Raw genomic sequence first — 56,724 nt, forward strand, 5'->3', positions numbered from 1 at the left:
CGGGCGCGCCGTCAGGCCTGACGCGCCACGGTCCGCACGATATGCCGATACCAGAAGTGCAGCAGGGTGGCTGACAGCGCCAGGCCCACCATTGCCATCAACCACATGCTGCCCGCGCCCTGCGGCGAGCCCGGCACCAGGATCTCGCGCAGCCCGTCCAGGCCGCCGCGCCACGGTCCGAAACCGAACCACCAGCCGCCGACCAGGCCGACGCCGGCCAGCGCCACCGTCTGCAGCAGCAGCGGCACCACCGCGACTTTATAGGCCCGCAGCAGGTACGAGTTGATGCACTGCATGGAGTCGAACAGGTGGAACAGCGGCAGCACCGCCAGCAGCGTGGTCGCCACCGCGGCCACCTGGGGATTGTCGGTGTAGGCCGCCAGGATCAGCGGGCGGCCGGCCAGCAGCACTACCGCGGTCAGCAGGGCGCCCATCAGCCCCAGCGCCAGGCCCGCCATGCCGGTGCGGTGGGCATGCGCGAGGTTGCCCGCGCCGATCGCCTGCGCCGTCAGCGCGGCGGTGGCCACGCCCAGCGCCATCGGCATCATGTAGCACAGCGCGGCCAGGTTCGACATGATCTGGTGCCCGCCGGTCACGAAGGTGCCCTCGCGCGCCACCAGCAGGGCCATGAACGTGAAGGCCGAGACTTCCACCAGATACGAACCGCCCATGGGGATGCCCAGTCGCAGCAGTTCTTTCAGCGTCTTCCAGTCGGGCCGGCCGACGTGCAGGTGGAAGCGACGGTAATAGCGGTCGTGGGTGATGACCCACAAGCCCAGCCCCAGGCTCATCCACGACACCACGGCGGTCGCCAGGCCGGCGCCGGTGGCGCCCATCGCCGGCAGGCCCAGGCTGCCGTAGATGAACAGCCAGTTGAAGAAGGCCTTGAAGCCGATGGCGGTGAGGTTGATCGCCATCACCAGCTTGGGCCGCGACACGGAGGTGCCGAGCGCGTAGATGGTGCGGAACACCAGCGCGGCCGGCAGCGCCAGGATCAGCGCCCGCAGGTACGAAGCGATGCGGTCGCGCACGCCGGGATCGACGTTGCCCGACATCGACAGCCAGAAGTCCGGGAACAGCATCAGGATGCCGCCCACCGCCGACAGGCCCAGTGCCAGCCACACGCCCTGGCCCCAACTGCGGCCCACTTCGCGGTTGTTGCCGGCGCCGAAATGCTGCGCCAGGATCGGGATGAGGGCGTGCACCACCCCCATCAGACCCACGAAAACGGTGATGTAGATCGAGGCCGACAGCGCCATCGCCGCCAGGTCGTTGGCGCTGGCGTGGCCGGTCATGGCGGTGTCCAGCACGCCAAACGAGATGCCGGCCCATTGGCTGACCAGGACCGGCCAGGCCTGTTTCGCGATGTTGCGCAGGGTGGCGCCGAAACCGGGCACCGCCGGTTGGGCGGGCGTCATCGGGTGGGGCCGACTCGCAGCAGGCGGAACACTTCCTGGCGGTCGGCGCGGCGGCCGCCCTGCCACAGCACGTCGGCGCTGTCGCTGTAGGCGGCGGTGTTGTCGCGCAGGCTCTGGTTGGTGGTCTGCTGCAGCACCAGCGTGCACTTCGAATCGAACGTGAACGTCAGGTTGTTGAAGATCAGGAACGAGGCGCGCTGGCCGCTGCCCAGGCTCAGCCCGCGCACGCATTCGCCCGGCCGGAGGTTCTGCGCCACGGCCTGCGCCAGCTCGCCCGATACGGTGCGGTAGCTGCGGGCGTAGTCGACCGCGGGCTGCCACAGCAGCACCAGCAGGATCCAGGTGACCGTCAGGCCGCCGGCCGACAGCACGGTGCCGCGCCACAGCGCTTGCGGCTTGACGCGCAGGCGCCAGACCACCAGCGCGATCCAGCCGAGCGTGAAGACCACCGCCAGGGCGAAGGCCACCCAGGAGATGACGGGCTCATACCCGGTGGTCTGGCGGCCGATGTTGCGAGCGATCTGCGCCGGCCAGTGGAAATGCAACGCGATCCAGCCGAGCCACGCGGTGGCGGCGGTCAGTGAAAAGCACATCACTGCGAACCAGTCCAGCGTGTTGACCACGCCGCGACGCAAGGTCGGCAGCGAAAAGGCGCCCAGCACCGCGCAAGGCACGGCCAGCAGTACGTATTCCGAATCGCTGGCCTCGTCCAACCCGAACAGCACGAGGGCGGAACAGATCAGCAGCATCAGCGGCAACCAGATATGCGGCGCATAGATCCAGGCGCGCCAGCGCCAGATGGCCAGCAGCGCCAGCGGCCAGGTGGGCCACAAATACCAGGGCAGGTCACGCAGCGTGCGGCCGAGGTCGTGCCAGGCGGGCACGGCGAAGGACGCCAGGTTCCAGGTCTTCCAGTTGCGGATCCAGTATTCGCTGGCCTGGCTGGCCGGAATCCACCAGGCCAGGATCAGCGCGGCGGCCAACGCGGCCGCCCAGGGCAGCCAGCGCTTGCATTTCCAGAGCGGGCCGCGCGGATAGAAGGCCAGCAGGGCGCCGACCATGATCGGCAGCGCGCCGATCCAGCCGCGCGTGAGAAAGCTGGCGGCCAGCGCGATGCCCAGGGTGGTCGAGCCGGTGACCGGACGATCGACGGTACGCGCCAGCGAATAGAAGGCCAGCGCCTGGCACGCCATGATGGCGGGCACGACCGTGGTTTCATGGGTGCGCTGCAGGATGCCGACCGTGGCCAGCAGCAGCAGCAGCGCGGCGTCGGCCAGCATGCGGCCGTAGTCGCGCGGTTCCGGCTCGCCGCCGAAGGGCAGGGCCAGTGGCTGCGCTTCGGCGCGGCGGCCCAGCAGATAGGTGCCGTACCAGACGCTGGTGGCGGTGATGCCGAACCAGAGCAGGTTGGGCAGGCGGCCGGCGGTGATGTCGCCGATGAAAGGGCCGAACAGCCAGATGCAGATGGCGCCGACCCAGGTGATCAGCGGGCCTTCCTCGGCATGCGCCAGGTGCCCCACCTGCGGCAGCAGCCAGGTGATGCCACCCTCGCGGATGGCGGTGATCATGGTCGCCAGGCCGACCGCGTCGTCGGTTTTCCACGGGTCGCGCATGAACAGGCCGGCGACGATGTACGCCAGCGCCAGCCCAAGCAGGATCAGCCTGGGCAGTTTCGCGGTGGCCACGGACGTCAGCCGGGCCGGAGTGGAAATGGAAAGTGGGGACACGGGCGTTAATGTAACCGAGAGATCGGGAAGCGCCAGCCCCTGGTTGGTCGACAAGCAGGGTCAGGGGAAAAAAAAGCAGCCCGGAGGCTGCCTTTTTGCTGTGACTCCCGTGGGAGCAACAGGATCAGGAAGCGGACTTGACCGTGCCAGCGGTGCGGGCGAAACGGGCGCGGAATTTTTCCACGCGGCCGGTTTCGACGATACGCGTCTGGGCGCCCGTGTAGAACGGGTGCGATTCGGAGGTCACGTCGCACTTGAAGAGCGGGTACGTCTTGCCATCGAGTTCGATGGTTTCGCGCGTCTGGACGGTCGAGCGGGTGATGAACTTGCTGCCCGTTTGCAGGTCGGCGAAGACGACTTCGCGGTATTCGGGGTGAATGCCTTCTTTCATGGTGCTTTCCTAGGACTCCCCCAGGGAGTCATGTCAAAAGTTAGGGTCGCCAGCACGAACCGCTTTCAGGCGTTCCTGCCACGTATCCGAAAAGTAACTGTGCATTCTAGCATGGGAATCACGGGGCGGCCCAGGCAATCCGGGCGGACCTGCCCGGATGCCCATTCAGGGACGGATAGGCGCCGGATCAGAGGTTCGTGCGCAGTTTCCAGATCTCGGGGAACAGCACCACTTCCAGCATGCGCCGCAGGTAGTCCACGCCCGAGGTGCCGCCGGTGCCGCGCTTGAAGCCGATGACGCGCTCGACCGTGGTGACGTGGCGGAAACGCCACAAGCGGAAGGCATCCTCCAGGTCGGTCAGCTTTTCGCCCAGCTGGTACAGGTCCCAGTAGCGGTCGGTGTCGCGGTAGACGGTCAGCCAGGCCTGCTCGACGCCATCGGAGGCCAGGTAAGGCTGGGTCCAATCGCGTTCCAGGCGGTCGGCGGGGACCGTCACGCCATGCCGCGCCAGCAGGCGCAGGGATTCGTCATACAGCGAGGGCGCCTCGTAGGCCTGTTGCACCTGCGCCAGCAGGTCGGCGCGATGCGCGTGCGGCTTGAGCATGGCGGCGTTCTTGTTGCCCAGCAGGAACTCGATCTGGCGGTACTGGTAGCTCTGGAAGCCGCTGGAACGGGCCAGATAGGGCCGCAGGGCGGAGTACTCGGGCGGCGTCATGGTCGCGAGCACGTCCCAGGCATGGACCAGCTGCTCCATGATTTTGCTGACCCGGGCCAGCATCTTGAAGGCGGGCTGCGGGCGGTCGGCCGCCAGGTTGGCGATGGCGCCGCGCAGCTCGTGCAGCATCAGCTTCATCCAGAGTTCGCTGGTCTGGTGCTGCACGATGAACAGCATCTCATTGTGCTCGGGCGACAGCGGGTGCTGCGCGCCCAGCAGCTCGTCCAGGTGCAGGTAGTCGCCGTAGGTCATGTCGCGCGCGAAATCCAGCTGCGCTTTTTCCTCGTGGACGATGTCTTCGGGGCGTTGGTTCTGGCTCATGCCTGGCCTCCCTGGCAGGGTGGGGCCGCGCGGCGGGCGGAGGCGGGCAGGCTGCGCCAGCCGGAAAATGGCAGGCGGGCGCAGGCGAGCGCCATGCGCGGGTCGTACGGAATGGTCATGGTCGTGCTTCTTTCGAATGGGGCGGTCGGCGCAGCGGCGGCGCCATCATTGCGCCGCGGCCCGCACGGTCCGCCCGTGGCCGGTGTTTCAGCCCAATTCGCGCAAGACGGCGCGCACCGGGCTGGCGTCAGCCTGGATCAAAGCCAGCGGCAGTGCGATCAGTTCGTAATCGCCCTCCGGCACGTCGTCGAGCACCAGGTTCTCCAGTACTCGAATGTCGTGCCGCAGGATGGTGTGATGGCTGTCCAGGGTCTTGCTGGACGCGGGGTCGATGCTGGGGGTGTCCAGCCCGATCAGCATGACGCCGCGTTCGGCCAGCCATTCGATGGTTTGCGGCGCGTAGGCCGAAAAGTCGTCGGTCCACCATTCCTGCGCGGCATGCTTGGCGGTACGCACCAGGATGCGAGGCGGCAGATTGTTGGCGGCGTGGAGCAGGTGCTCCGGGGTGATCAGCGGGCCGCAGTCGATCGCGTGGATGACGCGACAGGGGCCCAGGAACGGTTCGAGCGAGACCGCGCCGATGGCGGCGGCGCCGTTCTGGTAGTGCAGCGGCGCGTCGGCGTGCGCGCCCACGTGCGGCGACAGGGTGATTTCGCTGACGTTGACGGGGCAGCCGGGCGCGAGCGACCACTTCCATTCCTGGCGATACGGGGTATCGCCGGGGAACACGGGCGAAGCCGTGGAGACGGGAGGGGAGATATCCCAAAGGCGTTTCATGGAGGGCGCGGGTCGCGAAAAACGGAATCGGGAAAGCGGAATTAGGTTAAGCCTAAAGCAATTTCGGGCCGTAGTCTAACGAATTCCCGTGGCGCGCGCAGCCCCTCAGATGCGGCCCAGTTCCGCCATCGAGGTGACCGTGTCGCCGGCGATGATGAGGTGGTCGATCAGGGCGACGTCCACCAGGGCCAGCGCCTGTTTCAGGTGGCGGGTGAAGGCCTGGTCGGCGGCGCTTGGCTCGGCCAGGCCGGAGGGGTGATTGTGGGCCACGATCAGCGCGGCGGCATGGTGCCTCAGGGCCTCGCGCACGACTTCGCGCGGATACACCGAGGCCTGCGACAGCGTGCCGCGCGCCAGTTCGCCGCTGGCGATCAGGCGCAGCCGGCTGTCCAGGTAGAGGGCGATGCAATGTTCGACCCGGCGGTGGGCCAGCGTGACCCGGCAGTATTGCTTTACCCGGGACGGGTGGTCGAGCGTGCTGTCGCGCGCCAGTTCCTCTTCGACAGCGCGCTTGGCCATTTCCAGTATGGCCGCCAGGGCGCAGGCCTTGGCGGTGCCCAGCCCCGGCAACGCCTGCAGTTCCTCGGGGGTGGCGCCCAGCAGCCCGCGCAGGCCATGGAAGCGGTCCAGCAATTGGCACGACAGGTCCAGCACATTCAGGCCCGGCACCCCCGTGCGCAGGGCGATGGCGAGCAGTTCGGCATTTTGTAACGCCGACGCCCCCAGGCGCAGCAGGCGCTCCCTGGGACGGTCGGCTTTTGGCACCCGCGCAGACAATTTCATAAGAGGCTCTAAAATCAGGGTTTACTTACTGTCTGAATACGGTGGCAGATCTTGAGCATCGCCTCTAACGAAGTGAACGTTTTGGTCCGTCCGGACTCCTACCTGACGCTGCACTACCGCATCACCCTGGCCTCGGGGCCGGGCGAGGGGTCGGTATTCACCGACACCTTCGACGGCCGTCCGGCGACGTTGCAACTGGGTAGCGGCCAGTGGGCCCCCGGCCTGGAAACCGCCTTGCTCGGCAAGGCCGAAGGCGACCGGTTCAGTGTCACGCTCGAGCCGGCCGATGCCTATGGCGAGCGCAACCCCGAACTGATCCAGCGCGTGACGCGCAAGATGCTGGCCGAACACGCCGGCGCGGACGCCACCTTCGAGCCGGGCGACCTGGTCGAATTCGCCGCGCCCAATGGCGGGCGCTATTCGGGCGTCCTGAAGGAAATCAACGAGGAATCGGCGTTGTTCGATTTCAACCACCCGCTTGCGGGCGTCCGTTTGCGAGTCGACGTGGCGCTGCTGGGAGTTCTCTGATGAGCCAGGTTGTCCCCGTCACCGCGGCCGACGCCGAAGTCGTGCTGGCACAGCCGCGCGGCTTCTGTGCCGGCGTCGACCGTGCCATCGACATCGTCGAGCGCGCGCTCGAGTTGCATGGCGCGCCGATCTACGTGCGCCACGAGATCGTCCACAACCGCTACGTGGTCGAGGACCTGCGCGCCAAGGGCGCCATCTTCATCGACGAACTCGACGACGCGCCCACGGGCGCGATCGTGGTGTTCTCCGCCCACGGCGTGTCCAAGGCGGTGCGGGCCGAGGCCGAGGCTCGCGGGCAGCAGGTGTTCGACGCCACTTGTCCGCTGGTGACCAAGGTGCATATCGAGGTGGCCCGCATGCGCGCGGCCGGGCGCGAGATCATCATGATCGGCCACAAGGGCCATCCCGAGGTCGAAGGCACGCTGGGCCAGGCCCAGGGCGGCATGTACCTGGTCGAGACGGTCGAGGACGTGGCCGGGCTGCAGGTGAACGATCCCGAGAACCTGGCCTACGTCACGCAGACGACCCTTTCCGTGGATGACGCGGCGGCGGTATCCAAGGCGCTCAAGGCGCGTTTCCCGAGCATCGTCGAGCCCAAGAAAAGCGATATCTGCTATGCCACCCAGAACCGCCAGGACGCGGTCAAGGTGCTGGCGCCGGAATGCGACCTGGTGCTGGTGGTGGGCAGCCCCAACAGCTCCAACTCCAACCGCCTGCGCGAAGTGGCGGACCGCAAGGGCGTGGCGTCCTACCTGATCGACGGCGCGCATTCCATCGACCCGGCCTGGCTCGAAGGCCGCAAGCGCATCGGCGTGACCGCCGGCGCCTCGGCGCCCGAGATCCTGGTGCAGCAGGTGATCGCGCGGGTCAAGGAACTGGGCGCGGTGTCGGTGCGCACCATGCCGGGCCTGGAAGAGAACGTGGCGTTCCCGTTGCCCAAGGGGCTGTCGCGCAAGGTGGCGCAGACCGAATCGCTGGAATAGGCGCGGCCCCCGTCGCGGGCGCCGCCAAGGACAAGACTCGAGGAGACTTCATGCAGTTGTACAGCTATTTCCGCAGTTCGGCCGCCTATCGCGTGCGCATCGCCCTGAACCTGAAGGGCCTGCCGTACGAATACCTGGCGGTGCACCTGCTGAAGGATGGCGGCCAGCAATTGTCGGCCGACTATCGCAAGGTCAACCCGACTGCGCTGGTGCCGACGCTGGTCGACGGCGACGCGGTCATCGGTCAATCGCTCGCCATCATCGAGTACCTGGAGGAAACGCATCCGCAGGTGCCGCTGCTGCCGGCCGACGCCATTGGCCGGGCGCGCGTGCGCGACCTCGCGCTGGGCATTGCCTGCGATACGCATCCCTTGAACAACCTGCGGGTGTTGAAGTACCTGAAGCATACGCTGGGCGTGGACGAAGCCGCCAAGACGGCCTGGTATCAGCATTGGGTGCGCCAGGGATTGGAAGCCCTGGAAGCGCAACTGGCCGGGTCGTCCGCCACCGGCAAGTTCTGCCATGGCGACACGCCGACCATCGCCGACCTTTGCCTGGTGCCGCAGGTGGCCAACGCGCGCCGCTTCGAATGCGATCTGGCCGCGATGCCCACGGTCGTGCGGATCGATGCCGCCTGCCGCGAGTTGCCGGCGTTCGACGCCGCCGCGCCGGGCAAGCAGCCCGACGCGGAGTAAGGCTGGCGGCCCCGCGAGGGGCTCCGCCAGCCTTAGCCGAGCTGCACCGGCACGAAGATCTTGTCTTCACCGCGCTGCACCAGAAGCGCGACCGTCTTGCCGGCCTTTGACAGCGCATCCTTGACCTGGCTGATGTTGCGCACAGGCTGGCCGTTGAGCGACAACAATACGTCGCCCGGCTGGATGCCCGCCTTGGCGGCCGGGCCGGCCGATTGCTCGATCAACAGTCCCTGCGTGCCCGCCGCTTCCTGCTCCTGGGGCGACAGCGGCCGCAAGGCCAGGCCGAGCTGGCCCTTCTGCACGTCGCGGCTGTCGCCGGCAGCCTGCGTCCGGTCCTTCGGCATGCCGCCGAGCGTGGCCACGACTTCCTTGGGAGCGCCGTTGCGCCACAGATCCAGCGTGATCTTTTCGCCGGGCTTGGCCAGCGTGATCAGCGAGGCCAGATCGCCCGACGACACGATCGTCTTGCCGTCGATCCTGCGCACCACGTCACCGGGCTGCAGGCCGGCCTTTTCGGCCGCGCTGCCTTTTTCGACGCTGGAAACCAAGGCGCCGGACGGCGTGTCCAGCTTGAACGAATTGGCCAGGTCCTGGTTGACCTCCTGCACCGTCACGCCCAGGCGTGCGTGCTGCACCTTGCCGTGCTCCAGGATCTGGTCCTTGATCTTGTACGCCACGTCGATCGGGATCGAGAACGACAGCCCCTGGAAGCCGCCGGTGCGGCTGTAGATCTGCGAATTGATACCGACGACTTCGCCGCGGTCATTGAACAGCGGTCCGCCCGAATTGCCGGGGTTGACCGCCACATCGGTCTGGATGAATGGCACCGAAGTGTCGTCCGGCAGCGAACGGCCCTTGGCACTGACGATGCCCGCCGTGGCGGTGTTTTCCAGGCCGTAGGGCGAGCCGATGGCCAGCACCCATTCGCCCACCTGCAGCTTGTTGACGTCGCCGATCTTGACCACCGGCAGGTTCCTGGCGTCGATCTTGATGACGGCCACGTCGGTCTGCGTGTCGGCGCCCAGCACCTTGGCGCGGAATTCGCGACGGTCGGTCAGCTTGACGGTCACCTCCTTGGCCCCTTGCACCACGTGGGCGTTGGTGAGGATGATGCCGTCGTTGCTGACGATGAAGCCGGATCCTTCGCCGCGCACCGGCACTTCGCGCGAGGGCATGCCGCCGCGCGCGCCGGGAATCTGCCCGAAGAACTGGGCGAAAGGATCGTCGTCGTCGTCGTCGGACACTTTGCGCGTGCCGCTGATGCTGATGTTGACCACGGCGGGGCCGTAGTCGCGCGTGATCTGGGCAAAGTTGGGGGCGACCATCATGGGGGCGCCCGGCGTGGCGGCGCTGGTGGCCGCGATCTCGGCGGCAGTGGCGGACGGCGCGCTGGCCGCCATCGAAACGCCGCCGAACGTGGCGGCGGCGCCCGCGCCGCCAATCGCGCCGGCGGCCAGCAGCGCCAGCACCAGGCGCGAGGGTTTGATCTGCGAAGTCTTCATGTCGGCTCCTGCGTTCATGTGTGGGGACATGGCGCTATCTTCGGGCCTGACACTTAGGTGAATCTTAAGTCGGGGCGGGGCCGCGCGCAAAGGCGACCCTGGCCCGCAGGCCGCTGCCGCCGGGCGCATCTTCAAGGGTGATGGTCGCGCCGTGGCGTTCGGCGATGGCGCGCGCGATCGCCAGTCCCAGGCCGCTGCCGTGCTGGGTGTTGCCTTCGAGCCGGTAGAAGCGGTCGAACACGCGGGCGCGTTCCCCGGGCGGGATGCCCGGACCGTTGTCGTCGATCAGCAGCAGTGCCTGTCCGGCGGGCGCTTCGAGCCGGATGTCGACATGGCCGCCGGGCGGCGTGTATTTGATCGCATTGTCGAGCAGGTTGCGCGCCAGCAGCACCAGGTCGTCGCGCCGTCCGCGCACCCAGGCTTGCGGCTCGCCATGCATTTGCACATCGATGTCCCTGGCGTTGGCGTCGGCCAGGGTTTCGGACAGGGCCAGCCGCAGGACCTCGGCCAGGTCCACCGGTTCGGGCGCGGCGCGTTCGGCGGCGTTTTCGTGGCGCGCCATGGACAGCAACTGCTCCACCAGCCGCGTGGCGCGCTCGATGCCTGCCGCCAGGCGTTCCTCGGCGACGCGGCGGCTGGCGTCGTCGCCGGCGCGTCGCAGCGATTGCAGTTGCAGTTTCAGTGCCGCCAGCGGTGAGCGCAGTTCGTGCGCGGCATCGCCGACGAACTGCTTTTGCAGCGCGAACGCGCCTCGCATCCTCTCCAGCAGCAGGTTCAGTTCCTGCATCAGGGGCTGGATCTCGTCCGGCAGGTCGGGCACGTTGATGGGTGACAGGTCCTCGGGTTGGCGGTCCGCCACCTGGGCCCGCGCGCGCTTGACCGGCCGCAGCGACCAGCTCACCACGCACCAGACGATCAGCATCAGCAGCGGCGCCGCCGCCGCAATCGGCGCCACCGTGCGCCAGGCCAGCGCGCCCGCCATGCGCTTGCGGACGCTCATGTCCTGCGCCACCTGGATCACCTGGAACGGCGTGGCCAGTGAATAGACGCGATAGGTGTTACCTTCGACCTCGGTGTCGGCGAACCCCAGGACGATCTGGTCGGGCAGGGGGCGGCGCGAACGCGAATTGAACACGCGCACGCCATCCGGCGTCCAGATCTGGATGATCAGGTCGTCGGCCATGGGCGTGGCCGATCCCTGGGCGTGGGCGGGACCCATGCGCAACAGGCCGTCGCCCGTGCCCAGCGACAGCGCGGTGCGCTGCAGCAGCGAGTCAAAGATGTCGTCGGCCTGCTGCAAGGTGCTGCGGTAGCTGATGGCGCCTTGCACCAGCGCGCCGACCGCGATCGCCGCGAGCAGGAAGAACAGCAACCGGGCCCGCAGCGAATAGCTAAGCGGAATGCTCATGTTTTGGGAATGACATAGCCGACGCCTCTGACGTTCTGGATCAGGTTCTGCCCCAGTTTCTTGCGCAGGCCATGAATATAAACCTCAACCGCATTGCTGCTGACGCTGTCCTTCCAGCTGTACAGCTTCTCCTCGAGCTGGGCGCGCGAGAAGATCATGCCGGGCCGCGCGATGAGCGGTTCCAGCACCGCCCATTCGCGCGCGGTCAGCGGCACCGGCGTGCCGTCGACCGTGGCGGCGTGGGATTGCGGATCGATGGTGATGCCCTCGTGTTCGAACACCGGCTCGGCGCGGCCCGCGCTGCGGCGGATCAGCGCGCGCATGCGGGCCAGCAGTTCGTCGACGTCATAGGGCTTGACGATGTAGTCGTCGGCGCCGGCATCCAGTCCGGCGATGCGGTCGCTGACGGCGTCGCGCGCCGTGGCGATCAGCACCGGGGTGCGGTCCTTGCGCGCGCGCAGTTCGCGCAACAGCGTCAGTCCATCGCGGCGAGGCAGCCCGAGGTCGAGCAATACGAGGTCGTAGGGATCGGTGCGCAGGGCCAGTTCGGCCGCGTGGCCGTCCTTGACCCAATCGACGGCGTAGTGCTCGGCGCGCAGGCAGTCCAGCACGCTTTCCCCGATCATGGTGTCGTCTTCTACGAGAAGGATGCGCATGATAGTCGTTGCCGTGATGTGTCCAGCGGGTTGGACGCGCGCGGCAAGGCGGGAGTTCCCGCAAGGGAAGTGGCGGGGGGGTATCGGGCGGTGGATGCGGCCGGAAATGAAAAAAGCAGCCCGGTCGGGCTGCTTTTTGAATTCTGGTGCCGGCAATAGGAGTCGAACCTACGACCTTCGCATTACGAATGCGCTGCTCTACCAACTGAGCTATGCCGGCAAGACCATTTGCTTCGTTTCCGGCAAGCCAGAACTTCAAGCAAAACATCTTTTTTTTCGCAGTTCATGCCCTGTTTATGGGGCCCGATCTGGAAAGACCGAAATCATATCAGAGTTTTTCTGCGATGGGAAACATGCGGCGCCCCTCCCGCGAAAAAACATCGGATTTGCACACTTCGAATTTTTCCTTCATAATCTCATTTCTTAGCAGTTCCCCGATAGCTCAGTCGGTAGAGCGACGGACTGTTAATCCGCAGGTCGCTGGTTCGAGCCCAGCTCGGGGAGCCAAAGAATTCAGGGCCACTCACGCAAGTGAGTGGCCCTTTTGGTTTTCCGTGTCGCTACGTGGCGATACGTGTGCGTGACCTTTTCTGCGGCGGTTCATGCCGTGCTGCTCCATTTCGTGTTGCTCCAGTTGCCTCGCTGCGCGTAAGATTTGTTATGTAATAACATTTCTTTTTATGGGTGGCGTCATGCGGATGAAAGATGAGAAGACAGGTGGCGGGTCGGAAGCGGGGCCGGCGGCCGGGACGGGCGAGGCGTCGGTCGAGAAGCTGACTCAGGGTCCGGACGGCGGCGGTCGCCGGCGCGATGCGCGTCTGCCCGTGACGGTGTTGTCGGGCTTTCTGGGCGCGGGCAAGACCAGCCTGCTCAATCATGTGCTCAATAACCGCGAGGGGCGGCGGGTGGCGGTCATCGTCAACGACATGTCCGAGGTCAATATCGACGCCAGGCTGGTGCGCGAGGGCGGGGCGGCGCTGTCGCGGGCGGACGAGAAGCTGGTGGAAATGAGCAACGGCTGTATCTGCTGTACGTTGCGCGAAGACTTGTTGATCGAGATCCGCCGGCTGGCCGCCGAGGGGCGCTTCGATTATCTCTTGATCGAGTCGACCGGCATCTCGGAGCCGCTGCCGGTCGCCGAAACGTTCACGTTCCGCGACGAGGATGGCGCCAGCCTGTCCGACCTGGCGCGCCTGGACACCATGGTGACGGTCGTGGACGCATTCAATTTCCTGCGCGACTATGCCAGCCATGACAGCCTGGCCGCGCGCGGCGAGACGCTGGGCGACGAGGACGGGCGCACCGTGGTGGATCTGTTGATCGAGCAGGTGGAATTCTGCGACGTGATGGTGCTGAACAAGACCGACCTGGTCGCGGCGGACGAATTGGCGCGGCTCGAGGCCATATTGCGCAAACTCAATCCGCGGGCCGATATCGTGCGGGGCGAATTCGGCCGGGTGCCCTTGGCGCGCGTGCTGGACACCGGGCGCTTCGATTTCGAGGAAGCGGCGCGGGCGCCCGGCTGGCTGAAGGAATTGCGCGGCGAGCATACGCCCGAGACCCAGGAGTATGGCATCGGCAGCTTCGTGTTCCGCGCCCGGCGTCCGTTCCATCCGCAGCGCCTGTGGGATTGGATGCAGCAAGAATGGCCCGGGGTGGTGCGCTCGAAAGGGTATTTCTGGCTGGTGACGCGTCCCGCCTTCGCGGCTTCGTGGTCGCAGGCCGGGCCGGTCACGCGCCATGGCGCGGCAGGATACTGGTGGGCGGCGTTGCCCCGCGAGCGTTGGCCCGATGATGCGGATTCCCGTGCCCGGATCATTGCCGACTGGGATCCTGTCTATGGAGACCGCTGCCAGGAACTGGTGCTGATCGGCATCGGCATGGACCAGGCGGCTCTGGACGCGCGCTTGCGCGCCTGCCTGATGACGCAGGAAGAAATGGCCCGGCCCGCGGCCGAATTGGCTACGATTCGGGATCCATTCCCCATTTGGGGCGCGGTGCAATAGAGAGGGCGGGCGGGAGTCCGTGGCATGGATGGCGGCGGAAGGCGACAAACGCATCGGCGTGACGGTGATTTCGGGATTTCTGGGCAGTGGCAAGACGACGCTGTTGAACCGGCTGTTGCGCGAACCCGCTTATGCCGACGCGGTAGTGATCGTCAATGAGTACGGCGATATCGGCGTCGATCATCACCTGGTCCGCATGGCGCAGGACAATATCGTCTTGATAGAAGGCGGATGCCTTTGCTGCGTGGTCAGCGGCGCAGTGGCCGATACCTTGCGGGAACTGTTCATGCTGGCGCTGAGCCGCCGCATCAAGCCCTTCCGGCGCGTGCTGATCGAAACCAGCGGCCTGGCGGATCCCGCCCCGATCCTGTTCACGCTCAAGCACGATCGTTTCCTGGCCGAGCGCTATGCCTACCAAGGCGCCATCGTGGTGGTGGACGTGCCGCATGGCGCGGCGCACATGGCCGATCAACCCGAGGCGCTGCGGCAATTGGCGTTGGCCGACACGGTCGTGCTGAGTAAATCCGATCTTGCGGATGCGGCGCAGTTGCGTCGCGTCGAACAGGCCGTCGCGACGATCAATCCGGGGGCGCGTCGTTGCGTGCAGCGCAGCGATGCGCCCCTGGCGAGCGCGCTGCTGGAGGGGCCGGATACGCAGGCGCGTCGTGATGGCGCCGATCTGGCCGGATGGCTGCAAGCGTTCGCCAAGCCGATGGCCGGCCGCCATGCGCAGGTCGCGAGCTTCTCGTTGCCGTTGGTCGCGCCGATCGGGCGGGCGGCTTTCCTGGCGGGCGTATCGCGTGTGCAGGAACGGTTCGGGACGGCCTTGCTGCGGATGAAGGGATTGGTGTGCTTCGACGGCGAAATCCTGCCGTGCGAGGTCCATGGCGTACATGGCGAGCTATATCCGATCCGGCCGTTGCCGCAATGGCCGGATGACGAGCGGCTGTCACGGCTGGTCTATATCGTCCGCGGCGTCGACGTGGCGCAAGTGCGTGCCGAAGTCTGCGCCGCGCTGGGGCAGTTTCCCCTCTGATCCCGCGGCTGGATGGGGCGATCGCTGGCGGCGTGGCCGCCGGCCGGGCTTCGCGCCGGAACGGGGATTCTTGCGGTGTGCCGCTACGGCAAGCCGAGGCTTGCGCCAAGGAGCGGATGGCCGGGAAGATCGACGCTTCAGGTTCCGTGCCGGCAGGTCATGGGTCGTGGCGCGCGCAAGCGCGGCGGCGATTGCCAGGGGGCTTGAAATGGTCTGGTGGTTGCCATTTCAGGTGCTGAAAATGCACGGAAGTACGGTATAACCGCAAAGTCTGGTGCAAGAATCGAGACAATCATGGACCGATTGAAAGCGATGCAGGTATTCGTGGAGGTCGCCGACCGGGGAAGCCTGTCGGCGGCGGCGGTCCATCTGGATATGTCGCGCGCCATGGTGTCGCGCTACCTGGCCGAAATGGAGCAATGGGTGGGCGTGCGCCTGCTGCATCGCACCACCCGGCGCCTGAGCCTGACGCCGGCCGGCGCCGAAACCTTGCCGCGGTGCCGGCAGATGCTTGACATGGTGGGCGACCTGCGCAGTGCGGTGTCCACTCCCGAGGACACGCCGCGGGGGCTGCTGCGCATGACCACCAGCATGTCGTTCGGCTCGCGGCATCTGGCGCGGGTGGTCACCGATTACGTCAAGCTGCATCCGGGTACGTCGGTCGACCTGATGCTGGTCGAGCGGGCGGTCAACCTCGTCGAAGAGCGGGTGGATCTGGCCGTGCGCATCACCAACGACCTGGATCCCAACCTGATTGCCCGCAAGCTGGCCGTGTGCCGTTCGGTCGTCTGCGCGTCGCCCGAATATCTGCAGCGTGAGGGCGAGCCAGCGCGGGTCGAGGACCTGTCCTTGCGCAATTGCCTGACCCACTCCTATTTTGGCAAGAGCCTGTGGCGTTTCGAGCGTGACGGGGTGCCCGTGGACGTGCCTGTCAGCGGCAACATCAGTGCCAATGAGGTGTCGGTGTTGCTGCAGGCGGCCCTGGAGGGCGCGGGCATCGCGATGCTGCCCACTTATTACGCCGCCGAATATGTTGCGCAGGGGCGGCTCAAGGCCATCCTGCCGCAGGCCAGGCCGCAGGAGCTCGGGATTTACGGCGTCTATGCGTCGCGCCGCCAGATGCCCCTGATCCTGCGTTCCATGCTGGACTTCCTGGTCGAAAGGCTGGGGCCGGCGCCATGGGATCAGTCCTAGGAATTGCTGCCGTGGGGGGATTGCCGGGCCGCCTGGGTTGAGGGCAGGGTATATAACGGTATAATTTGATTGCTGCCTCGACAGGCTGAGCGCTGCGCATCAGGGCTTTTGCCAATGTCCGCTAGCATGTAGTCTTAGAAAACATCTAAGAATCGTGGTTCCGATGTGTCGTGGTTCCGGCCGCACGGCTGGACATTGCGGGGTCGGATGCCAGGAGCACCAGGGGAGGCTCGCCGGATTTTCCGGATGACGGTGGCAGGCGCGTGGCGCCAGTGACCGATGCCTGACGATTCAGGTTCTTGATATCGATTGCCGCAATATCGATCGCCGCGAGAAGGCTGCCAGGCGGTGGCGCATCCCGCAGGCTTGTTGGCTCGTTGGCCAGCTTTTTCCAGATTTTGCTTATACGGTTCTTCGTTGACGGATTTACCGCTGACGAATTTGTCCCCGCCCTCGTCGGGGCGTATGCGCAGCCCATCCGGCGCTGACCCGCCCGCGAAACCGCGTAGCGATGGGTACGCGGCTCATGGGGTTGTTATTCGTGGGGCGTCCCGCGATGTGTGGCCGATGATGCGTGGCCGTTGATGTGGCCGTTGATGTGGCCGTTGATGTGGCCCGCGATGTGGCCCTTGATGTGGCCCGTGATGTGGCCCTTGATGCGGTGCTTGGCAGTAACTACAGGATTCTCGTGAGAAATACGCAAACCAGCGCTGTCTGTGGCGGTCCGGCCGATGTGGCGGTCCGGGTGGCTGCGCGGGCCGGTGGCTGTGAGGGTGGTTCGCCGGTTCACCAGGCCCCGGCCCAGGTGGTTCTGGCCGAAGGCGCGCTTGCTCAAGGCGTTTTCACCCGAGCTGTCTTTACCCGGGGCGCCTTCACTCAAAAACGCATTTTCCCTGACGCGTTTGCCCGGAATATCTTTAACGATTCTTCGGCCGCAATTTTCTTCGGCCACTATTCTTCGGCCACAATTCTTCGGCCGCAAATGAAAAAGGCCCGGCGCATTCGCCAGGCCTTGATCAATTTGGTTGCGGGGGCAGGATTTGAACCTACGACCTTCGGGTTATGAGCCCGACGAGCTGCCAGACTGCTCCACCCCGCGTCTGAGAAAAGAATAATAGCCTTATTTTCAACCTAACGCAAGTTAGCCCTTTTTTGAATTTGAATGTCGATGAACGATAGCGAGGCGATACTCGTGCTGGAAACCGCGCTGCTTTGCGCGGTGCAGCCGATGCAACTGTCCGAAATGCGCAAGCTGTTCGGGGACGATGAACAATTCGACAACAGCGCATTGCGCGCGTTGCTCGAGACCCTGCAGAACAACTGGGCCGATGGCGGGCTGGAACTGGTGCAGCTGGCAACCGGATGGCGGTTTCAAAGCCGTCCCCACATGCAGCGCTACCTGGAACGGCTGAATCCCGAGAAGCCGCCCAAATATTCCCGCGCGGTGATGGAGACGCTGGCCATCGTGGCCTGGCGCCAGCCGGTGACCCGCGGCGACATCGAGGACATTCGCGGGGTAACGGTATCGTCGAACATCGTGAAGGCGTTGGAGGATCGCGGTTGGATCGAGGTGATCGGCCATCGCGATGCGCCGGGACGCCCGGCCCTGTTTGGCACCACGCGCCAGTTCCTCGATGACCTGGGCTTGCGCGCGCTGGACGAACTGCCGGCGCTCGAATCGGCGCATGCCGCCGCGGCCCTGGCTGGCCTGGACCTGGGCGAGGTGCAACAATTGGCGCAGGCCGCCGAAGAGGCCGATGCCGACACGGCTGGCGCGGCCAATGATAGCGGTGCGGTCGATGAATTGGAGGGGGCGGCGCCAGCGCCGGAGGCTGCCGAGTTGCCCGAGGGCGCCGATGGCGAGGCGGCCCAGACCAGTATTCCGGCTGTGGAATTGTCTGTTTCGGACGACGAAGCCACCATCGTGGCGGGCGATAGCGTAGAATCCCGGCTTTCGCGCGCAGAAGAAGACGCGATTCCCGCAGACGATGCCACCGTCCGGGCGCAAGCCGAAAGCTTGTCCGATGCGCCCTCTGCGGACATCGAGGATGCCGGGCGTTTCAATCAAGCCGAAACGCAGGCCGAAACGCCGCTGGTGGATGCCGCCCAAGAGGCGCATGGCGGGTTGTCCGAAAATCCCGCAGACGCTGACGCTTCCGATGCAGTCGCCGAGTCCGGCGTTGCAATCGAAGTTGCCCAGTACGCGGAAAGCGCGAAACCGACCGAACCGATAGACGAGGCTGAACCCCTGGCGCATGGCGTCGGGTCGTTCCAGACCGATACCGGCTCCGCCGCGGCGGAGTCGACCGAGCCGGATTCGGATCAGCCCGAGGCTGATCGCGAGCCGGAGTCCCCAGATGATGATGCGCCTGCTCCCGGCAGGCCTCCCCAAGTTTGACATTCGGAGCTGTCCCAGTGACAACGAATACAGCAATGCAGGACGACAACCCCCGTCCGGACGACGCCGTTTCCAACGCGCCGGCGGAAGCTTCCGCCGGCCGCGAACCGGCCGCCGAGGGCGAAGCCCGTGGCCGTGGCCGCAAATTGCGCACGCCGTTCCGCCGCCGTCGCGGTGACGCGGCCGCCGAGCAGGCTCCCGCTACCGAAGGGCAGGCCGCGACGGCTGGCCAGGCGGATGCGGCGGATGCCCGTGGCGGCGAGCAGGAAGCCGAGCAGGCGCTGTCGTACCTCGAGACCGCCGACCGCATGGAGCAGCGGTTGGGCAAGTACCTGAACAGCGAAGCCGTCATGCCCAAGCTGCACAAGGTGCTGGCGGATGCGGGCATTGGCTCGCGTCGAGAGATGGAAGAGCTGATCGTCGCCGGCCGTGTATCGGTCAACGGCGAGCCGGCGCACATCGGCCAGCGCGTAGCGCCGAATGACCAAGTGCGGGTCAATGGCAAGCCGATCATGCGGACCAATACCAAGAAGCCGCCGCGCGTGATCCTGTATCACAAGCCGGCAGGTGAAATCGTCAGCCATGACGATCCGGGCGGCCGCGCCAGCGTGTTTGCGCGCCTGCCCAAGCTGCGCACCGGCAAGTGGCTGTCGGTCGGCCGGCTCGATCTGAATACCGAGGGTCTGCTGATCTTCACTACGTCGGGCGACATGGCCAACCGCATCATGCACCCGCGTTACGGCACCGAGCGTGAATACGCCGTGCGTGTGCTGGGCGAGATGGACGAGGCGCAGCGTCAATCGCTGGTCGATGGCATCGAGCTGGAAGACGGCGTGGCCGCTTTCGGCGCGCTCGATTACCTGGGTGGCGACGGCAGCAACCGTTGGTATCGGGTGACGCTGCAGGAAGGCCGCAATCGCGAAGTGCGCCGCATGTTCGAGGCGGTTGGTGTAACGGTCAGCCGGCTGATCCGCACCCGCTTTGGCGACGTGGTGTTGCCCCGCACGCTGCGTCGTGGCCGCTGGGAGGAACTGGACGCCTCGCTGGTCACCGCGCTGATGGTGCAGCTCGGGCTGTTGCGTGAAGACGACGAGTCGGGCGGTAACCGCCGCCGCTCCAAGCAACCGCAATCGCATGACAGCGCCTTGCCTCCCGGCTTTGGCACCATGGACCGCAACGGCATGAACGGTGCCCGCATCGGCCGTCGCGGCAAGATCCAGGGTGGCCGTGCCGGCAGCGCTGGCCAGGCGGCGGCGTGTCCCTCCGATCCCTTCGGAACCGGGCTGATGATCGCGGGCGGCTATGCCAATGGGCACCCTCTGGCGGGCGAAGCCAACGGCAATCGCAAGGGCGGCAAGCCCGCTGGCGGTCGCGGCCAGGCGGGCGCGGGTGGCAAGTCCGGCGGACGCGGCGGCAAGGCGGGTGGCGGCAAGGCGCGCGGCGTGCGCGCCGCGGCCGCTGGTTCGGCCGGCGCGCCGGAAGCGACAGTGGGCGCTGGCCGGAAACCGGCGGGCGCCAAGCCTGGCGGCAAGCCGGCAGGCGCGCGCGGCGGCAATGCCGGCCGCGGAAACAAGCCGGCGGGAGCCGGTCGCGCGGGCAACAAGGCCGAGGGCGCGCGCGCCGGCGGCAACAAGGGGCCGGGCGCCGGGGGCAAGCCGCGCGCGGCCCGCGGCGGTTCGGCGCCTCGTGGCGACGACTGGCAGCCGCGTGGCGCCTCGGCCCATGAATCGCGCCTTGGCGTGATGGGCGGCCGAGGCGGCAGGGGGCGTTAAGCCACCCTCGGGGCGGCGTCAGGATGGCGCCGCCGGCCGGATGCGTCCCACTTAACCGTAAGCCCGTGACGAATCAGGCGTTTTTCCAGTTTATCTGGTAAAATCAATGGTTTTCATGGCTTCGCGTTCGTTGCGCGTTCCCTGGTTCGCGCCCCGCTTTTGCTGTCTGGCGCGCCGGAATGCCTGTTTGATGGCGTGCATCCTGGCTGTGGCGGTTGGCTCGGCGGGTGTGCAAGCAAATGCGGAATTCGAAGCTGGCGAATGCGTCGCAAGGGCGGCGCGAGCCGAAAATTAGGTCGCAATATAGGGCGCTGCCCAGCATTGCTCCTTACGTGCAGTAGGGTGGCGGCTGGGCACTGTGCAATACGGTGGGCTGGGCGTGCAGCCCATTTTTTTTGAGTATATGGCTGATTTATTCGCATTGACCGAAGAGGCACTGGCCGGCATGGACGTCGAACTCGTCGACGTCGAACGTGCCGCGCTGGGCCTTTTGCGCGTCACGATCGATCGGGTCGGCGGTGTGCGCATCGAAGACTGCGAGCAGGTGTCCCGCCAATTGTCGCGGGTGTACGAGGTCGAGAACATCGACTACAAGCGGCTGGAAGTCGGTTCGCCGGGCATTGACCGCCCGTTGCGCAACGAGGCCGAATTCCGTCGCTTCGCGGGCGAACGCATCGAGATCAAGCTGCGCGAGGCATTGGACGGACGCAAGGTCTTCTCCGGCACGTTGACCGTGCCCGAAGACGCGCCCGCGGCGTCGGACGCCGTGGCAGGCATGCACAAGACCGTGTTCGGTCTCGAATTTGAGGCAAAAAAGAACGAAATCCAGGTGTTGAATTTCACGGTCGACGATATCGAGCGTGCAAAACTGGATCCCGTTCTGGATTTCAAGGGCAAAAAGCGATGAGTCGCGAAATTCTTCTGTTGGTCGATGCCTTGGCGCGTGAAAAGAACGTCACGCGTGATGTCGTGTTCGGGGCGCTGGAAAGCGCGCTGGCCTCGGCCATGAAAAAGCGCTTCAAGGATGATGCGGACATTCGTGTTGCCATCGATCGTGAAACCGGTGACCACGAAGGTTTCCGCCGTTGGCTGGTGGTGCCCGACGAAGCGGGCCTGCAGGAACCCGACAAGCAGGAAATGCTGTCGGACGCGGTCGAGATCGTGCCCAACATCCAGGTTGGCGAGTACATCGAGGAACCGCTCGAGCCCATCGAGTTCGGCCGTATCGGCGCCCAGGCCGCCAAGCAGGCGATCCTGCAGAAGATCCGCGACGCCGAGCGCGAACAGGTCCTGAACGACTTCCTGGATCGCGGCGAAACCATCGTGTCCGGCACCATCAAGCGCATGGACAAGGGCGACGCCATCATCGAGACCGGCAAGATCGAAGCGCGCCTGCCGCGTTCTGAAATGATCCCGAAGGAAAACCTGCGGGTCGCCGATCGCGTGCGCGCCTTCGTGTTGCGCGTCGACCACGCCGCCCGTGGCCAGCAGGTGATCCTGTCGCGCACGTCGCCCGAGTTCATCCGCCAGCTGTTCGAGAATGAAGTGCCCGAGATCGAGCAGGGCCTGCTCGAGATCAAGGCAGCCGCTCGCGACGCCGGCGTGCGTGCCAAGATCGCCGTGGTGGCATACGATAAGCGTATCGACCCCATCGGCACCTGCGTGGGCATGCGCGGTTCGCGCGTGACCGCCGTGCGCAATGAATTGGGCGGCGAGCAGGTCGACATCGTGCTGTGGTCGGAAGATCCGGCACAGTTCGTCATCGGCGCCCTGGCCCCGGCCAACGTCGAGTCCATCGTGGTGGACGAAGACAAGCACGCGATGGACGTCGTGGTGGACGAGGAAAACCTGCCCAAGGCGATCGGCGCCAAGGGTCAGAACGTGCGCCTGGCTTCCGAGCTGACCGGCTGGCAGATCAACATCATGACGCCGGAAGAAAGCCTGAACCGCCAGGAAGTCGAGCGTTCGGGCCTGCGCGCCACGTTCATGAACAAGCTGGATGTCGATGAGGAAGTCGCCGACATCCTGATCGACGAAGGTTTCACCGGTATCGAGGAAATCGCCTACGTCCCCATGCAGGAACTGCTGGAGATCGAGGCGTTCGACGAAGACACCATCAACGAGTTGCGCGCCCGTGCCCGCAATGCGCTGCTGACCGAGGCCATCGCCCAGGAAGAGCGTCTTGAAACGGCCCAGGATCTGCTCGAACTCGAAGGCGTGACGCCGGAACTGGCCGCCAAGCTGGCCGAGCGTCAAGTGCATACGCGTGATGATCTGGCCGAATTGGCGACGGACGAGCTGGCGGAAATCGCCGGCCTGACCGAGCAGGAAGCCAGCGACCTCATCATGCGTGCCCGCGCCCATTGGTTTGACGAAGAATAACCAAAAGGACACGGGTCTGCGGCGGATGGCCGTCGAGTCCGCCGCAAGTTCACGTTGTTTGTAATAGCTGCATATAGGGAAGAGAGAGCCTAATGTCGAGTAACACCGTCGCCCAGTTCGCTACCGAGCTGAAAATGCCTGCCAATGTGCTGCTGGAACAGCTGCGCTCGGCTGGCGTTGACCTCAAATCGGTGGACGATTCCGTCACCGACAGCGACAAGGCGAAATTGCTCGAATCGCTGCGCCGCGCCCACGGCGCGACCGAAGGCAAGAAGATCACCCTGACGCGCCGCCAGACCTCCGAGATCCGCCAGGCCGATGCCACCGGCCGCTCGCGCACCATCCAGGTCGAGGTCCGCAAGAAGCGCGTGTTCGTCAAGCGTGATCCCTCCGAACTGGCCCTGGAGCAGGCCGCCGCCGCTCGCGCCGAAGAGGAAGCGGGCGCGGAAGAAGCCGCGCAGGTGTCCGCGCCGGCCGCGTCCGAAGTGACGGCGCCGGTCGAGCCGCGCGAAGCCGCGCCGGTCCAGGCTCCCGCTCCGGCTCCGGCGCAGGAACCCGTTGCTGTAGAAGCGCCCGCGCCGGTGGAAGCGCCCGCGCCTGTTGAACCCGTCGCGGCCGAAGTGCCCGCCCCCGTTGCGGCCCCCGCCGCCGAAGTCCAGGCCCAGCCTGAACCGGAACCGACGCCGGCGCCCGCTCCTGCCGAGCCCGTGGCCGAAGAGGCCAAGCCCGAAGTCAAGACTGAATCCACCGAGCCCAAGGCTGAAGAAGCCAAGCCGGAACCCGTTGTGCTAGCCAATAAGTCCGAACCATCGTCCTCCCAGGCCGCCGCGCCTGTTGTCGCCCAGGTCCCGCCTGCGGCGAAGTCCGAACCCGCCAAGTCCGCCGCCAAGCCGGTCGAGGCCGCCGCGCCCGCCGCCAAGGTTGGCAACCGTGCCGACAACCGCCGCGCCGGCCCGCCGCTCGCCGCCTCCGCCACTGGCGCCGGCCGCGATGAGGCCCGCCGCGCCGCCGAGGCCGAAGCCGCCGCGTTGCGCGAAATGTTGAACCGCCCGCGCAAGGTGCTGCGCGCACCCGAACCGGAAGCGCCCGCCGCGGCAGCCGCGCCGATTTCGGGCACGCTGCACAAGCCGGCCGGCAAGGGGGCCGCGGGTCCTGGCGCCAAGAAGGACGCCAAGCCCGCCGCGCCTGGCACCAAGAAGACCATCAAGACGGCCGAAGTCGCCTCGACCTGGTCGGATGACGCCTCGCGCAAGAAGCCGGCCGACAAGCCGGCGGCGCCGGCCAGCCGCGACGGCTGGCGTGCCGGCGGCAAGGGCGGTGGCAAGGGTGGCGGCCGTGGTGGCCGCAACCAGCAGAATGATCGCCGCAACGAGCCGGCGCCGCAGGAATTCATCGCGCGCGAAGTGCACGTGCCGGAAACCATCAGCGTGGCCGACCTGGCCCACAAGATGTCCGTCAAGGCCGCCGAAGTCATCAAGCAATTGATGAAGCTGGGCCAGATGGTCACCATCAACCAGGTGCTGGACCAGGAAACCGCCATGATCGTGGTCGAGGAACTGGGCCACGTGGCGATCGCCGCCAAGCTCGATGACCCGGAAGCCTTCCTGGACGAAACCGCCAGCGTGTCGGAAGCCGAACAGCTGCCGCGCGCTCCGGTCGTGACCGTGATGGGCCACGTCGACCACGGCAAGACCTCGCTGCTGGACTACATCCGCCGCGCCAAGGTTGCCGCGGGCGAAGCCGGCGGCATTACGCAGCACATCGGCGCCTATCACGTGGAAACCGAGCGTGGCATGGTGACCTTCCTGGATACCCCGGGCCACGAGGCGTTCACCGCCATGCGTGCCCGTGGCGCCAAGGCCACCGACATCGTCATCCTGGTCTGCGCGGCCGACGACGGCGTGATGCCGCAGACGCGCGAAGCCATCCACCATGCCAAGGCCGCCGGCGTGCCGATGGTGGTGGCCATGACCAAGATCGACAAGCCCAGCGCCAACCCCGAGCGCGTCAAGCAGGAGCTGGTCGCCGAGGAAGTGGTGCCGGAAGAATACGGCGGCGACGTGCCGTTCGTGCCGGTGTCGGCCAAGACCGGCGAGGGCATCGACGCTCTGCTCGAAAACGTGCTGCTGCAGGCCGAACTGCTGGAACTGAAGGCGCCGGTCGACGCGCAGGCCAAGGGCCTGGTGATCGAAGCCCGCCTGGACAAGGGCCGCGGCCCCGTCGCGACCATCCTGGTCCAGAGCGGCACGCTGCACCGTGGCGACGTGGTGCTTGCCGGCGCCAGCTTCGGCCGCGTGCGCGCCATGCTCGACGAGAACGGCAAGCCGATCCAGGCAGCCGGTCCGTCCATCCCCGTGGAAATCCAGGGCCTGACCGAAGTGCCGGCCGCCGGCGATGAGCTGATGGTGCTGTCGGACGAGCGCAAGGCGCGCGAGATCGCGCTGTTCCGCCAGGGCAAGTTCCGCGACGTCAAGCTGGCCCGCCAGCAGGCCGCCAAGCTGGAATCGATGTTCGACAACCTGGGCGAAGGCACCCAGACCCTGGCGCTGATCGTCAAGACCGACGTCCAGGGTTCGCAGGAAGCGCTGGTGCAGTCGCTGACCAAGCTGTCGACCGACGAAGTGCGCGTGCAAGTGGTGCACGCGGCCGTGGGCGGCATCTCGGAAAGCGACATCAACCTGGCGATCGCCTCGAACGCCGTGGTGATCGGCTTCAACGTCCGCGCCGAAGCGAGCGCCAAGAAGCTGGCCGAGACCAACGGCATCGACGTGCGCTACTACAACATCATCTACGACGCCGTGGACGAGGTGAAGGCAGCCATGTCGGGCATGCTGGCGCCCGAGAAGAAGGAAGAGATCATCGGCCTGGTCGAGATCCGCGAGGTCTACAGCATCTCCCGCATCGGCAACATCGCCGGTTGCATGGTGCTCGACGGCCTGGTGCGTCGCGATTCGCAGGTCCGCCTGCTGCGCAACAACGTGGTCCAGTGGACCGGCCAGCTCGATTCGCTGCGCCGCTTCAAGGACGACGTCAAGGAAGTCAAGTCGGGCTTCGATTGCGGTCTTACGCTGCGCGGCAACAACGACATCCAGGTGGGCGACCAGCTGGAAGTCTTTGAAATCAAGGAAATCGCGCGTACGCTGTAAAGCGTCGCGAGGCATTGCTTCCAATGAGCCGTCACAAGTCCAAAGCCATCCCCGGCCGCAATCTGCGGTTGGCCGACCAGATCCAGAAGGATCTGGCCGGGATCATCCAGCGCGAGATCGACACGACCCGCGCTGGCTTGATCACGCTCTCCGGTGTGGAACTGTCGACCGACTACGCGCATGCCAAGGTGTATTTCACGGTTCTGGGCGCCGAGCCCGAGGCCGCGACCGCCTTGCTGAACGAGAAGGCCGGCTGGCTGCATTCCCAGCTGTACAAGCTGCTGCACATTCATACTGTCCCCACTTTGCGCTTCTTCCACGACGAGCAGATTGCCCGTGGTATCGAAATGTCGATCCTCATCGACCGCGCAAACCGGCCCGGCCCGCACTCGGGCGTGCCCGACGAACCTGAAGACCAGTCCTGATCGGGCTGTCGTCACTGCTTTAATTTCCGGATTCCGACGATGGCTAAACGACGCGGGCTTGCGCTCGACGGTGTGCTGTTGCTCGACAAACCCGTAGGTTTGTCGAGCAACCACGCCTTGCAACGCGCCAAGCGTGCCATGGACGCGGCGAAGGCCGGCCATACCGGCACCCTCGACCCCTTTGCCACCGGCCTGCTGGTGTGCTGCATGGGCCGGGCAACCAAGATTTCCGGCGCGATGCTTGACGCCGACAAGGCCTACCGCGCTACGCTGCAATTTGGCGAGGAAACCGATTCCGGCGACCTGACCGGCAACGTGGTGGCCACCGCCGCGCCCGGCTTCGTGGTCGAGGAACAGGCGCTGCGCGACGCGCTGTCACGTTTCTCGGGCACGATCGAGCAGATTCCGCCCATGTATTCGGCGCTCAAGCGCGACGGCAAGCCGCTGTACGAATACGCGCGGGCCGGCATCGAGTTGGAACGCCCGCCGCGGCAGATTACGATTTACCGCATCGAGCTGCTGTCCCTGAACGGGACGCAGGCAGAGATCGATGTGGCTTGCAGTAAAGGCACATACATCCGGACGCTGGCCCAGGACATCGGGCGCGCGCTGGGCTGTTACGCCCACCTGGCGGCGCTGCGGCGCACGCACGTCGGGCCATTTTCTCTGGAACGCGCCGTTGCGCTGGATGCCTTGCAGGCGATGCCAGACCCCAAGCAGGCATTGCTTGCACTGAACGAATTGCCGGCGGGCTTGCTGCCCGCCACCACCTTAAAGGACTCGCTATGACTCGCGCCTTGCGCAACGTCGCCATCATCGCCCACGTGGACCACGGTAAAACCACCCTGGTCGACCAGCTGCTGCGCCAATCCGGCACCTTCCGCGAAAACCAGGCGCTGACCGAACGGGTCATGGACTCGAACGACCTGGAAAAAGAACGCGGCATCACGATTCTGGCCAAGAACTGTGCCGTTGAATACGAAGGCACGCACATCAACATCGTCGACACCCCGGGGCACGCGGACTTCGGTGGCGAAGTCGAGCGCGTGCTGTCGATGGTCGACGGCGTGCTGCTGCTGGTCGATGCCGTCGAAGGCCCGATGCCGCAGACCATCTTCGTGACCCGCAAGGCGCTGGCCCTGGGCCTGAAGCCCATCGTGGTGGTCAACAAGGTCGACCGGCCGGGCGCCCGCACCGATTTCGTCATCAACGCCACCTTCGACCTGTTCGACAAGCTGGGCGCGACCGACGAGCAACTGGACTTCCCGGTGGTGTACGCCTCGGGCCTGTCCGGCTACGCCGGCCTGACGCCGGACGTGCGCGAAGGCGACATGCGCCCGCTGTTCGAAGCCATCCTGCAGCACGTGCCGCAGCGCGACGACGATCCCAACGGCCCGCTGCAAATGCAGATCATCTCGCTGGACTACAACAGCTACGTCGGCAAGATCGGCGTGGGCCGCATCAACCGCGGCCGCATGCGTCCCGGCATGGAAGTGGCCTACAAGTTCGGTCCCGAGGGCCAGGGCGGCCGCGGCCGCATCAACCAGGTGCTGAAGTTCCACGGCCTGGAGCGCATCGTGGTGGACGAAGCCGAAGCCGGCGACATCGTGCTGATCAACGGTATCGAAGACCTGGGCATCGGCTGCACCGTGACCGACCCCGTGACACAGGACGTGCTGCCGATGTTGCGCATCGACGAGCCGACCCTGACCATGAACTTCATGGTCAACACCTCGCCGCTGGCCGGCCGTGAAGGCAAGTTCGTCACCAGCCGCCAGCTGCGCGACCGCCTGGACCGCGAACTGAAGTCGAACGTGGCGCTGCGCGTGCGCGACACCGGCGACGACACCGTGTTCGAAGTGTCGGGCCGCGGCGAACTGCACCTGACCATCCTGCTGGAAACGATGCGCCGCGAAGGCTACGAGCTGGCGGTGTCGCGTCCGCGCGTGGTGTTCAAGGAAGTCGACGGCGTCAAGTGCGAGCCGTTCGAGTCGCTGACCATCGACGTCGAAGACGCCCACCAGGGCGGCGTGATGGAAGAACTGGGCCGCCGCAAGGGCGACCTGCAGGACATGCAGCCGGACGGCCGCGGCCGCACCCGCCTGGAATACCTGATTCCGGCCCGTGGCCTGATCGGCTTCCAGAACGAGTTCCTGACGCTGACGCGCGGCACCGGCCTGATGAGCCACATCTTCCACGAATACGCGCCCATCAAGGAAGGCTCGATCGGCGAGCGCCGCAACGGCGTGCTGATCAGCCAGGACAACGGCGACGCCGTGGCCTACGCGCTGTGGAAGCTGCAGGATCGCGGCCGCATGTTCGTGAACCCGGGCGATGCGCTGTACGAAGGCATGATCATCGGCATCCACAGCCGTGACAACGACCTGGTCGTGAACCCGATCAAGGGCAAGCAGCTGACCAACGTGCGCGCCTCGGGCACCGACGAAGCCGTGCGCCTGGTGCCGCCGATCCAGATGTCGCTGGAGTACGCCGTGGAATTCATCGACGACGACGAACTGGTGGAAATCACGCCCAAGTCGATCCGTCTGCGCAAGCGCTACCTGCAGGAAAACGAGCGCAAGCGCGCCGCGCGCGAATCCGCCGTGTAAGGCGGGGCGGGGTTCAGGCCCCGCGCGCCTGGCAATCGGAAAGCCGCACACCCTTCGGGGTGCGCGGCTTTTTTTCATTCGTGGCCGCGGGCTTGCCTGCGGCGCTGTTCAAGCGGTCGACGGCCCACACGCTGCCGACCACGCGGCGCAGCGGCCGCCGCCCGTGCGCCGGCACGCGGGCTCAGGCGTGCTGGTGCCGGTATTCCTGCGTCTTGCCGCCATAGCCATAGGCGGCCGCGCGCGCGTCGATTACATGCACGTAGGAACATTCGTGCAGCTCGCCGAGGATCTCGCCGAAGGCTGCGTAGATCTCCTGGATGAAGCGCGCCTTCTCGGCCTTGGTGTTGGTCTCGTCGGTGACGCTGATGTCCAGGTGAAAGGCGTTCCTGCCCAGTTCCGACAAGGGGCGCCCGCCGATGAACCATTGGTCCAGCGGAATGTGCTGCAGCGTGATGGCGATGACCGGCAGCTTCTTGCCGAGCACCGACTGGGTCAGGCTGGCGACCGAATCGACGATGCGGCGGTTGCGGGCGGCGTCGGGCTGGCCGGATACGTGGACGACGATGTGGGGCATGACAGGCTCCTTGGGTGAGGGGAATGGAGCCAGTGTAGGGATGGCATTGACATCGGAAAAGCGGGAATTTACGATTTCTTCCATCGTATAAACCGTTGGATAAGCCATGTCCGGATTCGATCTCGACCAGTTGCGCACGCTGGTGGCGGTGCTGGATGCGGGCAGCCTGACGGCGGCCGCGCCCAAGGTGTTCCTGTCGCAATCCTCCGTCAGCGAACAGATGCGCAAGCTGGAGGAGCGGGCCGGCCAGCCGCTGCTGATCCGCGGCAAGTCGGGCGTGGTCGCGACCCCCGCCGGCGAACGCCTGCTGGCGCATGCGCGCGCCATCCTGGCGCTCAGCGACGAAGCCTACCGCGACCTGCGCGGCGTGGCGCTGCGTGGAGAGTTGCGGCTGTGCATCACCGACTACTTCCGGCCCGGCGACGTGGCGCGCCTGCTGTGGCGCCTGAACGAGCAGTATCCCCAGGTGCGCATGCACGTCACCATCATGAAAAGCGGCGCGATCGAGGCCGCCTACGAACGCGGCGAAGTCGATGTCGGCATTTCGATGGTGATCCTGGAGCGCGGGGCGTCGAAAGGGCGGGCGTTGGGACCATTGCTGCGGCGTGAGTCGTTGCTGTGGATGGCGGCCGAGGGCGCGCCGGCGCCGCCGGAACCATTGCCATTGCTGGCGCTGCCCGAGACCTGCGCGTTGCGCCAGTATGCCGAACGATTGCTGGCGCGGCGCGCCGTGCCGTACGCCGTGGCGCACGTGGCCTCGGGCGTCGCGGGGTTGCAACTGGCGATCGGTGCGGGGCTGGGCGTGGCCTGCTTGAACGAGTCGGCACTGGCGCCAGGCATCGGCCGCCTGCAGGCGCCCGGCCTGCCGCCATTGCCCGACGTTGAATTCCGCCTGCTGCCGGCGCGGCCGGGCGAAGATGCCTTTATCGGCCAGGCGCGCGAAGCGATCGAGCGGGCGCTGCGTTGAGCCGGTCTCGGCGCGGCGGTCAGGGGGCCGGTTGTTCCGGCGCGCGCATCAACCAGTGCAGGAATTCGCGGCCCGGACCCGCCTGTCCGACGATGGCGCCGATGGGCTGGAAGGCGCCAGGCGATTCGATCCGCAGGCGCTGAAAATGGCCATGTTGCAGATACCAGCCGGCCAGCGTCAGCGGCACCATGGCCAGCGCCTGCTGCGCCTGCATGACGGCGATCAGCAGTGGCATGGGTGGCGCGGCGCTGGCCAGGCGGCATAGCCGCGGAACCACGCCGGCGCGTTCGAAGAAAGCGGTGAAGACGGCGTGGATCGCCAGTTCCGGACGTGGCTGGATCCAGAGCTGGGTTGCCACCTGCGCCAATGTCGGCGCGGCGTCGCTGGCGAGCAACGGATGGCCGGGCGTGGCGACGATGACGGCGCCATCCTGTTGCAGCGGGACGAAGTCCAGGCCGGCGGGCATCGCTTCGGGGCGCCGGCACAGCAGCATGTCCAGATTGCCCGCAGCCGCCAGCGGCAGCAATTGTTCGCGGCTGCCTTCCTGCAAGTCCACCTGCAGGTCCGGATGGGCCCGCATGTAGGCCGGCAGATGTTGCGTCAGCAGGCCGCTGCTGGCTGCCGGGATGGCGCCCAAGCGCAGGCCGCCGGCGGCGCCGCCGCGCAGGGCCGCGACCGAGTCGGTCGAGGCGCGCAGCGTGGTGAGCATGCCGCGCGCGCAATCGGCCATCAACTGCCCACAGCGGGTGGCGCGCATGCCGCGGGCGTGGCGTTCGAACAGCTCCACGCCCAGCAGGGATTCGATGTCCGCCAAGGCATGGGTGGCGGCCGGCTGGCTCATGCCGATCTGCGCGGCGGCCTGTTGCAGGCTGCCCAGCTCGGCGACCCCGGCCAGCAGTTGCAGGTGGCGCAGGCGCCCCTTGGCCAGCAGCCGGGCGAGCAGGGTGGCGGGAGCGACGTCCATGGATCGAGCATTCCGGATCGAGATATTCAAAATATGAATATATTGGCTAGTTAATGTATTTGAAATAAGGATATGCCCTGCCCAGAATGGCGTGACGCCGGCTACCGGTTTCCACTCAAGGATTCGCCGTTCCATGAAGATGAAGTCCCGTCTGTTGCATGCTTTCGTCTGCGCCGCACTGGTCGGCGTTTCGTCCCTGGCGCACGCGCAGGGCGTCTATCCCTCGCAGCCGGTGCGCCTGATCGTGCCGTTCGCGCCCGGCGGTTCCACCGATGTCCTGGCGCGGGCGGTGGCCGACGGCCTGCGCAAGGAGCTGGGCCAGAGCGTGGTGGTGGAGAACCGCGCCGGCGCCGGCGGCCTGATCGGCACCGAGGCGGTGGCGCGGGCCGAGCCCGACGGCTATACGCTGGGCATGGCCACCGTCAGCACCATGGCGGTCAATCCGCTGTTGTACGGTACGGCGCGCGTCGATCCGGCAAAGCAACTGACGGCGGTGGGTTCGGTGGCGAATGTGCCGGTGGTGTGGATGGTGAACCCGGCCTTTCCGGCGACGGACTTCGCGCAGTTCCTGGCCGAATTGCGGGCGCATCCGGGCAAGTATTCCTTCGGTTCGCCAGGCGTGGGGTCGCTCGGGCACCTGAACCTGGCGGCGATGAATGCCGACCTCCAGGTCGAGGTGTTGCACGTGCCCTACCGAGGCATGGGGCCCGCGTTGACGGCCGCCGTGGGCGGCGAGGTGCAGGTGCAGCAGGATCAGTACGCCTCGGCCCAGTCCTTGATCAAGGCGGGCAAGCTGCGGCCGATCGCGGTGGCCGCCCCCGCGCGACTGGCCGGCCTGCCGCAGCTGCCGACGCTGGCCGAACTGGGCTACCCGCAGTTGAATGCGCTGGGCCAGACCTGGTTTGGCCTGGTGGCGCCGGCGGGCACGCCCGAGGCCGTGGTGCTGCGCCTGAACGACGCGGTGCGGCGGGCGCTGGCCGAGCCGGCGCTGGTGCAGCGGCTGGCCACCCTGGGCGCCGAGCCCGACACCGGCACGCCGCAGGCTTTCAGCCAGCGCATCGCGCAGACCCTGGCCGCCAATCGCAAAATCATTGAAACTGCCGCCATCAAGCTCGACGAATGACGTTTTGCCGCCGCCGGCGACGTACCGTGGCCGGCGCCCGCAGATCCTGTAGACCGCAACTGGAGACACGATGGGAGCCATCGACATTCTTGCCCCGTTCATCGACGCGCGCAGCGACCGCTACGCCGAGCTGAGCGACCGCATCTGGAGCCTGGCCGAATTGCGCTATGACGAGCACAAGTCGGCCGAACTGCACATCGCCATGCTGGAGGAGGCCGGCTTTCGCGTCACCCGCGACGCCGCCGGCATCCCAACGGCCTTCGTCGCCGAGGCCGGCACGGACGGCCCGGTGATCGGCATCCTGGGCGAATACGATGCCCTGTCCGGCCTGAGCCAGGAAAGCGGCGCCTACGCCTGCCAGCCGTCGCCGGAAACGCCCAACGGCAACGGCCATGGCTGCGGCCACCACCTGCTGGGCACGGCCGCGCATTTCGCGGCGGTGGCGGTCAAGGAATTCCTCGAGCGCAATGGCCTGCCGGGCCGTATCCGTTTCTATGGCTGTCCGGCCGAGGAGGGCGGCTCGGGCAAGACCTTCATGGCGCGCGCCGGCCTGTTCGACGACCTGGACGCGGCGCTGACCTGGCATCCGGCTTCGCACACCGGCATCTTCCACCAGTCGTCGCTGGCAAACATCCAGGCCTATTTCCGCTTTCGTGGCGTGGCGGCGCACGCGGCCAATTCGCCACACCTGGGACGCAGCGCGCTGGACGCGGTGGAGCTGATGAACGTGGGCGTGAATTACCTGCGCGAGCACATGGTGCCGGACGCGCGGGTGCACTACGCGGTGACCAACAGCGGCGGCATCTCGCCCAACGTGGTGCAGGCCCGCGCCGAAGTGCTGTACCTGGTGCGCGCGCCGATCAATTCGCAGGCCGCCGAGCTGTACGAACGGGTCAAGAACGTGGCCCGCGGCGCGGCGCTGATGACCGGCTGCGAACTGGAGATCGTGTTCGACAAGGCCTGCTCCAACTACATTCCCAACGGCGTGCTGAACCAGGTCATGTACGCCAACATGCAGGCGCTGCAGGGACCCGCTTACACCGAGGGCGAACAGCAGGCCGCGCGCCGCATGTGGGACGCGATTTCGGCCGATGACATCGACAACGCCGGCAAGAACCTGGGCGCGGTGCTGCGCAATCCGACGCCGTTGTTCAGCGGCGTGGCGCCCTACGAGCCCGGCAGGCACGAGATCAGCTACGGCTCGACCGATGTGGGCGACGTCAGCTGGGTGACGCCCACCGCGCAATGCTGGGGCGCCTGCTATGCCTACGGCACGCCGTTCCATTCGTGGCAGATGGTGGCGCAGGGCAAGCTGTCGCTGGCGCACAAGGGCATGGTGCACGCGGCCAAGATCATCGCCGCCACGGCGGCGGATCTCTATCGGCAGCCCGAGACGCTGGCGCGCGCCAAGGAAGAGTTGTTGGAAATGCGCCGCGGCCAGCCGTACGTCTGCCCGATTCCGGCGGACGTGCTGCCGTCGTTCATGCGCAAGTAGGCGCAGGCGGGCGGCCGCGATCCGCGGCCGCCCGGTATTGCCGGGCGTCTTTCCCGGCCAGCGGGCGTCAGGCCGGCAGAGACGGCGCGTATTGCGCTTCCGTGCTGACCTTCTGGTGGAACTCGACCACCTTGCGCACGACCTTGCGCGGATCATCCTCGATGATGAACAGATCCAGGTCATGCGCCCCGATCATGCCATTGCCCAGTACCTGGCCGCCCAGCCATTCGACCAGGCCGGACCAGTATTCGCTGCCCACCAGCACGATGGGCGCGGGCGGGACCTTGCCGGTCTGGATCAGCGTCAACGCTTCGAAGAGCTCGTCCAGGGTGCCGAAGCCGCCCGGCATCGCCACGTAGGCGAAGCTGTGCATGAAGAACGTGGCCTTGCGGGAGAAAAAGTACTCAAACGACAGACTGATGGTCTGATACTCGTTGTTATGGGCTTCGTGCGGCAGGCTGATGTTCAGCCCGATGCTGGTGCCGCCGGTTTCGAAGGCCCCCTTGTTGGCCGCCTCCATGATGCCCGGGCCGCCGCCCGCGATGACCGCGAACCCCGCTTCGGCCAGGGCGGCCGAGATTGCCACGGTGGTTTCATAGTGGGGGGAGTTGCGGCTGACGCGCGCGCTGCCGAAGACACTGACCGCGGGCCCGATGTGCGCGAGCTTTTCCGCCGCCGTCCGTATCTCTGACATAATCAGCGGAATTTGTTTTTCGGCGGGCGTCGCCGCAATTGCCGTCGCAGTTGTTGCCGCAGTTGTTGCCATATCTGCCTTTGTAACCATGAAAAAAACCTTATTGCTGGTCGACGGTTCAAGCTACTTGTACCGCGCTTTCCACGCTATGCCTGATTTGCGCAATGCGCAAGGCGAACCTACGGGTGCGCTGTACGGCGTAGTCAATATGTTGCGCAAGCTTGTATCCGACTATAAGGCAGAGTATGCCGCATGTATTTTCGATGCGCGTGGCAAGACGTTCCGCGACGATCTGTATCCGGAATACAAGTCGCACCGTCCGCCCATGCCGGAAGACCTGGCGGCCCAGATCGAGCCCATCCACCGCGCCGTGCGCGCCCTGGGTTGGCCGGTGCTGGCCATCGAGGGGGTCGAGGCCGATGACGTGATCGGCACGCTGGCCTGCCGCGCCGCCGAACGCGGCGTGCATACGGTGGTGTCCACCGGCGACAAGGACCTGGCGCAACTGGTCAACAGCCACGTCACCCTGGTCAACACCATGAGCGGCGAGGTGCTGGACGAGGCCGGCGTGCTCAACAAGTTCGGCGTGGCGCCGGACCGCATCGTCGACTACCTGATGCTGGTGGGCGATACCGTCGACAACGTTCCGGGCGTGACCAAGGTCGGCCCCAAGACGGCCGCCAAGTGGATCTCCGAGTTCGGCTCGATCGACAAGCTGGTCGAAGGCGCCGAAGGCATCAAGGGCGTGGCGGGCAACAACCTGCGCGAAGCCATCCCCAATTTCCCGCTGACGCGCCAGCTGCTGACGGTGAAGTGCGACTGCGACCTGACCGGCCACGTCGACAGCGTCGACGACCTGACGCCGCGCGATCGCGACGACGCCACCCTGACCGAACTGTACGAACGCTACGGTTTCCGCACCTGGCTGCGCGATCTGACCGGCGACGCCGAGCGCGTGCCGACGGGCGACGCCCGCGTGGCGGCCGAAGTGCCGGCCGCGCCCACGGAGCTGGATTACCGCATCATTGCCGACTGGCCGGCGTTCGACGCCTGGATGGAACAGGTGGACAAGGCGGCGCTGGTGGCGGTGGATACGGAGACCACCTCGCTGGACGAGATGCAGGCCAAATTGGTCGGCCTGTCGATGGCGGTGGCGCCGGGCGTGGCCTGCTATATCCCGGTCGCGCACCGCGGCCCGGATGGCGCCACGCAACTGCCCAAGGACGAGGTGCTGGCACGGCTGCGTCCGTGGCTGGAAGACGCCTCGCGCGCCAAGCTGCTGCATCACGCCAAGTACGACACCCACGTGTTCGCCAACGAAGGCATCCGCCTGGCGGGCATCGCCGAAGACACCATGCTGCAGGCCTACGTGCTGGAGTCGCATCGCGGCGTCGGCCTGAACGACCTGGCGCAGCGCTATCTGGGCCGCAGCGGGGTTTCGTACGAAGACCTGTGCGGCAAGGGTGCCAAGCAGATCGGCTTCGACGAAGTGGCGGTGGACAAGGCCGGCCATTACGCCGCCGAGGACGCCGACTTCACGCTGCAACTGCACCAGGTGCTGCGCCCGCAGGTGGCGGCCGATGCCGGGCTGGAACGCATCTACCTGCTGGAGATGCAGGTGTCGGCGGTGCTGACCACGATCGAGCGCAACGGCGTCAAGGTCGATGCGGCGGAACTCGGCCGCCAGAGCCACAAGCTGGGCCAGGAAATGCTGCAGCTCGAGCAGAAGGCCTATGAACTGGCAGGGCAGCCCTTCAACCTGAATTCGCCCAAGCAGCTGGGCGAGATCCTGTTCGGACGCATGCAGTTGCCGGTGGTGCGCAAGACCGCCGGCGGCGCGCCATCGACCGACGAGGAAGTGCTGAGCAAGCTGGCGCAGGACTACCCGCTGCCGCAGGTGCTGCTGGAGTACCGCGGGCTGTCCAAGCTGAAGTCCACTTACACGGACAAGCTGCCGCGCATGATCAATCCCGATACCGGCCGCGTGCACACGCACTATTCGCAGGCCGCGGTGATCACTGGCCGCCTGGCGTCGTCCGATCCCAACCTGCAGAACATCCCGGTGCGCACCGAGGCCGGGCGCCGGGTGCGCGAGGCCTTCATCGCCGAGCAGGGGCTGCTGCTGTCGGCCGACTATTCGCAGATCGAGCTGCGCATCATGGCGCACGTGTCGGACGACGCCAACCTGCAGCGCGCCTTCGCGGCCGGCGAGGACATCCACCGCGCCACGGCGTCGGAAGTGTTCGGCGTGGCGCTGGCGGATGTGTCGTCCGAGCAGCGGCGCGCGGCCAAGGCGATCAACTTCGGCCTGATCTACGGCATGGGCGTGTTTGGCCTGGCGTCCAACCTGGGTATCACGCGCGACGCGGCGCAAGCGTATATCGACCGCTACTTCGCCCGCTATCCCGGCGTGGCCATGTACATGGAGAACACGCGCCGCGTGGCCCGCGAGCAAGGCTACGTCGAGACCGTGTTCGGGCGCCGGCTGCAGCTGCCGGAGATCCGCGGCGCCTCGGGGCCGCGTCGCCAGGGCGCCGAGCGCGCGGCGATCAACGCGCCGATGCAGGGCACCGCGGCCGACCTCATCAAGATGGCGATGGTGGCGGTGCAGGACTGGCTCGAAGCCGAAAAGCTGCAGACCCGCATGATCATGCAGGTGCACGACGAACTGGTGCTGGAAGCGCCGGACGCCGAACTGGAGCTGGTCAAGCAAACCCTGCCGCGCCTGATGTGCAACGTGGCCGAGCTGCGCGTACCGCTGGTGGCCGAGGTGGGCGTGGGCAAGAACTGGGAACAGGCGCACTGAAGCCCGGGCGCGGCGTCACTGGCGCCGCGTGGGCGAGGAGCGCGGGCCGCGCAAGGGAAGGGCACGGCTTCCTTGGGCGGCCTATTTCCGCTTTTTGTCCTGCAACAATATAATGTTGCGCTTCCTCCCTGACAATAATACGTCCCCCAAATGCTGCTGCTCTGGGTCCTTCTTGCCACCATCACCGGCGGCCTCATCGCCGTCCTTGTCGCCAGCTGGCTGGCCTACAAGGTTTTCGCCCACTATCTGCACCACATGGTCAGCCTGTCCGTGGGAGTGCTGCTGTCGGTCGCGCTGCTGCACCTGCTGCCGGAGGCCTTTGAAAGCGGGGTGGCCGATGCCCATGTGCTGTTCGGCCTGATGCTGGCGTCGCTGATCGGCTTTTTCGTGCTGGAGAAGATCGCGCTGCTGCGCCACAGCCACCATCACGAGGGCGACGGCCACCATCATCATCATGGCCACGACCGCCACGAGGCGGGGCGCGGGGGCGTGCTTATCCTGATCGGCAGTTCGCTGCACAACCTGTGCGACGGCGTGCTGGTTGCGGCGGCCTTCCTGACCGATCCGCTGCTGGGCGTGCTGACGGCCGCCTCGATCATCGTGCACGAGGTGCCGCACAAGCTGGGCGATTTCGTGGTGCTGCTCAACGCCGGCCTGGCGCGCCGTCGCGCTTTCGCGCTGATCCTGTTCACCAGCTTGTGTTCAGCCGTGGGCGGCATAATAGGCTACTTCGTGCTGCAACAGGCGCAGGACTGGGTGCCGTACGTATTGGTGGTTGCCGCGAGCAGCTTCCTCTACATCTCGGTGGCCGACCTGATGCCGCAGATGCACGAACGGGTATCCCTGGCCGATGCGGTGCCGCAATTGCTGCTGGTGGGCGTGGGCGTGGTGCTGATCTACAGCGTCACGACGCTGATGCACCACGGGCATGATCACGAGGCGGGCGCCGGCCACGGCGCGGCGCGTACAGAGCACGTGCATACGCATTGAACCGCAGCGTGCGCGATACCCGGCTTTGCTTTCGAACCTGGCCGGTCGTGTCGTGGATGCCGCAAGGCGAACCGCGGGACATCGGCTCCGCCTTGATTCCTACCAGGAGTTCGCCATGAGTTTTTCCGCCGCCGCCGGCAATGTCGCCCCCACCGTGATCCACACGGACGCCCAGGGGCTGGCCCACGGGGATTTCCAGTTGCCCGTGGCCGATGGATCCATCAGCGCCTATTACGCCGCCCCCGAAGGCAGGCGCGACCTGCCAGTGGTGCTGGTGATCCAGGAAATCTTCGGGGTGCACGAGCACATCAAGGATATCTGCCGCCGGGTGGCCAAGGCCGGTTATCTGGCCGTGGCCGCGAATCTGTACGAGCGCCAGGGCGATGCGTCGACCTATACCGATATTCCCAAGCTGATCTCCGAAATCGTCAGCAAGGTGCCCGACGAGCAGGTGTTCGCCGACCTGGACGCCAGCGTGGCGTGGGCCGCGCAGCATGGCGGTGACCCGAAGCGGGTGGCGGTGACAGGGTTCTGCTGGGGCGGGCGCCTGACCTGGATGTACGCGGCGCACAATCCGGACGTGAAGGTGGGCGTGGCCTGGTATGGCCGACTGAGTTCGGGGCACGGACCGTTGATCAAGCGCTTCGCGTTCGATGTGGTCAATGAACTGCATGCGCCGGTGCTGGGCCTGTATGGCGCCAAGGATGCCAGCATTCCTGTGTCGGATATCGAAATAATGAAAACCAAGCTGGCCGGCGGCAATGAAAATGCCAGGCGCTCCGAGTTCGTGGTGTACCCGCAGGCGGATCATGCTTTCCTGGCGGATTACCGGATGAGTTATCAGGCGGAAGCGGCCAAGGATGGGTGGGGGAGGATGCTGGAGTGGTTCAAGCGGTACCTTTGAGAGGGATTGTGCCCTTGGCGTCATGAGAAGCCGCTGCGCGTTTGCGTGGCGGTTTTTTTTAGGGGGTGTTGCTTTCGTAGGCCGCCCGGCGCGGGTGCCGCACGGGTGGGCGCGCCTGCGATTGCGGTCCGGAGCCTTCGCTCCGGACTACCCCAACCTCAACCTCGTACGCCTTCGGCTTCCTACGGTTTCCGTCGGGCGCATCTGACGGCGCGCCCACCCGTGCGGCACCCGCGCCGGGCTACCGGTTTCGAGGCATGGGGCGCTGCTGGACCGCGGCGGCATGCGAGAGGTTTGCGGGGCCCGCCAGGGTCGGCTGCGCGGGCAGCCGATCCTGCATACGCGGTGTGCGGCGTCGGGGCCGGGTTCGCTGCGCGCGCGCGGGAAGAGGGGGGCGATAGGTAGTGCGGTGTCGCGGAGAGAACTGTCCGCCTATTGCGCCCCGTAGATGAATGAAGGGGAGCGAGTTCTATCGCATGCGGCAATCGCCACCGTGCGACACAGTTGCTTCAAGCCGGGGTAGCCCCCAACGGTGGCAGCCATTGCTGGGCAGCGCGGGAGCCTTCAAAAATCTCCCGCCAGGATGGCCGGCCCGCCGCCCGGCCGCCCGAAGGCGGGCCAGCCCCCTCGGGGGGCAGCAAGCGCGCGAAGCGCGCGCGGCGTGGGGGCCGGCCCGCCGCCCGGCCGCCCGAAGGCGGGCCAGCCCCCTCGGGGGGCAGCAAGCGCGCGAAGCGCGCGCCGCGTGGGGGCCCTAATTCCCCGCTTCGCGCAGGCGGCTGGGGAGGAGTTCGCCGTGGCGGGCCAGGAGGGGATAGGCGGCGGCGCCGACCAGGTGGGAGTTGATGCCCTTCATGTCGCGCAGGATGTCGAGGTAGAGGGCGCCGACTTCGGCGGCGTCGACCTGGCCGCCCTTGATTTTCTGCAGATGGGCGTCCGCGGCCTGCGTTTCGATGGTGCGGAAACGGGACTTTTCGCCAGCCAGGGCGCGGGCCTGGCGCAGGTCGTCGTTGACGAACAGGGCGGCGGCCTGGCGCTGGTTGGAGATCAGTTCACCCAGGGTGTCGTCGAGGCTGGCGCGTTGTTCGGGGGAGAAGGTCCAGCCCTGCTTGCGCAGCTTGGCGATGTGGCTGAGCAGGCCGTGGTGGGCGATGTCGCCGGCATGGCCGATGTTGCTGATGAAGGCAAGGATGTCATCCATGCGCTGCACGTCGTCGCGCGTCATGTTTTCCTGGTCGAGCGTGGCCAGGTAAGTGGTGATGGCGCTTTCGAGCTTGTCCAGGGCCGTGTCGAGCTGGCGCGCCTGCACCATGCGGTGGCGATTGTCGCGCTTGAAGCCGGCGCGCGCGTACAGCAGCAGGGTCTGCAGCATGTCGGCCATGCGCAGGGCTTCGCGGGCGGCGTTGCCCAGCGCGACGGCGGGCACGTCGTGGGCCCATTCGTCCAGGTATTGCGGGCGGGACGGGTCATTGGGATCGGCGCGCTTGGGCAGCCAGCGGGTCAGCAGGGCGGCGTAGGGCGCCAGCAGCGGCAGGAACGCCAGCGCAATGACGGCGTTGAAGAGGGTGTGGAAGTTGGCGACGGCGCGCGCCGGGTCGCTGGACATCTCGCTCATCAGCGGTTGCAGCCAGGGCAGCAGCACCAGGCCGGCCAGCACCCCCAGGATGCGGGTCAGCAGGTTGCCCAGGGGCAGGCGGCGGGCGGCGGGGTCGTCGCCGGTGACGCCCTCGATCATGGGGTTGATGGCGGTGCCGAGGTTGGCGCCCAGCACCAGCGCGAAAGCCACGTGCGGCGCCACCATGTGATGGCTGGCCAGCGACATGACCAGCACCACCACGGCGACGCTGGAGTGGGCGGCCCAGGTGAAGGCGGCAGACAGCAGCACGGCCGCCACCGGCTGGGTGGCCAGGGCGTCCAGGATCATGCCCAGCATGGGAGCGGTCTGGAACGGCTCGAACAGTTCCACCAGTTGGTGCAGCGACAGCAGCAGCAGGCCGAGGCCGATGAAGACGCGGCCCAGGTCGCGGGTGCGGCCCGGCGGATAGCGGCGGAACATCCAGACGCCGGCGAGGATCAGGATGGGCGCCAGCGAGGTCAGGTCGAACGACAGCAACTGCACGATCAGCGTGGTGCCGACGTTGGCGCCGAGCATGGCGGCCAGGGCCGGCACCAGGCCGACCACGCCGCCCGCGGCAAAGCCGGTGATCATCAGGCCGGTGGCGGTGCTGCTCTGCAGCGCCGCGGTGATGCCCAGGCCGGCGGCGAAGGCGCGCAAGCGGGTGCCCAGCGCCCGGCCGAGGGCAGCGCCGAGGGCGGCGCCGAAGGCGCGTTGCACGCCTGTCTGGACCATGTGCACGCCCCACAGCAGCAGGGCGACGTAGCCGGCGAAGTCAAGCAGGGTAATGAGTCCGGACATCCTGGGGTGGTTCCATTCTTTTTATGACAAGAAATAATTCTGTAATGATCGCATGCCGGGGCAGGTGGGGAAACCCGTCCCTGGAATACAGCATACGCCCCGCAGGGCTTTGCTGCGTAGTGTCGGACCTTGCGCGTATCATTGCCGGATCATTCTTGGATGCAGGGGAGTTGCGGTGGCCGTTTCCGTTTTCGATCTGTTCAAAATAGGCATAGGCCCGTCGAGTTCCCATACCGTCGGCCCCATGCGGGCCGCATTGCTGTTTGCCCAGGGGCTGGAGCGCGACGGCCTGCTGCCCAAGGTGGCGAGCGTGCGCGCCGAACTCTATGGGTCGCTCGGCGCCACGGGCAAGGGCCACGGCACCGACAAGGGCGTGCTGCTGGGCCTGATGGGCGAGGCCCCGGATACCGTCGACCCCGCCGCCATCGCCGGCATGATCGCCTCGGTGCGGGCCAGCCGCCAGCTGCCGTTGCTGGGCCACTATCCGGTGCCGTTCGTGGAAAAGGAACACATGATGTTCTACCGCCGCGAAGCCATGGCCGAGCACCCCAACGGCATGAAATTCCACGCCTTCGATGCCGAGGGCCAGTCGCTGCGCGAGGCCCGTTACCTGTCGGTGGGCGGCGGCTTCGTGGTGACGGCGGGCGCGTCCAACAGCCAGGTCATCGCCGCGCACGACCAGTTGCCGTACCCGTTCCGCACCGGCCGCGAGTTGCTGACCATGTGCCGCGAGAGCGGCCTGAGCGTGGCCCAGTTGATGATGAAGAACGAGCTGACCTGGCGCGAGGCCGGCGAGGTCGCGGCCGGGCTGGACCGCATCTGGCAGGTGATGCAGGACTGCGTTTCGCGCGGCTGCGGCATCAACTATCCCGAAGCCGACGGCGAGCTGCCGGGTCCGCTGCGGGTGCGCCGCCGCGCCCCCGAACTGTACCGCAACCTGACCCAGCGCGCCGAGCGCACGCTGTCCGATCCGCTGTCGGTGATGGACTGGGTCAACTTGTACGCCATGGCGGTGAACGAGGAAAACGCCGCCGGCGGCCGGGTGGTGACGGCGCCGACCAACGGCGCGGCGGGCATCATCCCGGCGGTGCTGCACTACTACGACCGTTTTGTCCCCGGTTCCAACCGCGAGGGCGTGCGCGACTTCCTGCTGACCGCGGCGGCCGTGGGCCTGCTGTACAAGTACAACGCCTCGCTGTCCGGCGCCGAAGTCGGCTGCCAGGGCGAGGTCGGCGTGGCCTGTTCGATGGCGGCTGGCGGCCTGGCCGCTGCGCTGGGCGGCTCGGTCGAGCAGGTCGAGAACGCGGCCGAGATCGGCATGGAGCACAACCTGGGCCTGACCTGCGACCCGGTCGGCGGATTGGTGCAGATTCCCTGTATCGAACGCAACGCCATGGCCTCGATCAAGGCCGTCAACGCCGCCCGCATGGCATTGCGCGGCGACGGCCAGCACTACGTGTCGCTGGATTCGGTCATCAAGACCATGCGCGAGACCGGCGCCGACATGAAGACCAAGTACAAGGAAACGGCGCGCGGCGGCCTGGCGGTGAATATCGTCGAGTGCTGAGGCGGGCGCGCCCCAAACAAAAAGCCCCTTGATCGCTCAAGGGGCTTTTTTTCATTGCCGAGCCGCCTCAGGATGAAAACGCGCCTTCGGGGGGGCCAGCAAGCCGCTGGCGCGGCGCGGAGGCTTTTCTCGTGGGCCGTTGCCGGGATCAGATCACGCGGGCGTTCTGCAGCGCGGCGATGCGGGCCGGGATCGGCGGGTGCGAGGCGAACATGGCCGCCAGGCCGCCCTTGCCGGTGATGCCGGAGGCTTCGAACGACTTGGGCAGTTCGCCCGGTTCCAGGCCGCCCAGGCGGGCCAGGGCGCGGATCATGGGTTCGCGGGCGCCCATCAGGTGGGCCGAGCCGGCGTCGGCGCGGTATTCGCGCTGGCGCGAGAACCAGGCCACGATGATCGAGGCCAGGATGCCGAAAATGATCTCACAGACGATCACGGTGACCATGTAGCCGGGGCCGAGGCCGCGTTCGTTCTTGAACACCACGCGGTCGATGAAGTAGCCGACCACGCGCGCCAGGAACACCACGAAGGTGTTGACCACGCCCTGGATCAGGGTCAGCGTGACCATGTCGCCGTTGGCGATGTGGGCCACTTCGTGGGCCAGCACCGCCGCCACTTCCTCTTCGCTCATGCTTTCGAGCAGGCCGGTCGACACCGCCACCAGCGAGTCGTTCTTGAAGGCGCCGGTGGCGAACGCGTTGGGCGCGCCGTCGTAGATGGCGACTTCCGGGCGGCCGATGCCGGCGCGATCGGCGAGCTGGTGGACGGTGTCCAGCAGCCAGGCCTCGCGCTGGTTGCGCGGCGCGTTCGGATCCAGCACCTGGGCACCGGTGCTCCATTTGGCCATGGGCTTGCTGATCAGCAGCGAGATGATGGCGCCGGTGAAGCCGACCACGACCGAGAAGATCAACAGCGCCTGCAGGTTCAGGCCGTTGGCGGTCAGGTAGCGGTCTACGCCCAGGATGCGCAGCGTGGCCGACAGCACGAGCATGACGGCCAGGTTGGTAATGACGAAAAGGATGATGCGTTTCATGCTTTTTTTGTTCCTCAGCGAGCGGGACTTGTGCGGGATTGGACTGTGCCGCGGCGCAGCAGTTCCCCGACTGCCGGCGCCGCCCCCGGTGACGGAGAGTATAGTATCGCTTTCCCCTATTTCCCCCTCACTTTCACCTGAGCGCTGACCCCCAAATGCAGGCACTTTGGATGTTGCTGGCGTCCGCCATGTTCGCCATCATGGGGTCGTTCGTGAAGCTGGGCACCGAGCACGGCGCGACGCTGCCGCAAGTGGTGCTGTTCCGCGGCCTGCCATCGGTGGTGCTGCTGCTGATCTGGGCGCGCGCCGGGCGCCAGTCGATCGTGCCCACCAGCTGGAAACTGCACCTGTGGCGCAACCTGTCCGGCGTCACCTCGATGTGGCTCGGTTTCTTCGCCATCTCCCATCTGCCCCTGGCCACCGCCACCAGCCTGAACTACACGGCGCCGCTGTTCATCGCGTGCTGGATGCTGGGGTGGGGCGGGGCGCAGCGCGACCCGGTGCGGATCGCGGCCGTGGCCCTGGGCTTTTTGGGCGTGATCGCGGTGCTGCGTCCCAGCATCAACGAAGACCAGTGGCTGGCTGCCCTGCTGGGCCTGGGGGCGGGCGCCATGTCGGCCATCGCCATGATGCAGATCCGCCAGCTGGGCCGTATCGGCGAGCCCGAGTGGCGCACGGTGCTGTTCTTTTCGGTGGCGGTGTGCGCTTCCAGCTTCGCCGGCCTGGGCTTCGAGGGCTGGGGCCAGGCCGACTGGACCGGTTACAGCTCGCTGCTGGGCGTGGGCGTGACGGGCCTGTTCGGCCAGTTGGCCATGACGCGGGCGTTCGGCCTGGGGTCTGCATTGCTGACCGCGGCCCTGCAATACAGCACGATCATCTTCGCGGCCCTGCTCGGCATGGGTTTCTGGGGCGATACCCTGGACGGCCTGGCCTGGGCCGGGATGGGCCTGATCATTTCGGCGGGCCTGCTGTCGGTCTGGCGCACCATGCGTGACCCCAAGCCGACCTGATCCCGCCAACCCGACCCTATCAGAGGAGAATTTCCGATGACGATGACCCTGATTTCCGCGGCCGACCTGGCCACGCACCTGGGCGCGGCGGACGTGCGCGTGTTCGACGTGCGCCACGACCTGACCAACCACGCGGCCGGCCGTGAAGCCTATGCCGCCGGCCATATTCCCGGCGCCCGCTACCTCGACCACGAAACCGAGCTGGCCGCCGCCCGGACCGGCAAGAACGGCCGCCATCCGCTGCCCGACCGCGGCCAGTTCGGCGCCTTGATGGCGGCGCACGGCGTCACGCCCGAAACCCTGGTGGTGGCCTATGACGCCAGCGGCGGCATGTACGCCGCGCACCTGTGGTGGATGCTGCGCTGGCTGGGTCACGACCGGGTGGCCGTGCTCGACGGCGGCTGGCAGGCCTGGCAGGCCGCCGGGCTGCCCACCTCCACCGAGGCGGCCGCGCCGGTGCAGGCGGGTGCGCCGGTGACGCCGGCGGCGCCGCTCGTGGGCAGCGTGGATGCGCAGGCGGTGCTGGACAACATCGCCCGGCCCGCGTTCACCGTGATCGACGCGCGCGCCGCCAACCGCTATCGCGGCGAGGTCGAGCCGATGGATCCGGTGGCCGGCCACATCCCCGGCGCGCTGAATCGTCCGAACGGCCAGAACCTGCAGGCCGACGGCCGCTTCAAGGACGCGGCGCAGTTGCGCGAGGAATTCACCGCCCTGCTGGACGGCCGCGACCCCGGGGCCATCGTGCACCAGTGCGGCTCGGGCATCACGGCCTGCCACAACCTGCTGTCGATGGAAATCGCCGGCCTGGCCGGCTCGCGGCTTTATCCGGGCTCGTGGAGCGAGTGGTGCAGCGATCCGTCCCGGCCGGTGGCCAAGGGCGAGTGAACGCACCGGCCGGCCCCGCCGCAAACCGGGCCTGAAACCGCGCCGTGGTATTCCGACGGCGCGGGTGGCGGTCTTACCAGACCGCCGCCAGCTTGACCCGTCCGGAGACGCTTTCGGCGATCTCCAGGAAGTGGTCCAGCGGCGGCGTGGCCAGCCCTGGCACCTTGGCCATGTCGTCCCAGCGCCTCAGGCGGATCGCATCCGGCGCGCCCGGCATGCTGGCGAAATCCACCGCCTGGCCCGCATCGAAGCTGCCCCCCTGAAGCGCCAGGCTGCGCTTCGAATCCTCCGAAAGCGACGCTTCATACTGCGGCTCCACATAGCAGAGGTAGCGCTTGGCCTCCACGTGCAGCCGGATCGGGTCCAGCACCGCCGAGCTGAACAGCCCGCGCAGGAACGGCAGCACGAAATACTGGTGCTTGTCGTCGATGCCGCGCAGCGTGGGCGTGTCGGGATGGTCGGCGATCAGGTGCCCGAGGTCGTGCAGCAGGCAGGCGGTGATCAATTGGGCATTGGCGCCATTGCGTTCGGCCAGCGTCGCGGTCTGCAACGCATGCCGCAAATGGCTGACGGATTCGCCATGATAGGAACGGTGCCCGCGTTCCAGGAAAAGCTGTTCGATGTCCTGCAGGGTCAAGGCCATGGTTGTCTCCTGAGTGGCCGCAAGGGGAAGAGGCGGGCAGTGATCCCTGGGATCAGCCGGCTGCCGGCGCCATCTCCAGAAAGCGCGCGATGAGTTGCACCGGTTGGCGCTCGCGCAGGCAGTACAGGTATTCATGCATCACGACGTCGGCGCCCTCGATGTCCAGGGCCGCCAGCTCGGGATGGGACGGAATTTCGCGTGACGGGATCAGGCTGATGCCCAGTTCGCACAGGATCGCCTGGCGGATCGATTCGCGGCTGCCGATTTCCAGCGTGCGCTTGACCGTCACGCCGGCCGCCTGCAGGGCTTCTTCGGTCAACTGGCGCGTCATCGAGCCGGGTTCGCGCAGCAGCAGAGCGTGATCGGCCAGGTCCGCCAGCGCCACCTTGCCGCGCCGCGCCAGCGGGTGGCCGCGGTGCGTCACCACGCGGATCGGGTCGGCCGCGATCATGCGGCGGTACAAATGCTTGTCATCCATCAGAAACGAGGACGTGGCAATCTCGATGCGATAGTCGTGCAGCGCCTGCAGCATGCTCTGCGAGTTGCCGATGGCCACGGTCAGGTCGATGCCGGGGTAGAGCTGGTTGTAGCGGCGCACCGTGTCCATGATGTAGTACGGCCCGGTGGCGCCGATGCGCAGGTTGCCCTCGCGCAGGTCGCTGGCGTCGCGCAGCCGGAAATCGATCTCGGTTTCCTGCTGCACCAGCTTTTCGACCATCGGCATCAGGCTGTGCCCGGCATCCGACAGTCGCATGCCGCGGCCCTGGCGGTGGAACAGCTCGACGCCATAGCGCGATTCCAACTGGCGCAGTTGCCCCGTCACCGTGGGTTGGCTGACGCCCAACTGGGCCGCGGCCTTGGTGACGGTGCCGCAGCGAGCCACGGCATAGAAGGATTTGAGTTCGGCGACGAGCACGTTGGGCAGGGCCTGTAAACGGATGAATTGGTGGACGGATTGCGCAAGACCGCCAGTACACCAAAATAATTTGATGTTTTTATTACTGCATTTGCGCGAAGTGTCATAAACACTCAATACGCGCCTTCCATACTGCCTTCGTTCCCAGACCGGAGGCCCCATGGCCCAACAGCTCCAACGCGATACCAATACTGTTCCGACCGGCGCCGCGCCGCCGCACGGAGCGCCGCGCGGGGGCTTTCTTTCGGTCAGCAATCTCGTCAAGCGCTTCGGCAGCCATACGGCGCTGTCGGATGTGTCGCTGGATATTCGCGCTGGCGAACTGGTGTGCCTGCTGGGTCCGTCGGGTTGCGGCAAGACCACGCTGCTGCGCGCCATCGCCGGGCTTGAGCGCCAGGACAGCGGCACCATTTTGCTGTCGGGCCGGGATATCTCCCATGCCGAGCCGCAGGAGCGCGACTACGGCATCCTGTTCCAGTCCTACGCGTTGTTTCCCAACCTGACCGTGGCCCAGAACGTGGCCTACGGTTTGAGCGGCAAGCGCGCCCATCGCAAGCACGTGGCCGACCGGGTCGAGGAAATGCTGACGCTGGTGGGCCTGGCCGGCGCCTCTCATAAATATCCGGGACAGATCTCCGGGGGCCAGCAGCAGCGCGTCGCCCTGGCCCGCGCGCTGGCGCCGTCGCCGTCCCTGTTGCTGCTGGACGAGCCGATGTCGGCGCTGGACGCCCGCGTGCGCGAACACCTGCGCATCGAATTGCGCGCGCTGCAGAAGCGCCTGTCGATCACCACGCTGATGGTGACGCACGACCAGGAGGAAGCGATGGTCATGGCCGACCGCATCGCCGTCATGAACGGCGGCGTCATCGAGCAGTTCGGCACCCCGCGCGAACTGTATCGCCAGCCTGGCTCGGCCTTCATCGCCGATTTCGTCGGCGAGGCCAACTGGCTGCCGTTCGAGCGTATCGACGCGCACCGCGCCCGCGTCGGCCGCCAGGAACTGGCGGTGGACGAGGCGCTGGAGCGCAACGTCGGCAAGCTGTTCGTGCGGCCCGAGGCGGTGCGCGTGAGCGTGGCGCGTCCGGAGCAGCCCAACACCATGCTGGCCGACGTGCTCGATGGCGTGTTCCTGGGCCGCGGCTACCGCCTGGCGCTGCGCCTGGAAGGCGTGCCCGGCGCCACCGTGCATTCGATCGTGTCCCCCGAAACCGGAGACGCCCTGCTGGGCCCTCACGCCGCCAGCCGCTGCTGGGTGGAGCTGCCGCGCCATGCGATTCGCGCCTACGCTTGATCCGGCTTCGAGCCGCGCACCCGCCGCCATGTCCGCGCCCGCCGACACGTCCGTCGCCCCCGCTTCTGCGTCACTGGGCCGCCGGCCGCTGCCCGCCTGGGTCGGGGCCTTCGGACTGACGCTGGGGCAGGGCGCCCTGGCGCTGGGCCTGGCGCTGTTCCTGGCCCTGCCGCTGGTGGCCATCCTGGCCAAATCGGTCACCGACGCCAATGGCGACTGGGCCGGCCTGTCGGTGGTGCTGGGCATCATCGGTGCCGACGGTTTCCTGGGCATGGTCGGGCGCAGCCTGACGGTGGGCGTGGTCACCATGATGCTGGTGGTGCCCTGCGCCTACGCCTTCGCCTATGCCCTGACGCGCAGCCGCATTCCCGGCAAGGGCCTGCTGCGCACCATCGCGCTGCTGCCGCTGCTGGCGCCGTCGCTGCTGCCGGGCATCGCGCTGGTCTACCTGCTGGGCAACCAGGGCCTGCTGAAAGGCCTGTTCGGCGGCGCCACCATCTATGGTTTCTGGGGCATCGTGGCGGGCGAGGCGTTCTACACCTTCCCGCACGCGCTGATGATCCTGCTGACCGGCCTGACGCTGGCCGACGGCCGCCTCTATGACGCGGCGCGCGCCATGGGCGCGGGGCCGCTGCGCACCTTCATGACGGTGACCCTGCCCGGCACGCGTTATGCCGTGTTCTCGGCCTGCTGCGTGGTGTTCACGCTTACGGTGACCGACTTCGGCGTGCCCAAGGTGGTGGGCGGCGACTACAACGTGCTGGCGATGGAAGCCTACAAGGCGGTGGTCGGTCAGCAGAACTTCCCCAAGGGCGCCGCCATCGGCATCCTGCTGTTGCTGCCGGCGCTGCTGACCTTCGTGCTCGACCGCCGCCTGCGGGCGCGCCAGGGCGCCCAGTTGAGCGGTCGCGCCCAGCCCTATGCGGCCGGCGCCAACCGCCGGCGCGACGCGGCCTTCCTGCTGCTGGCGGGCGGCATGGCCGGGTTCCTGCTGCTGATCATCGGCGTGGCGGTGTGGGCCTCGTTCGTGAAGATGTGGCCCTACAACCTGTCGCTGTCGCTGCGTTCTTACGACTTCGACAACATGGATGGCGGCGGCTGGCTGGCCTGGCGCAACAGCCTGGAACTGGCCTTCTGCACCGCGCTGATCGGCACGGTGGTGGTGTTCCTGGGCGCCTGGATGATGGAAAAGGTGCCGGCCCGCAGCGCCTCGGCGCGCGGCCTGCGCGGCGTGCTGGGCATGTTGGCGCTGATGCCGATGGCCGTGCCCGGCCTGGTGCTGGGCCTGGGCTACATCTTCTTCTTCAACGGCGCCGCCAATCCGCTCAATGTGCTGTACGGCACCATGCCGCTGCTGGTGCTGTGCACGGTGGTGCACTTCTACACCAGCGCGCACCTGACGGCCGCCACCGCGCTGAACGCGCTGGACCCGGAGTTCGAGGCGGCCTCGGCCTCGCTCAAGGTGCCGCGCATGACCACCTTCCTGCGCGTGACGCTGCCGATGTGCCTGCCGGCCGCGCTCGACGTCGCCCGCTACCTGTTCGTTTCCGCCATGACCACCGTGTCGGCCGTGGTGTTCCTGTACAGCCCGTCCACGGTGCTGGCCGCCGTCGCGGTGCTGAACATGGATGACGCCGGCTTCATCGGCCCGGCCGCCGCCATGTGCACCGTGATCATGGCCAGCTCGGCGGTGGCGGCGCTGCTGCTGCACCTGGCCAGTCGCGCCCTGGTGGCGCGCAGCCAGGCCTGGCGCCGGCCCGCCGCCCTTTGATTTGAATATTCTGCAAGGAAGACCCTCATGACTGTTTCGCCTCTGCCCGTCCGCCTGGAAGCGGTGATTTTCGATTGGGCCGGCACGCTGGTCGACTTCGGTTCGTTCGCCCCGACCAAGGTGTTCGTCGACGCCTTCGCCGAGTTCGGCATGGACGTCACGCTGGAACAGGCCCGCGGCCCGATGGGCGTGGGCAAATGGGACCATATCCGCGCGCTGTGCGACGAGCCCGCCATCGCCAACCAATACCAGGCCCGGTTCGGCCGCCTGCCGACCGACGACGACGTCACCGCCATCTATGAGCGCTTCCTGCCGATGCAGTTGGACAAGGTGGCGCAGTACTCGGCCGCCATTCCCGGCGCGGCCGAGCTGCTGCGCGCGCTGCGCCAGCGCGGCCTGAAGATTGGCTCGTGCTCAGGCTACCCCGGCAGCGTGATGCGCCGCGTGGTCGAGCGCGCCGCCGGCGAAGGCCTCGAACCCGATTGCATCGTCGCCAGCGACGACGTGCCGCGCGCGCGCCCGGCGCCGGCCATGGCGCTCAAGAACGTCGTGGAGCTGGGCCTGACGGATGTGGCCGGCTGCGTCAAGGTCGACGACACCGCCCCCGGCATCGAGGAAGGCCGCCGCGCCGGCATGTGGACCGTCGGCCTGCTGCTGTCGGGCAATGCCGCCGGCCTGACGCTGGACGAATACCTGAGCCTGGACGACAACGGCCGCCGGGCGGCCCGCGAACGCGCCGGCCGCGAACTGTCCGGCGCCGCGCCGCATTACCTGATCGACACCGTGGCCGACCTGCCCGGCGTGATTGCCGATATCGAATCCCGCCTGGCGGCGGGCCAACGCCCCTGAGGCCGCTGGCGCCGGGATCCTGACCCAACCTTTTTTCGCAACGCACCGCGGCGGGCATGGGCCGGCCGCGGCGACCCGACTCACCCTTTTTCCGCCCACCCACGGAGTACCTTCATGAAACGCTTCACGCTGCTTGCCCTGGCCGCCGCTTTCGCCGGCATCACCGGCGCCGCTTCCGCCGAGACCACGCTGACCGTCTACACGGCGCTGGAAGCCGACCAGATCAAGGCCTACCAGGCCGCCTTCGAAAAGGCCAACCCCGACATCAAGATCCAGTGGGTGCGCGACTCCACGGGCATCATCACCGCCAAGCTGCTGGCCGAAAAGGGCAACCCCAAGGCCGACGTGATCTGGGGCCTGGCCGGCACCTCGCTGGGCCTGATGGACAAGGAAGGCATGCTGCAGCCCTACGCCCCCAAGGGCCTGGACCAGATCGCCGCCAACATGCGCGATGCCAAGGCCGAGCCGACCTGGGTCGGCATGGACGGCTTTGCCGCCGCCATCTGCTTTAACACCGTCGAAGCCGAAAAGCAGAAATTGCCCAAGCCCGAATCGTGGCAGGACCTGACCAAGCCGGTCTACGCCGGCAAGATCGTCATGCCGAACCCGGCCTCGTCGGGCACGGGCTTCCTGGACGTCAGCGCCTGGCTGCAGATCTTCGGCGAAGAAAAGGGCTGGGCCTACATGGACGCCCTGCACAAGAACATCGGTTCGTACACGCACTCGGGCTCCAAGCCGTGCAACATGGCGGCCGCCGGCGAATTCCCGATCGGCGTGTCGTTCGACTACCGCGCCGCCAAGCTCAAGGCCGACGGCGCGCCGGTCGAAGCCGTGTTCCCGTCGGAAGGCCTGGGCTGGGAAGTCGAAGCCACCGCCATCGTCAAGGGCACCAAGAACCTGGAAGCCGCGCGCAAGCTGGCCGACTTCTCGGCCAGCCGCGAGGCCAACGAGCTGTACAAGGCCAACTTCGCGGTGCTGGCGATTCCCTCGATCGCCACCTCCAACCCCAACCTGCCGGCCGACCTGACCAAGCGCATGATCAAGAACGACTTCGTCTGGGCCGCCACCAACCGCGACCGCATCATCGCCGAATGGAGCCGCCGCTACGACGGCAAGTCCGAGCCCAAGAAGAAGTAATCGGGCCACCGCGGCGGCCACGCCGCCGCGGCAGGGCGGGCGCCCGGGCGGGCGCTTCCCGGGCAACCTTTCTGCCTCATTCTCCAAATGAAAAAATTCGACGTAGTCGTGGTCGGCGCCGGCATGCTCGGCATCGCCCATGCCTGGGCCGCCGCCAAGCGCGGCCTGTCGGTGGCCGTGATCGAACGCAGCCGCCAGGCGCATGGCGCCACCATCCGCAATTTTGGCCAGGTGATCGTCACCGGCCAGGCCCCCGGCATGATGCTGTCGCACGCCCAGCAGGCGCGCGAGCTGTGGCTGGACCTGGCATCCCAGGCCGGCTTCCATGTGCGCGCCAACGGCGCGCTGGTGCTGGCGCGCGACGCCGGCGAGGCCGACGTGCTGGACGAATTCGCCCGGACCCGCCTGCAACAGGAAGGCTATCGCGCCGAGCTGCTGTCGGGCCGTGAGGTGGCAAAGCTGTATGACGGCCAGCTGGCGCACCACTGCGCCGCGCTGCGCGGGCTGGACGACCTGCAGATCTATTCGCGCGAGGCCTTGCCGGCCATCACCCGCTACCTGGCCGAATCGCTGGGCGTCGAATTCGTCACCGGCACCCTGGCGCGCGCCGTCGAGCAAGGGCAGGTCGCGACCACCGCAGGCGACTTCACCGGTGCGCACGTCTTCGTCTGCCCCGGCCACGACTATCTGACGCTGCTGCCCGAACGGTTCGCGCCGCTGAACCTGGAAGTGACGCGCCTGCAAATGTTGCGCGCGGCTTTCGAGACGCGTCCCATGGCGCTGGACCGCCCGCTGCTCACTGGCCTGTCCTGCGTGCACTACGGCGCCTTCTCGGACCTGCCGTCGGCGTTGGCGCTGCGCGCGCAGATCCAGGCGCGCACGCCGATGCTGCTGGAAAACGGCATCCACCTGCTGATCAGCCCCACGCCTTATGGCGAGCTGATCATCGGCGATTCGCACCGCTACGGCCAGGATGCCTTCCCGTTCAACGACGAGGCCGTCGATAACGCCATGCTGGACCTGGCGTCGCAGGCGCTGGGGGCGCGGCTGCGGGTGCTGGAGCGCTGGCAGGGCGTCTATGGCACGCATGGGCCGGCGCCGTTCTCGGTGATGCCGGTGGACGCTGCCACCACGGTCGCGGTGATGCACTCGGGCGTGGGCATGACGGTCGGGCTGGCGATCGGGGAGCGCACGGTCGCCGCCGCCCTCGGCCGCTGAACTGCCGCCCCGGCAAAAAGAAAGGGCTCGCGATCGCGAGCCCTTTTGCGTTGGCGGAGCGTGTCCTCAGAGCCGCTCCTGCATGATGCGGCGGTACCACTCGTGGAAGTGCTGCATGCCGTCTTCCATCGGCGACTGGTAGGGACCGGTCTCGTTCACGCCGCGCAGCATCAGGGCCTTGCGGCCGGCGTCCATGCGCTCGGCGATCTCGTCGTCCTCGATCGCCGTTTCCATGTAGGCCGCGCGCTGCGCCTCGACGAACTCGCGCTCGAAGGCGGCGATTTCCTCGGGGTAGTAGAACTCGACCACGTTGACGGTTTCCTGCGGGCTCTTGGGATACAGCGTCGACAGCACCAGCACGTGCGGATACAGCTCGATCATGTGGGTCGGGAAATACGTGACCCAGACCGCGCCGAAATCGGGCGCGTCGCCATCGCGGAACGACAGCAGGCGATCGTGCCATTGCTTGTAGACGTCCGAACCCGGTTGCGCCAGCGCGTTGTGCACGCCGACCTTCTGCAGGCTGTACCAGTCGTTGAACTCCCAGGTCAGGTCGTCGCAGGTGACGAAGCGGCCCAGGCCGGGGTGGAACGGGCCGACGTGGTAGTCCTCCAGGTACACCTCGATGAAGGTCTTCCAGTTGTAGTTGCACTGGTGCACTTCGACGTGGTCCAGCACGTAATCGCCGAAGTCGAACTCGGGCCGCGCGAACAGCGGCGCCATGTCGGCGGCCGGGTCGCGCGGGCCTTCGAACAGCAGGCCATGGCAATCACGCAGCCGGAACTTCTGCAGGTTCATGCACGGCGTGGTCTCGAACTGCGGCGCGCCCAGCAGCTCGCCCTGGTTGTTGTAGGTCCAGCGGTGCAGCGGGCAGACGATGTTGCCGCCGGTGGCCTTGAGGCTGCCGTGCGAATTGCAATGGCCGGTGACGTCGCCGGCCTGGCCGCCCAGCATCAATGCCTGGCGGTGGCGGCAGACATTTGAGATGAGTTCAACGCCCTGCTGGTTGCGAACCAGCACGCGCCCTCCATTTTCCTGGGCCAAGGTGCGCCAATCCCCGACCTCGGGCACCAGCTTCTGGTGGCCGACGTACAGCGAGGATTGCTTGAAAATGAGTTCTTGCTCGCGGGCAAAGAGGGCTTCGTCAAAATAAGCACTGACGGGTAGCTGGGTGCGAGCTGGCACAACATGTGCCATCCGACCGATGTCGGTCATGATTCCCTCCGCTCGGATGAATATTTCCCCCAACGCCGCGCCCACTGTGTACTACGTACCAGCTGGGCTGACCTGCCCTCAAATGGGGGCCTCTTTCTGGGGCGGCCCGGCGTTAAAAAGCCAGGACGGCTTGAGCTTCGTCACATCCCCTGCCGCTGTTGCGACATTGTTGCGTCGCTGTTGCTTCACCACTGCTGCCTCACTATTGCGCGTTTGAGCGCTGTCGTGTTTTGCAATCGCGGTATGCAAGAGGGGTGGCTAAATCCGTTCTGGCGCGAAGAAAAATCGGTGTCTGGCCGATCAAGTAAGCCGTCAATTGTACCCCAACCCTTTTCCCCACGCCCGTGAAGATCGGTGAAGCTTAGTGAAGATCCGGCCGCGCTGGTTTGACCGCGCGCAAAACCTGAATAACCTTGCGCATCGTAGGTTTTTCAGACCAGCCTGCGGGTGGCGGGATGGCGCCGCAGCAACCAGCTGCTGGCGGCGGACAAGGCGAACACCGCCAGGGTCAACAGGGGCACGACCCAGGCGTCGCGGCGCGCGCCGCTGATGGCGCCGGCCCGGTGCGCCACATCCAGGAACACCGGATGGATCAGGTAGACCCCGAAGGTCAGCGGAGCCAGCGACGCCAATCGCGGCAGCCGCGGCGACGAGACGATGAGCTGGAATGCCGCCAGCGACATGAACGGCACGGTCAGGCTGAAGTAGTCGTAGAAATAGGTGTTCAGCGTTCGGTTGCTGGACATGGTGTACACGCCCAGAGCCGTGGCCGCCACGCTCGCGGCCAGCACCAGGGCCGGCCGGGGCACGCGCAGCTCGCCGTCGAAGATCTGGCGCCCGGCGACGAAATAGCCCAGGTAGGGCAGGAACCAGGTCAGGAAGAAACCGGGTTGCGCGCCGAGGGCGCGGCGATAGAGCGCATCGAGGATGGCCAGGCCCAGAATGCCCACCACCCACAGCGAACGCGAGCGCGCGCTGCTGCGCGCATACAGCAGCCGCACCAGCGGCGCGAACAGGTACAGCCCCACGATCATGTAGAGATACCAGAGGTGGTAATAAGGTTCCCCTTGGGCGACCTTGCGCGGCCAGAACGAGAAATCGACGTGGCCATCGTCCCACCAGTCCAGGCCGGTGCGCCAGGCCAGGTAGAACAGGCTCCAGAACACCAGCGGCGTCAGGATCCGCGTCGCCCGCTTGCTGTAGAAGCGGCGCGCGTCCTGCGGTTTGTCGGGATCGAGCAGCAGGGCGCCGCTGACCATCACGAACACCGGCACGCACCAGCGCGCCGCCGAATCGTAGAGATTGGCGGCCAGCCACGCGCCATTGC

47 protein-coding genes and 3 tRNA genes (1 of these 50 cut by a window edge) are annotated in these 56,724 nt (G+C 66.8%); 29 read left to right on the plus strand and 21 right to left on the minus strand.

Translation table 11 applies throughout. The features are described 5' to 3' along the window. Window positions 1–11 precede the first annotated feature (11 nt). The 6 genes from ACUTAG_RS23600 to radC all read right to left on the minus strand — a co-directional run bounded on the left by ACUTAG_RS23600 (window position 12) and on the right by radC (window position 6,192). Entirely contained in the window at window positions 12–1,418 is a 1,407-nt protein-coding gene (locus ACUTAG_RS23600; protein WP_148316499.1) for an MATE family efflux transporter, read from the minus strand. Next, on the minus strand, window positions 1,415–3,145 hold the full coding sequence (locus tag ACUTAG_RS23605) for an ArnT family glycosyltransferase (RefSeq protein WP_045952802.1): 1,731 nt from the start codon (window positions 3,143–3,145) through the stop codon (window positions 1,415–1,417). Before ACUTAG_RS23605 ends, ACUTAG_RS23600 begins: the two co-directional genes overlap by 4 nt. 124 nt (window positions 3,146–3,269) lie before the next feature. Further along, a complete protein-coding gene (locus ACUTAG_RS23610) occupies window positions 3,270–3,536 on the minus strand; it encodes a type B 50S ribosomal protein L31 (RefSeq protein WP_006388310.1) in 267 nt (88 codons plus the stop codon). A gap of 187 nt (window positions 3,537–3,723) precedes the next feature. Further along, the gene (gene kynA / locus ACUTAG_RS23615; RefSeq protein WP_006388311.1) at window positions 3,724–4,572 is read right to left on the minus strand and encodes a tryptophan 2,3-dioxygenase; all 849 of its coding nucleotides are present in this window, start codon (window positions 4,570–4,572) and stop codon (window positions 3,724–3,726) included. Between the two features lie 207 nt (window positions 4,573–4,779). Further along, window positions 4,780–5,409, minus strand: coding sequence for an arylformamidase (gene kynB / locus ACUTAG_RS23620; protein WP_006388312.1), 630 nt, complete (start codon window positions 5,407–5,409; stop codon window positions 4,780–4,782). A gap of 105 nt (window positions 5,410–5,514) precedes the next feature. Further along, entirely contained in the window at window positions 5,515–6,192 is a 678-nt protein-coding gene (radC, locus tag ACUTAG_RS23625; RefSeq protein ID WP_006388313.1) for a RadC family protein, read from the minus strand. Between the two features lie 51 nt (window positions 6,193–6,243). On the opposite strand from radC, the gene ACUTAG_RS23630 reads away from it, so the two are divergent. Genes ACUTAG_RS23630 through maiA form a run of 3 tightly spaced genes read left to right on the plus strand, consistent with a single transcriptional unit; the run spans window position 6,244 to window position 8,398 of the window. After that, window positions 6,244–6,720, plus strand: coding sequence for an FKBP-type peptidyl-prolyl cis-trans isomerase (locus ACUTAG_RS23630; protein ID WP_006388314.1), 477 nt, complete (start codon window positions 6,244–6,246; stop codon window positions 6,718–6,720). Continuing rightward, window positions 6,720–7,703, plus strand: a complete 984-nt coding sequence (gene ispH / locus ACUTAG_RS23635) for a 4-hydroxy-3-methylbut-2-enyl diphosphate reductase (protein WP_006388315.1) — start codon at window positions 6,720–6,722, stop codon at window positions 7,701–7,703. The genes ACUTAG_RS23630 and ispH overlap by 1 nt, the downstream gene beginning before the upstream one ends. A 50-nt stretch (window positions 7,704–7,753) precedes the next feature. Next, window positions 7,754–8,398 (plus strand): maleylacetoacetate isomerase, encoded by a 645-nt coding sequence (gene maiA, locus ACUTAG_RS23640; RefSeq protein ID WP_006388316.1) that lies wholly within the window; start codon window positions 7,754–7,756, stop codon window positions 8,396–8,398. 32 nt (window positions 8,399–8,430) lie between these two features. Here the strand turns inward: maiA and ACUTAG_RS23645 are convergent, their stop codons facing one another. The 4 genes from ACUTAG_RS23645 to ACUTAG_RS23660 all read right to left on the minus strand — a co-directional run bounded on the left by ACUTAG_RS23645 (window position 8,431) and on the right by ACUTAG_RS23660 (window position 12,184). Continuing rightward, window positions 8,431–9,900, minus strand: coding sequence for a DegQ family serine endoprotease (locus ACUTAG_RS23645; protein WP_054505056.1), 1,470 nt, complete (start codon window positions 9,898–9,900; stop codon window positions 8,431–8,433). A 64-nt stretch (window positions 9,901–9,964) separates the two neighbouring features. After that, window positions 9,965–11,308 carry an ATP-binding protein gene (locus tag ACUTAG_RS23650; protein ID WP_058664017.1) on the minus strand — a complete coding sequence of 448 codons (1,344 nt, stop codon included), beginning with the start codon at window positions 11,306–11,308 and terminating at the stop codon, window positions 9,965–9,967. Then, window positions 11,305–11,964: a response regulator gene (locus tag ACUTAG_RS23655; protein WP_020924554.1), complete on the minus strand. Its 660-nt coding sequence runs from the start codon at window positions 11,962–11,964 to the stop codon at window positions 11,305–11,307. The genes ACUTAG_RS23650 and ACUTAG_RS23655 overlap by 4 nt, the downstream gene beginning before the upstream one ends. Before the next feature lie 144 nt (window positions 11,965–12,108). Continuing rightward, window positions 12,109–12,184: transfer RNA gene (locus ACUTAG_RS23660), tRNA-Thr, on the minus strand. Window positions 12,185–12,395: 211 nt separating this feature from the next. Here ACUTAG_RS23660 and ACUTAG_RS23665 point away from each other — a divergent pair. The 4 genes from ACUTAG_RS23665 to ACUTAG_RS23680 all read left to right on the plus strand — a co-directional run bounded on the left by ACUTAG_RS23665 (window position 12,396) and on the right by ACUTAG_RS23680 (window position 16,200). Continuing rightward, window positions 12,396–12,471, plus strand: a tRNA-Asn gene (locus ACUTAG_RS23665). 191 nt (window positions 12,472–12,662) lie between these two features. Beyond that, complete coding sequence (gene zigA / locus ACUTAG_RS23670; RefSeq protein WP_262352206.1) at window positions 12,663–13,970, plus strand: zinc metallochaperone GTPase ZigA; 1,308 nt, start codon at window positions 12,663–12,665, stop codon at window positions 13,968–13,970. 28 nt (window positions 13,971–13,998) lie between these two features. Then, window positions 13,999–15,006: a CobW family GTP-binding protein gene (locus ACUTAG_RS23675; protein ID WP_020924552.1), complete on the plus strand. Its 1,008-nt coding sequence runs from the start codon at window positions 13,999–14,001 to the stop codon at window positions 15,004–15,006. Between the two features lie 294 nt (window positions 15,007–15,300). Next, window positions 15,301–16,200: a LysR family transcriptional regulator gene (locus ACUTAG_RS23680; RefSeq protein WP_006388323.1), complete on the plus strand. Its 900-nt coding sequence runs from the start codon at window positions 15,301–15,303 to the stop codon at window positions 16,198–16,200. Window positions 16,201–16,735: 535 nt separating this feature from the next. On the opposite strand, the gene ACUTAG_RS23685 is transcribed toward ACUTAG_RS23680, so the two are convergent. Further along, window positions 16,736–17,152 (minus strand): hypothetical protein, encoded by a 417-nt coding sequence (locus tag ACUTAG_RS23685; protein ID WP_446650366.1) that lies wholly within the window; start codon window positions 17,150–17,152, stop codon window positions 16,736–16,738. Between the two features lie 70 nt (window positions 17,153–17,222). Continuing rightward, window positions 17,223–17,299: transfer RNA gene (locus ACUTAG_RS23690), tRNA-Met, on the minus strand. A gap of 63 nt (window positions 17,300–17,362) precedes the next feature. Between ACUTAG_RS23690 and scpB the strand changes: the two genes are divergently transcribed. The 8 genes from scpB (at window position 17,363) to typA (ending at window position 28,932) form a co-directional block, all read left to right on the plus strand. After that, window positions 17,363–18,598, plus strand: a complete 1,236-nt coding sequence (gene scpB, locus ACUTAG_RS23695) for an SMC-Scp complex subunit ScpB (protein WP_187378252.1) — start codon at window positions 17,363–17,365, stop codon at window positions 18,596–18,598. Between the two features lie 35 nt (window positions 18,599–18,633). Further along, entirely contained in the window at window positions 18,634–20,370 is a 1,737-nt protein-coding gene (gene rluB / locus ACUTAG_RS23700) for a 23S rRNA pseudouridine(2605) synthase RluB (protein ID WP_054445452.1), read from the plus strand. Window positions 20,371–20,773: 403 nt separating this feature from the next. Then, a complete protein-coding gene (gene rimP / locus ACUTAG_RS23705; protein ID WP_026383122.1) occupies window positions 20,774–21,277 on the plus strand; it encodes a ribosome maturation factor RimP in 504 nt (167 codons plus the stop codon). Continuing rightward, window positions 21,274–22,752, plus strand: a complete 1,479-nt coding sequence (nusA, locus tag ACUTAG_RS23710) for a transcription termination factor NusA (protein ID WP_006388330.1) — start codon at window positions 21,274–21,276, stop codon at window positions 22,750–22,752. The genes rimP and nusA overlap by 4 nt, the downstream gene beginning before the upstream one ends. A gap of 92 nt (window positions 22,753–22,844) precedes the next feature. Then, entirely contained in the window at window positions 22,845–25,898 is a 3,054-nt protein-coding gene (gene infB, locus ACUTAG_RS23715; RefSeq protein WP_148316503.1) for a translation initiation factor IF-2, read from the plus strand. 23 nt (window positions 25,899–25,921) lie between these two features. Next, window positions 25,922–26,323 (plus strand): 30S ribosome-binding factor RbfA, encoded by a 402-nt coding sequence (gene rbfA, locus ACUTAG_RS23720; RefSeq protein WP_006388333.1) that lies wholly within the window; start codon window positions 25,922–25,924, stop codon window positions 26,321–26,323. 39 nt (window positions 26,324–26,362) lie between these two features. Next, window positions 26,363–27,112: a tRNA pseudouridine(55) synthase TruB gene (truB, locus tag ACUTAG_RS23725; protein ID WP_006388334.1), complete on the plus strand. Its 750-nt coding sequence runs from the start codon at window positions 26,363–26,365 to the stop codon at window positions 27,110–27,112. After that, window positions 27,109–28,932, plus strand: coding sequence for a translational GTPase TypA (typA, locus tag ACUTAG_RS23730; protein ID WP_006388335.1), 1,824 nt, complete (start codon window positions 27,109–27,111; stop codon window positions 28,930–28,932). The genes truB and typA overlap by 4 nt, the downstream gene beginning before the upstream one ends. Window positions 28,933–29,113: 181 nt before the next feature. Here the strand turns inward: typA and ACUTAG_RS23735 are convergent, their stop codons facing one another. Next, window positions 29,114–29,506, minus strand: a complete 393-nt coding sequence (locus ACUTAG_RS23735; RefSeq protein ID WP_006388336.1) for a tautomerase family protein — start codon at window positions 29,504–29,506, stop codon at window positions 29,114–29,116. A 106-nt stretch (window positions 29,507–29,612) separates the two neighbouring features. Between ACUTAG_RS23735 and ACUTAG_RS23740 the strand changes: the two genes are divergently transcribed. After that, on the plus strand, window positions 29,613–30,473 hold the full coding sequence (locus tag ACUTAG_RS23740) for a LysR family transcriptional regulator (protein ID WP_148316504.1): 861 nt from the start codon (window positions 29,613–29,615) through the stop codon (window positions 30,471–30,473). A 19-nt stretch (window positions 30,474–30,492) separates the two neighbouring features. Here the strand turns inward: ACUTAG_RS23740 and ACUTAG_RS23745 are convergent, their stop codons facing one another. Next, complete coding sequence (locus ACUTAG_RS23745; RefSeq protein WP_148316506.1) at window positions 30,493–31,437, minus strand: LysR family transcriptional regulator; 945 nt, start codon at window positions 31,435–31,437, stop codon at window positions 30,493–30,495. 133 nt (window positions 31,438–31,570) lie between these two features. On the opposite strand from ACUTAG_RS23745, the gene ACUTAG_RS23750 reads away from it, so the two are divergent. Together ACUTAG_RS23750 and ACUTAG_RS23755 are read left to right on the plus strand one after the other, a co-directional pair. Beyond that, window positions 31,571–32,560, plus strand: coding sequence for a Bug family tripartite tricarboxylate transporter substrate binding protein (locus tag ACUTAG_RS23750; protein ID WP_233436969.1), 990 nt, complete (start codon window positions 31,571–31,573; stop codon window positions 32,558–32,560). A 70-nt stretch (window positions 32,561–32,630) separates the two neighbouring features. Further along, window positions 32,631–34,055 carry a M20 family metallopeptidase gene (locus ACUTAG_RS23755; RefSeq protein ID WP_054480939.1) on the plus strand — a complete coding sequence of 475 codons (1,425 nt, stop codon included), beginning with the start codon at window positions 32,631–32,633 and terminating at the stop codon, window positions 34,053–34,055. A 67-nt stretch (window positions 34,056–34,122) separates the two neighbouring features. Here ACUTAG_RS23755 and ACUTAG_RS23760 read toward each other — a convergent pair whose 3' ends face one another. Next, window positions 34,123–34,839, minus strand: coding sequence for an LOG family protein (locus ACUTAG_RS23760; RefSeq protein ID WP_444978597.1), 717 nt, complete (start codon window positions 34,837–34,839; stop codon window positions 34,123–34,125). On the opposite strand from ACUTAG_RS23760, the gene polA reads away from it, so the two are divergent. The 3 genes from polA (at window position 34,838) to ACUTAG_RS23775 (ending at window position 39,449) form a co-directional block, all read left to right on the plus strand. Continuing rightward, window positions 34,838–37,555, plus strand: coding sequence for a DNA polymerase I (gene polA, locus ACUTAG_RS23765; RefSeq protein ID WP_026383126.1), 2,718 nt, complete (start codon window positions 34,838–34,840; stop codon window positions 37,553–37,555). The genes ACUTAG_RS23760 and polA overlap by 2 nt on opposite strands. 150 nt (window positions 37,556–37,705) lie before the next feature. After that, a complete protein-coding gene (locus tag ACUTAG_RS23770) occupies window positions 37,706–38,545 on the plus strand; it encodes a ZIP family metal transporter (protein ID WP_006388343.1) in 840 nt (279 codons plus the stop codon). Window positions 38,546–38,660: 115 nt separating this feature from the next. Next, window positions 38,661–39,449, plus strand: a complete 789-nt coding sequence (locus ACUTAG_RS23775; RefSeq protein WP_047992281.1) for a dienelactone hydrolase family protein — start codon at window positions 38,661–38,663, stop codon at window positions 39,447–39,449. A gap of 751 nt (window positions 39,450–40,200) precedes the next feature. Here the strand turns inward: ACUTAG_RS23775 and ACUTAG_RS23780 are convergent. Next, window positions 40,201–41,862: a Na/Pi cotransporter family protein gene (locus tag ACUTAG_RS23780; RefSeq protein WP_006388345.1), complete on the minus strand. Its 1,662-nt coding sequence runs from the start codon at window positions 41,860–41,862 to the stop codon at window positions 40,201–40,203. Window positions 41,863–42,037: 175 nt separating this feature from the next. Here ACUTAG_RS23780 and ACUTAG_RS23785 point away from each other — a divergent pair, with 175 nt between their 5' ends. Then, window positions 42,038–43,429, plus strand: a complete 1,392-nt coding sequence (locus ACUTAG_RS23785; RefSeq protein ID WP_006388346.1) for an L-serine ammonia-lyase — start codon at window positions 42,038–42,040, stop codon at window positions 43,427–43,429. A 148-nt stretch (window positions 43,430–43,577) separates the two neighbouring features. Here the strand turns inward: ACUTAG_RS23785 and htpX are convergent, their stop codons facing one another. Next, entirely contained in the window at window positions 43,578–44,459 is an 882-nt protein-coding gene (gene htpX / locus ACUTAG_RS23790; RefSeq protein ID WP_006388347.1) for a protease HtpX, read from the minus strand. Window positions 44,460–44,614: 155 nt separating this feature from the next. Here htpX and ACUTAG_RS23795 point away from each other — a divergent pair, with 155 nt between their 5' ends. Together ACUTAG_RS23795 and ACUTAG_RS23800 are read left to right on the plus strand one after the other, a co-directional pair. After that, the gene (locus ACUTAG_RS23795) at window positions 44,615–45,469 is read left to right on the plus strand and encodes a DMT family transporter (protein WP_006388348.1); all 855 of its coding nucleotides are present in this window, start codon (window positions 44,615–44,617) and stop codon (window positions 45,467–45,469) included. A gap of 36 nt (window positions 45,470–45,505) precedes the next feature. Then, window positions 45,506–46,357: a sulfurtransferase gene (locus ACUTAG_RS23800; RefSeq protein ID WP_054484675.1), complete on the plus strand. Its 852-nt coding sequence runs from the start codon at window positions 45,506–45,508 to the stop codon at window positions 46,355–46,357. Window positions 46,358–46,430: 73 nt separating this feature from the next. Here the strand turns inward: ACUTAG_RS23800 and ACUTAG_RS23805 are convergent, their stop codons facing one another. Together ACUTAG_RS23805 and ACUTAG_RS23810 are read right to left on the minus strand one after the other, a co-directional pair. Continuing rightward, window positions 46,431–47,000 (minus strand): phosphonate degradation HD-domain oxygenase, encoded by a 570-nt coding sequence (locus ACUTAG_RS23805; RefSeq protein WP_006388351.1) that lies wholly within the window; start codon window positions 46,998–47,000, stop codon window positions 46,431–46,433. Window positions 47,001–47,052: 52 nt separating this feature from the next. Next, entirely contained in the window at window positions 47,053–47,916 is an 864-nt protein-coding gene (locus ACUTAG_RS23810) for a LysR family transcriptional regulator (protein WP_006388352.1), read from the minus strand. A gap of 160 nt (window positions 47,917–48,076) precedes the next feature. Between ACUTAG_RS23810 and ACUTAG_RS23815 the strand changes: the two genes are divergently transcribed. The 5 genes from ACUTAG_RS23815 to ACUTAG_RS23835 all read left to right on the plus strand — a co-directional run bounded on the left by ACUTAG_RS23815 (window position 48,077) and on the right by ACUTAG_RS23835 (window position 54,182). Beyond that, the gene (locus tag ACUTAG_RS23815; protein WP_006388353.1) at window positions 48,077–49,207 is read left to right on the plus strand and encodes a putative 2-aminoethylphosphonate ABC transporter ATP-binding protein; all 1,131 of its coding nucleotides are present in this window, start codon (window positions 48,077–48,079) and stop codon (window positions 49,205–49,207) included. Window positions 49,208–49,235: 28 nt separating this feature from the next. After that, entirely contained in the window at window positions 49,236–50,978 is a 1,743-nt protein-coding gene (locus tag ACUTAG_RS23820) for a putative 2-aminoethylphosphonate ABC transporter permease subunit (RefSeq protein ID WP_392388241.1), read from the plus strand. Between the two features lie 27 nt (window positions 50,979–51,005). Next, window positions 51,006–51,827 (plus strand): phosphonoacetaldehyde hydrolase, encoded by an 822-nt coding sequence (gene phnX / locus ACUTAG_RS23825; RefSeq protein ID WP_020924533.1) that lies wholly within the window; start codon window positions 51,006–51,008, stop codon window positions 51,825–51,827. Window positions 51,828–51,941: 114 nt separating this feature from the next. Beyond that, window positions 51,942–52,964 (plus strand): putative 2-aminoethylphosphonate ABC transporter substrate-binding protein, encoded by a 1,023-nt coding sequence (locus ACUTAG_RS23830; RefSeq protein ID WP_148316511.1) that lies wholly within the window; start codon window positions 51,942–51,944, stop codon window positions 52,962–52,964. 87 nt (window positions 52,965–53,051) lie between these two features. After that, a complete protein-coding gene (locus ACUTAG_RS23835; protein WP_047992285.1) occupies window positions 53,052–54,182 on the plus strand; it encodes a TIGR03364 family FAD-dependent oxidoreductase in 1,131 nt (376 codons plus the stop codon). Window positions 54,183–54,248: 66 nt separating this feature from the next. Here ACUTAG_RS23835 and ACUTAG_RS23840 read toward each other — a convergent pair whose 3' ends face one another. Together ACUTAG_RS23840 and ACUTAG_RS23845 are read right to left on the minus strand one after the other, a co-directional pair. Next, window positions 54,249–55,397 (minus strand): aromatic ring-hydroxylating oxygenase subunit alpha, encoded by a 1,149-nt coding sequence (locus ACUTAG_RS23840; RefSeq protein ID WP_024068221.1) that lies wholly within the window; start codon window positions 55,395–55,397, stop codon window positions 54,249–54,251. A 431-nt stretch (window positions 55,398–55,828) separates the two neighbouring features. Continuing rightward, on the minus strand, window positions 55,829–56,724 hold the 3' portion of the coding sequence (locus ACUTAG_RS23845) for an acyltransferase (protein WP_047992286.1). 115 nt of this gene lie beyond the right edge of the window; 896 of the gene's 1,011 nt are visible here — the last part of the coding sequence; its start codon lies beyond the right edge, outside the window — the gene reads right to left on this strand; its stop codon occupies window positions 55,829–55,831.

It is taken from the genome of Achromobacter sp. CSND-B12 (assembly GCF_052906545.1).

What these genes read in the sequence shown, in the direction of transcription:
- maiA (WP_006388316.1), top strand. Translation starts at nt 7,754, where the DNA reads ATGCAGTTGTACAGCTATTTCCGCAGTTCGGCCGCCTATCGCGTGCGC.
- ACUTAG_RS23680 (WP_006388323.1), top strand. Translation starts at nt 15,301, where the DNA reads ATGGACCGATTGAAAGCGATGCAGGTATTCGTGGAGGTCGCCGACCGG.
- ACUTAG_RS23755 (WP_054480939.1), top strand. Translation starts at nt 32,631, where the DNA reads ATGGGAGCCATCGACATTCTTGCCCCGTTCATCGACGCGCGCAGCGAC.
- polA (WP_026383126.1), top strand. Translation starts at nt 34,838, where the DNA reads ATGAAAAAAACCTTATTGCTGGTCGACGGTTCAAGCTACTTGTACCGC.
- ACUTAG_RS23740 (WP_148316504.1), top strand. Translation starts at nt 29,613, where the DNA reads ATGTCCGGATTCGATCTCGACCAGTTGCGCACGCTGGTGGCGGTGCTG.
- ACUTAG_RS23600 (WP_148316499.1), bottom strand. Translation starts at nt 1,418, where the DNA reads ATGACGCCCGCCCAACCGGCGGTGCCCGGTTTCGGCGCCACCCTGCGC.
- ACUTAG_RS23645 (WP_054505056.1), bottom strand. Translation starts at nt 9,900, where the DNA reads ATGAAGACTTCGCAGATCAAACCCTCGCGCCTGGTGCTGGCGCTGCTG.
- kynA (WP_006388311.1), bottom strand. Translation starts at nt 4,572, where the DNA reads ATGAGCCAGAACCAACGCCCCGAAGACATCGTCCACGAGGAAAAAGCG.
- ACUTAG_RS23800 (WP_054484675.1), top strand. Translation starts at nt 45,506, where the DNA reads ATGACGATGACCCTGATTTCCGCGGCCGACCTGGCCACGCACCTGGGC.
- ACUTAG_RS23830 (WP_148316511.1), top strand. Translation starts at nt 51,942, where the DNA reads ATGAAACGCTTCACGCTGCTTGCCCTGGCCGCCGCTTTCGCCGGCATC.
- ACUTAG_RS23760 (WP_444978597.1), bottom strand. Translation starts at nt 34,839, where the DNA reads ATGGTTACAAAGGCAGATATGGCAACAACTGCGGCAACAACTGCGACG.
- htpX (WP_006388347.1), bottom strand. Translation starts at nt 44,459, where the DNA reads ATGAAACGCATCATCCTTTTCGTCATTACCAACCTGGCCGTCATGCTC.
- ACUTAG_RS23840 (WP_024068221.1), bottom strand. Translation starts at nt 55,397, where the DNA reads ATGACCGACATCGGTCGGATGGCACATGTTGTGCCAGCTCGCACCCAG.
- ACUTAG_RS23650 (WP_058664017.1), bottom strand. Translation starts at nt 11,308, where the DNA reads ATGAGCATTCCGCTTAGCTATTCGCTGCGGGCCCGGTTGCTGTTCTTC.
- kynB (WP_006388312.1), bottom strand. Translation starts at nt 5,409, where the DNA reads ATGAAACGCCTTTGGGATATCTCCCCTCCCGTCTCCACGGCTTCGCCC.
- ACUTAG_RS23770 (WP_006388343.1), top strand. Translation starts at nt 37,706, where the DNA reads ATGCTGCTGCTCTGGGTCCTTCTTGCCACCATCACCGGCGGCCTCATC.
- ACUTAG_RS23675 (WP_020924552.1), top strand. Translation starts at nt 13,999, where the DNA reads ATGGCGGCGGAAGGCGACAAACGCATCGGCGTGACGGTGATTTCGGGA.
- ACUTAG_RS23610 (WP_006388310.1), bottom strand. Translation starts at nt 3,536, where the DNA reads ATGAAAGAAGGCATTCACCCCGAATACCGCGAAGTCGTCTTCGCCGAC.
- ACUTAG_RS23805 (WP_006388351.1), bottom strand. Translation starts at nt 47,000, where the DNA reads ATGGCCTTGACCCTGCAGGACATCGAACAGCTTTTCCTGGAACGCGGG.
- rbfA (WP_006388333.1), top strand. Translation starts at nt 25,922, where the DNA reads ATGAGCCGTCACAAGTCCAAAGCCATCCCCGGCCGCAATCTGCGGTTG.
- truB (WP_006388334.1), top strand. Translation starts at nt 26,363, where the DNA reads ATGGCTAAACGACGCGGGCTTGCGCTCGACGGTGTGCTGTTGCTCGAC.
- ACUTAG_RS23780 (WP_006388345.1), bottom strand. Translation starts at nt 41,862, where the DNA reads ATGTCCGGACTCATTACCCTGCTTGACTTCGCCGGCTACGTCGCCCTG.
- scpB (WP_187378252.1), top strand. Translation starts at nt 17,363, where the DNA reads ATGTCGATGAACGATAGCGAGGCGATACTCGTGCTGGAAACCGCGCTG.
- ACUTAG_RS23775 (WP_047992281.1), top strand. Translation starts at nt 38,661, where the DNA reads ATGAGTTTTTCCGCCGCCGCCGGCAATGTCGCCCCCACCGTGATCCAC.
- rluB (WP_054445452.1), top strand. Translation starts at nt 18,634, where the DNA reads ATGCAGGACGACAACCCCCGTCCGGACGACGCCGTTTCCAACGCGCCG.
- infB (WP_148316503.1), top strand. Translation starts at nt 22,845, where the DNA reads ATGTCGAGTAACACCGTCGCCCAGTTCGCTACCGAGCTGAAAATGCCT.
- ACUTAG_RS23815 (WP_006388353.1), top strand. Translation starts at nt 48,077, where the DNA reads ATGGCCCAACAGCTCCAACGCGATACCAATACTGTTCCGACCGGCGCC.
- typA (WP_006388335.1), top strand. Translation starts at nt 27,109, where the DNA reads ATGACTCGCGCCTTGCGCAACGTCGCCATCATCGCCCACGTGGACCAC.
- ACUTAG_RS23795 (WP_006388348.1), top strand. Translation starts at nt 44,615, where the DNA reads ATGCAGGCACTTTGGATGTTGCTGGCGTCCGCCATGTTCGCCATCATG.
- nusA (WP_006388330.1), top strand. Translation starts at nt 21,274, where the DNA reads ATGAGTCGCGAAATTCTTCTGTTGGTCGATGCCTTGGCGCGTGAAAAG.
- rimP (WP_026383122.1), top strand. Translation starts at nt 20,774, where the DNA reads ATGGCTGATTTATTCGCATTGACCGAAGAGGCACTGGCCGGCATGGAC.
- ACUTAG_RS23745 (WP_148316506.1), bottom strand. Translation starts at nt 31,437, where the DNA reads ATGGACGTCGCTCCCGCCACCCTGCTCGCCCGGCTGCTGGCCAAGGGG.
- ACUTAG_RS23735 (WP_006388336.1), bottom strand. Translation starts at nt 29,506, where the DNA reads ATGCCCCACATCGTCGTCCACGTATCCGGCCAGCCCGACGCCGCCCGC.
- radC (WP_006388313.1), bottom strand. Translation starts at nt 6,192, where the DNA reads ATGAAATTGTCTGCGCGGGTGCCAAAAGCCGACCGTCCCAGGGAGCGC.
- ACUTAG_RS23835 (WP_047992285.1), top strand. Translation starts at nt 53,052, where the DNA reads ATGAAAAAATTCGACGTAGTCGTGGTCGGCGCCGGCATGCTCGGCATC.
- ACUTAG_RS23655 (WP_020924554.1), bottom strand. Translation starts at nt 11,964, where the DNA reads ATGCGCATCCTTCTCGTAGAAGACGACACCATGATCGGGGAAAGCGTG.
- ispH (WP_006388315.1), top strand. Translation starts at nt 6,720, where the DNA reads ATGAGCCAGGTTGTCCCCGTCACCGCGGCCGACGCCGAAGTCGTGCTG.
- zigA (WP_262352206.1), top strand. Translation starts at nt 12,663, where the DNA reads ATGAAAGATGAGAAGACAGGTGGCGGGTCGGAAGCGGGGCCGGCGGCC.
- ACUTAG_RS23750 (WP_233436969.1), top strand. Translation starts at nt 31,571, where the DNA reads ATGAAGATGAAGTCCCGTCTGTTGCATGCTTTCGTCTGCGCCGCACTG.
- phnX (WP_020924533.1), top strand. Translation starts at nt 51,006, where the DNA reads ATGACTGTTTCGCCTCTGCCCGTCCGCCTGGAAGCGGTGATTTTCGAT.
- ACUTAG_RS23820 (WP_392388241.1), top strand. Translation starts at nt 49,236, where the DNA reads ATGTCCGCGCCCGCCGACACGTCCGTCGCCCCCGCTTCTGCGTCACTG.